The organism is Dokdonella sp. GW821-FHT11D02, from assembly GCF_058808595.1.
Window position 1 is genome coordinate 4868147 of record NZ_CM179520.1, and the last position, 56034, is coordinate 4924180.

At 66.8% G+C, this 56034-nt stretch carries 55 protein-coding genes (2 of these 55 only partly in view); 33 read left to right on the top strand and 22 right to left on the bottom strand.

Features of this window, described 5'->3' with window-relative positions; genetic code table 11:
• The 9 genes from ubiB to AC3QL3_RS20645 all read left to right on the top strand — a co-directional run.
• A protein-coding gene (gene ubiB, locus AC3QL3_RS20605) for a ubiquinone biosynthesis regulatory protein kinase UbiB (protein ID WP_492895986.1) crosses the window boundary here: on the top strand, positions 1-294 show its 3' portion. The gene continues 1383 nt to the left of window position 1, outside the view; the window shows 294 of its 1677 coding nt (coding positions 1384-1677); its start codon lies off the left edge, out of view; the stop codon is at positions 292-294.
• A complete protein-coding gene (locus tag AC3QL3_RS20610) occupies positions 264-1058 on the top strand; it encodes a hypothetical protein (protein WP_492895987.1) in 795 nt (264 codons plus the stop codon). The genes ubiB and AC3QL3_RS20610 overlap by 31 nt, the downstream gene beginning before the upstream one ends.
• Before the next feature lie 24 nt (positions 1059-1082).
• The gene (gene arfB, locus AC3QL3_RS20615; RefSeq protein ID WP_492895988.1) at positions 1083-1508 is read left to right on the top strand and encodes an alternative ribosome rescue aminoacyl-tRNA hydrolase ArfB; all 426 of its coding nucleotides are present in this window, start codon (positions 1083-1085) and stop codon (positions 1506-1508) included.
• On the top strand, positions 1505-2098 hold the full coding sequence (locus tag AC3QL3_RS20620) for a 1-acyl-sn-glycerol-3-phosphate acyltransferase (RefSeq protein ID WP_492895989.1): 594 nt from the start codon (positions 1505-1507) through the stop codon (positions 2096-2098). Before arfB ends, AC3QL3_RS20620 begins: the two co-directional genes overlap by 4 nt.
• Before the next feature lie 47 nt (positions 2099-2145).
• Positions 2146-3186 carry a two-component system sensor histidine kinase NtrB gene (locus AC3QL3_RS20625; protein ID WP_492895990.1) on the top strand — a complete coding sequence of 347 codons (1041 nt, stop codon included), beginning with the start codon at positions 2146-2148 and terminating at the stop codon, positions 3184-3186.
• A 32-nt stretch (positions 3187-3218) separates the two neighbouring features.
• Positions 3219-4616, top strand: coding sequence for a nitrogen regulation protein NR(I) (gene ntrC, locus AC3QL3_RS20630; RefSeq protein ID WP_492895991.1), 1398 nt, complete (start codon positions 3219-3221; stop codon positions 4614-4616).
• A 104-nt stretch (positions 4617-4720) separates the two neighbouring features.
• Complete coding sequence (locus tag AC3QL3_RS20635; RefSeq protein ID WP_492895992.1) at positions 4721-5494, top strand: hypothetical protein; 774 nt, start codon at positions 4721-4723, stop codon at positions 5492-5494.
• Positions 5495-5593: 99 nt separating this feature from the next.
• A complete protein-coding gene (locus AC3QL3_RS20640) occupies positions 5594-6526 on the top strand; it encodes a class I SAM-dependent methyltransferase (RefSeq protein ID WP_492895993.1) in 933 nt (310 codons plus the stop codon).
• A gap of 91 nt (positions 6527-6617) precedes the next feature.
• Complete coding sequence (locus tag AC3QL3_RS20645) at positions 6618-7898, top strand: acetyl-CoA C-acetyltransferase (protein WP_492895994.1); 1281 nt, start codon at positions 6618-6620, stop codon at positions 7896-7898.
• A gap of 69 nt (positions 7899-7967) precedes the next feature.
• Here AC3QL3_RS20645 and AC3QL3_RS20650 read toward each other — a convergent pair whose 3' ends face one another.
• Both AC3QL3_RS20650 and AC3QL3_RS20655 read right to left on the bottom strand, forming a co-directional pair.
• On the bottom strand, positions 7968-8663 hold the full coding sequence (locus AC3QL3_RS20650) for an RES family NAD+ phosphorylase (protein WP_492895995.1): 696 nt from the start codon (positions 8661-8663) through the stop codon (positions 7968-7970).
• A 10-nt stretch (positions 8664-8673) separates the two neighbouring features.
• Complete coding sequence (locus tag AC3QL3_RS20655) at positions 8674-9072, bottom strand: MbcA/ParS/Xre antitoxin family protein (protein ID WP_492895996.1); 399 nt, start codon at positions 9070-9072, stop codon at positions 8674-8676.
• Between the two features lie 142 nt (positions 9073-9214).
• Here AC3QL3_RS20655 and AC3QL3_RS20660 point away from each other — a divergent pair, with 142 nt between their 5' ends.
• From AC3QL3_RS20660 to AC3QL3_RS20670, 3 genes are all read left to right on the top strand, one after another.
• Positions 9215-9916 (top strand): SRPBCC family protein, encoded by a 702-nt coding sequence (locus AC3QL3_RS20660; RefSeq protein WP_492895997.1) that lies wholly within the window; start codon positions 9215-9217, stop codon positions 9914-9916.
• On the top strand, positions 9913-10332 hold the full coding sequence (locus AC3QL3_RS20665) for a VOC family protein (protein ID WP_492895998.1): 420 nt from the start codon (positions 9913-9915) through the stop codon (positions 10330-10332). The genes AC3QL3_RS20660 and AC3QL3_RS20665 overlap by 4 nt, the downstream gene beginning before the upstream one ends.
• Before the next feature lie 219 nt (positions 10333-10551).
• Positions 10552-11166 carry an OmpW/AlkL family protein gene (locus tag AC3QL3_RS20670; protein ID WP_492895999.1) on the top strand — a complete coding sequence of 205 codons (615 nt, stop codon included), beginning with the start codon at positions 10552-10554 and terminating at the stop codon, positions 11164-11166.
• A 67-nt stretch (positions 11167-11233) separates the two neighbouring features.
• Here AC3QL3_RS20670 and AC3QL3_RS20675 read toward each other — a convergent pair whose 3' ends face one another.
• From AC3QL3_RS20675 to AC3QL3_RS20690, 4 genes are all read right to left on the bottom strand, one after another.
• Positions 11234-12967: a DUF885 domain-containing protein gene (locus AC3QL3_RS20675; RefSeq protein ID WP_492896000.1), complete on the bottom strand. Its 1734-nt coding sequence runs from the start codon at positions 12965-12967 to the stop codon at positions 11234-11236.
• A gap of 71 nt (positions 12968-13038) precedes the next feature.
• Entirely contained in the window at positions 13039-14550 is a 1512-nt protein-coding gene (locus AC3QL3_RS20680; RefSeq protein ID WP_492896001.1) for a carotenoid oxygenase family protein, read from the bottom strand.
• Between the two features lie 8 nt (positions 14551-14558).
• Positions 14559-14978, bottom strand: coding sequence for a DUF2141 domain-containing protein (locus tag AC3QL3_RS20685; RefSeq protein WP_492896002.1), 420 nt, complete (start codon positions 14976-14978; stop codon positions 14559-14561).
• Between the two features lie 26 nt (positions 14979-15004).
• Positions 15005-15535: a DUF6622 family protein gene (locus AC3QL3_RS20690; protein WP_492896003.1), complete on the bottom strand. Its 531-nt coding sequence runs from the start codon at positions 15533-15535 to the stop codon at positions 15005-15007.
• A gap of 168 nt (positions 15536-15703) precedes the next feature.
• Here AC3QL3_RS20690 and AC3QL3_RS20695 point away from each other — a divergent pair, with 168 nt between their 5' ends.
• Both AC3QL3_RS20695 and AC3QL3_RS20700 read left to right on the top strand, forming a co-directional pair.
• Positions 15704-16828: a sensor histidine kinase gene (locus AC3QL3_RS20695; protein WP_492896004.1), complete on the top strand. Its 1125-nt coding sequence runs from the start codon at positions 15704-15706 to the stop codon at positions 16826-16828.
• Entirely contained in the window at positions 16825-17484 is a 660-nt protein-coding gene (locus AC3QL3_RS20700; RefSeq protein WP_492896005.1) for a response regulator, read from the top strand. The genes AC3QL3_RS20695 and AC3QL3_RS20700 overlap by 4 nt, the downstream gene beginning before the upstream one ends.
• Positions 17485-17533: 49 nt before the next feature.
• On the opposite strand, the gene AC3QL3_RS20705 is transcribed toward AC3QL3_RS20700, so the two are convergent.
• The 4 genes from AC3QL3_RS20705 to tkt all read right to left on the bottom strand — a co-directional run bounded on the left by AC3QL3_RS20705 (position 17534) and on the right by tkt (position 21683).
• Positions 17534-18217, bottom strand: a complete 684-nt coding sequence (locus AC3QL3_RS20705; RefSeq protein ID WP_492896006.1) for a hypothetical protein — start codon at positions 18215-18217, stop codon at positions 17534-17536.
• A 395-nt stretch (positions 18218-18612) separates the two neighbouring features.
• Positions 18613-18819 (bottom strand): YdcH family protein, encoded by a 207-nt coding sequence (locus AC3QL3_RS20710; protein ID WP_492896007.1) that lies wholly within the window; start codon positions 18817-18819, stop codon positions 18613-18615.
• A gap of 107 nt (positions 18820-18926) precedes the next feature.
• Entirely contained in the window at positions 18927-19652 is a 726-nt protein-coding gene (locus AC3QL3_RS20715; protein WP_492896008.1) for a phosphoglycolate phosphatase, read from the bottom strand.
• Between the two features lie 24 nt (positions 19653-19676).
• The gene (gene tkt / locus AC3QL3_RS20720) at positions 19677-21683 is read right to left on the bottom strand and encodes a transketolase (protein WP_492896009.1); all 2007 of its coding nucleotides are present in this window, start codon (positions 21681-21683) and stop codon (positions 19677-19679) included.
• A 231-nt stretch (positions 21684-21914) separates the two neighbouring features.
• Here tkt and ttcA point away from each other — a divergent pair, with 231 nt between their 5' ends.
• The 3 genes from ttcA to AC3QL3_RS20735 all read left to right on the top strand — a co-directional run bounded on the left by ttcA (position 21915) and on the right by AC3QL3_RS20735 (position 24622).
• Positions 21915-22784, top strand: a complete 870-nt coding sequence (ttcA, locus tag AC3QL3_RS20725) for a tRNA 2-thiocytidine(32) synthetase TtcA (RefSeq protein WP_492896010.1) — start codon at positions 21915-21917, stop codon at positions 22782-22784.
• A gap of 125 nt (positions 22785-22909) precedes the next feature.
• The gene (locus tag AC3QL3_RS20730; RefSeq protein ID WP_492896011.1) at positions 22910-23827 is read left to right on the top strand and encodes a recombination-associated protein RdgC; all 918 of its coding nucleotides are present in this window, start codon (positions 22910-22912) and stop codon (positions 23825-23827) included.
• Positions 23828-23857: 30 nt separating this feature from the next.
• Complete coding sequence (locus tag AC3QL3_RS20735) at positions 23858-24622, top strand: M48 family metallopeptidase (RefSeq protein WP_492896012.1); 765 nt, start codon at positions 23858-23860, stop codon at positions 24620-24622.
• A 92-nt stretch (positions 24623-24714) separates the two neighbouring features.
• Here the strand turns inward: AC3QL3_RS20735 and AC3QL3_RS20740 are convergent, their stop codons facing one another.
• Both AC3QL3_RS20740 and hemH read right to left on the bottom strand, forming a co-directional pair.
• A complete protein-coding gene (locus AC3QL3_RS20740) occupies positions 24715-25578 on the bottom strand; it encodes an alpha/beta fold hydrolase (protein WP_492896013.1) in 864 nt (287 codons plus the stop codon).
• Entirely contained in the window at positions 25565-26680 is a 1116-nt protein-coding gene (gene hemH / locus AC3QL3_RS20745) for a ferrochelatase (protein WP_492896014.1), read from the bottom strand. The genes AC3QL3_RS20740 and hemH overlap by 14 nt, the downstream gene beginning before the upstream one ends.
• A gap of 169 nt (positions 26681-26849) precedes the next feature.
• On the opposite strand from hemH, the gene AC3QL3_RS20750 reads away from it, so the two are divergent.
• The 6 genes from AC3QL3_RS20750 (at position 26850) to AC3QL3_RS20775 (ending at position 30295) form a co-directional block, all read left to right on the top strand.
• Positions 26850-27746, top strand: coding sequence for an NHL repeat-containing protein (locus AC3QL3_RS20750; protein WP_492896015.1), 897 nt, complete (start codon positions 26850-26852; stop codon positions 27744-27746).
• Positions 27747-27821: 75 nt separating this feature from the next.
• Positions 27822-28502: a lipid-binding SYLF domain-containing protein gene (locus AC3QL3_RS20755; protein WP_492896016.1), complete on the top strand. Its 681-nt coding sequence runs from the start codon at positions 27822-27824 to the stop codon at positions 28500-28502.
• Positions 28503-28582: 80 nt separating this feature from the next.
• Positions 28583-28804, top strand: coding sequence for a Sec-independent protein translocase subunit TatA (gene tatA / locus AC3QL3_RS20760; RefSeq protein WP_492896017.1), 222 nt, complete (start codon positions 28583-28585; stop codon positions 28802-28804).
• Between the two features lie 49 nt (positions 28805-28853).
• Positions 28854-29165: a Sec-independent protein translocase protein TatB gene (tatB, locus tag AC3QL3_RS20765; RefSeq protein ID WP_492896018.1), complete on the top strand. Its 312-nt coding sequence runs from the start codon at positions 28854-28856 to the stop codon at positions 29163-29165.
• Positions 29152-29916: a twin-arginine translocase subunit TatC gene (gene tatC, locus AC3QL3_RS20770; RefSeq protein ID WP_492896019.1), complete on the top strand. Its 765-nt coding sequence runs from the start codon at positions 29152-29154 to the stop codon at positions 29914-29916. The genes tatB and tatC overlap by 14 nt, the downstream gene beginning before the upstream one ends.
• 163 nt (positions 29917-30079) lie before the next feature.
• Positions 30080-30295 (top strand): hypothetical protein, encoded by a 216-nt coding sequence (locus AC3QL3_RS20775; protein WP_492896020.1) that lies wholly within the window; start codon positions 30080-30082, stop codon positions 30293-30295.
• 13 nt (positions 30296-30308) lie between these two features.
• Here AC3QL3_RS20775 and AC3QL3_RS20780 read toward each other — a convergent pair whose 3' ends face one another.
• The gene (locus tag AC3QL3_RS20780; protein WP_492896021.1) at positions 30309-31061 is read right to left on the bottom strand and encodes a glutamine amidotransferase; all 753 of its coding nucleotides are present in this window, start codon (positions 31059-31061) and stop codon (positions 30309-30311) included.
• Positions 31039-32850 (bottom strand): type IV pilus assembly ATPase TfpB, encoded by a 1812-nt coding sequence (gene tfpB, locus AC3QL3_RS20785; RefSeq protein ID WP_492896022.1) that lies wholly within the window; start codon positions 32848-32850, stop codon positions 31039-31041. The genes AC3QL3_RS20780 and tfpB overlap by 23 nt, the downstream gene beginning before the upstream one ends.
• 164 nt (positions 32851-33014) lie before the next feature.
• Here tfpB and glyQ point away from each other — a divergent pair, with 164 nt between their 5' ends.
• From glyQ to AC3QL3_RS20800, 3 genes are all read left to right on the top strand, one after another.
• Positions 33015-33920 carry a glycine--tRNA ligase subunit alpha gene (glyQ, locus tag AC3QL3_RS20790; protein WP_492896023.1) on the top strand — a complete coding sequence of 302 codons (906 nt, stop codon included), beginning with the start codon at positions 33015-33017 and terminating at the stop codon, positions 33918-33920.
• A complete protein-coding gene (gene glyS / locus AC3QL3_RS20795) occupies positions 33920-36067 on the top strand; it encodes a glycine--tRNA ligase subunit beta (protein ID WP_492896024.1) in 2148 nt (715 codons plus the stop codon). The genes glyQ and glyS overlap by 1 nt, the downstream gene beginning before the upstream one ends.
• A gap of 284 nt (positions 36068-36351) precedes the next feature.
• Positions 36352-37185, top strand: a complete 834-nt coding sequence (locus AC3QL3_RS20800) for a YbaY family lipoprotein (RefSeq protein WP_492896025.1) — start codon at positions 36352-36354, stop codon at positions 37183-37185.
• Positions 37186-37239: 54 nt separating this feature from the next.
• Here the strand turns inward: AC3QL3_RS20800 and AC3QL3_RS20805 are convergent, their stop codons facing one another.
• The 6 genes from AC3QL3_RS20805 to mnmG all read right to left on the bottom strand — a co-directional run bounded on the left by AC3QL3_RS20805 (position 37240) and on the right by mnmG (position 46869).
• Positions 37240-40311, bottom strand: a complete 3072-nt coding sequence (locus tag AC3QL3_RS20805) for an efflux RND transporter permease subunit (RefSeq protein WP_492896026.1) — start codon at positions 40309-40311, stop codon at positions 37240-37242.
• A gap of 4 nt (positions 40312-40315) precedes the next feature.
• Positions 40316-41449: an efflux RND transporter periplasmic adaptor subunit gene (locus tag AC3QL3_RS20810; protein WP_492896027.1), complete on the bottom strand. Its 1134-nt coding sequence runs from the start codon at positions 41447-41449 to the stop codon at positions 40316-40318.
• Positions 41446-42708, bottom strand: coding sequence for a TolC family protein (locus tag AC3QL3_RS20815; protein ID WP_492896028.1), 1263 nt, complete (start codon positions 42706-42708; stop codon positions 41446-41448). Before AC3QL3_RS20815 ends, AC3QL3_RS20810 begins: the two co-directional genes overlap by 4 nt.
• A 180-nt stretch (positions 42709-42888) precedes the next feature.
• Entirely contained in the window at positions 42889-44313 is a 1425-nt protein-coding gene (locus AC3QL3_RS20820) for a sensor histidine kinase (RefSeq protein ID WP_492896029.1), read from the bottom strand.
• Positions 44310-44975 (bottom strand): response regulator, encoded by a 666-nt coding sequence (locus AC3QL3_RS20825; protein WP_492896030.1) that lies wholly within the window; start codon positions 44973-44975, stop codon positions 44310-44312. The genes AC3QL3_RS20820 and AC3QL3_RS20825 overlap by 4 nt, the downstream gene beginning before the upstream one ends.
• A gap of 16 nt (positions 44976-44991) precedes the next feature.
• Positions 44992-46869: a tRNA uridine-5-carboxymethylaminomethyl(34) synthesis enzyme MnmG gene (mnmG, locus tag AC3QL3_RS20830; protein WP_492896031.1), complete on the bottom strand. Its 1878-nt coding sequence runs from the start codon at positions 46867-46869 to the stop codon at positions 44992-44994.
• A gap of 817 nt (positions 46870-47686) precedes the next feature.
• Here mnmG and AC3QL3_RS20835 point away from each other — a divergent pair.
• Positions 47687-47872, top strand: coding sequence for a hypothetical protein (locus AC3QL3_RS20835; protein WP_492896032.1), 186 nt, complete (start codon positions 47687-47689; stop codon positions 47870-47872).
• A 199-nt stretch (positions 47873-48071) separates the two neighbouring features.
• Here the strand turns inward: AC3QL3_RS20835 and pepN are convergent, their stop codons facing one another.
• Complete coding sequence (pepN, locus tag AC3QL3_RS20840; RefSeq protein ID WP_492896033.1) at positions 48072-50723, bottom strand: aminopeptidase N; 2652 nt, start codon at positions 50721-50723, stop codon at positions 48072-48074.
• Positions 50724-50816: 93 nt separating this feature from the next.
• On the opposite strand from pepN, the gene AC3QL3_RS20845 reads away from it, so the two are divergent.
• The 4 genes from AC3QL3_RS20845 to AC3QL3_RS20860 all read left to right on the top strand — a co-directional run bounded on the left by AC3QL3_RS20845 (position 50817) and on the right by AC3QL3_RS20860 (position 54113).
• Positions 50817-51797, top strand: a complete 981-nt coding sequence (locus tag AC3QL3_RS20845) for a pyridoxal-phosphate dependent enzyme (protein ID WP_492896034.1) — start codon at positions 50817-50819, stop codon at positions 51795-51797.
• Positions 51798-51878: 81 nt separating this feature from the next.
• Positions 51879-52328 (top strand): DUF2214 family protein, encoded by a 450-nt coding sequence (locus AC3QL3_RS20850; protein WP_492896035.1) that lies wholly within the window; start codon positions 51879-51881, stop codon positions 52326-52328.
• 95 nt (positions 52329-52423) lie between these two features.
• Positions 52424-53164: an SEL1-like repeat protein gene (locus AC3QL3_RS20855; RefSeq protein WP_492896036.1), complete on the top strand. Its 741-nt coding sequence runs from the start codon at positions 52424-52426 to the stop codon at positions 53162-53164.
• An 82-nt stretch (positions 53165-53246) separates the two neighbouring features.
• Positions 53247-54113 carry an SEL1-like repeat protein gene (locus AC3QL3_RS20860; RefSeq protein ID WP_492896037.1) on the top strand — a complete coding sequence of 289 codons (867 nt, stop codon included), beginning with the start codon at positions 53247-53249 and terminating at the stop codon, positions 54111-54113.
• Between the two features lie 6 nt (positions 54114-54119).
• On the opposite strand, the gene AC3QL3_RS20865 is transcribed toward AC3QL3_RS20860, so the two are convergent.
• Positions 54120-55004, bottom strand: coding sequence for a DMT family transporter (locus AC3QL3_RS20865; protein WP_492896038.1), 885 nt, complete (start codon positions 55002-55004; stop codon positions 54120-54122).
• Positions 55005-55069: 65 nt separating this feature from the next.
• Between AC3QL3_RS20865 and AC3QL3_RS20870 the strand changes: the two genes are divergently transcribed.
• Together AC3QL3_RS20870 and AC3QL3_RS20875 are read left to right on the top strand one after the other, a co-directional pair.
• Positions 55070-55654, top strand: coding sequence for a DNA-3-methyladenine glycosylase I (locus AC3QL3_RS20870; RefSeq protein WP_492896039.1), 585 nt, complete (start codon positions 55070-55072; stop codon positions 55652-55654).
• A protein-coding gene (locus AC3QL3_RS20875) for an arginine deiminase-related protein (protein ID WP_492896040.1) crosses the window boundary here: on the top strand, positions 55633-56034 show its beginning. 534 nt of this gene lie beyond the right edge of the window; the window shows 402 of its 936 coding nt (coding positions 1-402); its start codon is at positions 55633-55635; its stop codon lies off the right edge, out of view. The genes AC3QL3_RS20870 and AC3QL3_RS20875 overlap by 22 nt, the downstream gene beginning before the upstream one ends.

Below are 56034 nucleotides of genomic sequence, written 5' to 3' on the forward strand. Positions count from 1 at the left end.
CTGGCCGCGGCGCCCGACATGCCGCAGCTGGTGCACGACTTCCTGGCCAAGGCCGGCACCGGCGCCTTGGAACTTCGCATCGCTTCCGATGATCTCAAGCAGCTGGACCTGCGCATTCGGCGTGGCCAGCGCGTGGCGGTATGGCTCGCGCTCGGCGTGTCGCTGCTGGTCGCCGCACTCGCCTACGCCATACTCGCCCCGGTATCCGCGCGCTTTGCCGGCCTGCCGCCGGGGGCTTGGTTGGGTGTTGCCGCGGCCGCGGCGTGCTTCGTCACGGCGCGCCGGCGCAGCTGATTTTTGATTCAACTGTCTTTGATTCGACGTTTTCGATGGAGATTTCCACCATGCACAAATTCCTCTTGATCGCGATCGCCTGCGTACTCGGCGTCAGCGCCTGCTCGCGCCTGCGCGAACCCACCGATGCCCAGCTCGGCGCGTTGCTGCGCAGCGAACGCGCCAATCCGGCGGATGCGAACGCCTCCCTCGATGGGCCCGCAATCGAATGCCTGCGCGCTTGGTCAGGCGATACACAATTGCTGAAAGATCTGCCGATGCGTTCGGCCGGCGAGGAAGGGCGCAAGGCTTGCCGCGAAAAGATGGACGGATGGATTGGCGACACATCGCGCAATCCGGACAAGTTCACTTTCGCCGACGTGAGCGCTCCCAAGACCGTGCGCCGTGCGATGGATCTGGCCGAGGCCCGTCTCCAGGGTGCCATGATGGCGCGGCGCCAGGCTCCGCCCGCCCCGGGAAAACCCCTCACCGATCCGGTTTTCCATACGCCCAATGTCTCGGTCGATCTGGGTGCCGCCGGTCCGGTCATCCAGGAAGCGGAAAATTTGTGCCAGCAGGCGAACCAGGCGGCGGCCTTGGGGAAAGCCGATCCGCGCCTGGTCAGCTATGCGAAGTATTGCGGCGACAATCTGCGGAAAATGCGCGGTTCGATGGAGCGCTTCGCGCAGAACAAGAACGCCAAGGGCCTCGAAGCGCTCACCACCACCGCGACCAACATGGCCAACAGCGCGCGCGACGTCCTCGCTCTGCCGCCCCAGAAATAGGCCCGGGTGGCCGTAGAATGTCGCATGCTCGAAATCAGCGACATTCTGGCGATTCCCGAGGACGAACTGGTCGAACGGTTCGTACGTGCGGCCGGCCCCGGCGGCCAGAACGTCAATAAGGTCGCCAGCGCGGTCGAGTTGCGCTTCGACGTCGGCGGCTCGCGCGCACTGCCCGAAGCCGTGCGCGCACGGCTTTTGGCACGCCGCGACCGCCGCCTGACCGACGCCGGCGTGCTGGTGATCCAGGCCAATCGCTTCCGCGACCAGGCCAAGAACCGCGACGACGCACGGGCGCGCCTGACCGAAATCGTGCGTGCGGCGCTCAGCGCGCCGAAGCGGCGCATCGCGACACGGCCGACGCGGGCCTCCAAAGAACGCCGCATCGACGCCAAGAAGACGCGCTCGGCGATCAAGCGCACGCGTGGTCCGCGCGACTGGGGCCACGAATGAGCCAGGGCAGCGGCCTCGCGCCGCTGCCCGACGGCGTGCCGCAGTTCGCAGCGAGCCCTTGGCGCACGCTGTGCGCTTGGCTGTTGCATCGCGCCGGTTGGCGTCTGACCGGGACCTTCCCGGATATCGGCCAACTGGTGTTGATCGCGGCTCCGCACAGCTCCTGGTGGGACGGCGTGTGGGGACTGCTGATGAAGGTGGCCGTCGGCGTCGATATTTCCTTCATGGGCAAGCGCGAGCTGTTCCGCGGCCCGCTCGGCTGGCTGCTGCGCCGCCTGGGCGGCATCCCGATCGAACGTGACGCGACGCATGGCGTGGTCGAGCAGATGGTCGCGCGATTTCGCACCAACCCACGGCTGTGGCTGGGCATCGCACCGGAAGGCACACGCAAGCGCGTGGCGAAATGGAGAAGCGGCTTCTGGCACATCGCGCGCGCCGCCGGCGTGCCGATCCTGCCGATTTACTTCGACTACCGCTCCAAGACGATCGGTGTCGGACCACTGTTTCGCCCCAGCGACGACCTCGACGCCGATCTGGCCGCGCTGCGCGCGTTCTACCGACCCTATCGCGGACGTCACCACGACGTCTAAGCGCGGGTTGCGCGATCCTGCCGCAGCGCATGCACTAAACTGGTGCAATGTCCGCGCCGCCGCTCCGCTCGAACGCTTCCGATTCCGTCAGCGCCGCCTGGGCCGCGCTCGAATCCTGCGCGACGGCGATGGCCTTGGTCGATCGCAATCTGGTCCTGCGTGCCGTCAATCCCAGCCTGCACGATTGGCTGGGCGCGGGCACGCGCAGCTGGCGCGGTGAAGCCTTGGCCTTGCTCGACGCCAAACCACCGCGGCTGGCCGAAGCTGCGGCACGCGCGCTCGGCGAGGAGCGTCGCATCTGGCTGCGCGACACCCGCCTGCGCAGCGCCATCGGCGACCGCGCCGCCGATCTCGCGCTGACGCCGCTGGACGGCGACACCTTGCTGGTCGAAGTGCAGTCGGCACCGGTGGAGCATTCGAGCTTGCGCTTGTCCGAATCGCTGCGCGGGTTCGCGCACGAGGTCAAAGGTCCGCTCGCCGGCATGCGCGGCGCGGCGCAACTGCTGCAGCGGCGTCTGGAAGCGCCGCCGCTGAACGAGCTGGCGCAGCTGATCGTGACCGAAGTCGACCGTCTCGCCGCGTTGTCGGACCGCTTGCTCAAAGTCGGCGCGAAACCGCACCTCGCGCGCGTCAACATCCACGAAGTGATCGAACGCGTCGCCGCACTGCTGTCGGCGCAAGCAGGCGCCTTACGCATTCGCCGCGACTACGACCCGAGCCTGCCCCTGCTGGCCGCCGACGCCGATCGCTTGCAACAGGCCTGCCTGAACCTCGCGCGCAACGCGGCCGAGGCCGGTGCGCACAGTTTGACCGTGCGTACTCGCGTCGAACACGGCGCGCGCTTGGGCGAGCACGGACCGCGCTTCGCGCTGCGCGTCGATTTCGCCGACGACGGCTGCGGTGTACCGGCGGAGTTGGCTGACACCTTGTTCGAGCCGCTGGTTTCGGGCCGAGCCGACGGCACCGGCCTCGGCCTCGCGTTGACACGTGAAATCGCTCGCGAGCACGGCGGCGAACTCGCTTACGTCAGCCGTCCCGGCGCGACCGTCTTCAGCCTCTTGCTGCCGCTCGGCGAGGCGGAGGCCTGAATGCGGCGAAAGAGTCCAACGGACAGCGGATCATGAGCGAAGCCTCGATCTGGATCGTCGACGACGACCGCGGCGTGCGCCTGGTGCTGAATGCCGCGCTGCGCGAAGCCGGCTTCGCGGTGCGCGAATTCGTCGATGCAGAGACCGCCTTGGCGGCGCTCGAGACGGCCGCGCCGGACCTGCTCTTCACCGACGTGCGCATGCCGGGCGCGAGCGGGCTCAAGCTGCTCGAGCGATTGTCTTTGCGCGAACAGCGCGTTCCGGTCGTCGTCATGAGCGCGTTCACCGATGTCGCCTCGACCGCTTCGGCCTACCGCCTCGGCGCGTTCGACTATCTGCCCAAGCCGTTCGACCTCGATCAAGCCGTCGCCGCCGCACGCCGCGCGTTGGCGCAGCCGCGCGGCGCGCCGATGCCGGCGGTGGTAGCGGCGGCGATCGACGAACCGGAGCTGATCGGCAGCAGCGCGGCCATGCGCGAACTGTTTCGTGCGATCGGCCGCGTCGCGGCCAGCGGCCTCAGCGTGTTGATCAGCGGCGAGACCGGGACCGGCAAGGAGCTGGTCGCACGTGCGCTGCATCGCGAAAGCGCGCGTGCGCGGCAGCCGTTCCTCGCCCTGAACACCGCCGCGATTCCGGCCGAGCTGCTCGAATCGGAGTTGTTCGGCCACGAAGTCGGCGCGTTCACCGGCGCGGCGCGGCGCCATGCCGGTCGATTCGAGCAGGCCGAGGGCGGCACTCTCTTTCTCGACGAGATCGGCGACATGCCGCTGGCCTTGCAGACGCGCCTGTTGCGCGTGCTCGCGGCAGGCGAGTTCTACCGGGTCGGCGGCCGCGAACTGATTCGCGCCGACGTACGCATCGTCGCCGCGACGCACCAGGATCTCGACGCCAAAGTCGCGCGCAACGAGTTTCGCGCCGACCTCCTGCACCGACTCGACGTGGTGCGCCTGGAACTGCCCGCCTTGCGTCAGCGGCGTGAGGACATTCCCGTCCTGGCCGAGCATTTTCTCCGGCAAGCCTGCAGCACCAGCGGCACCGGTGCGAAGCGTTTCGCACCGGCCGCGCTCGCCGCGCTGCGCGACTACGACTGGCCCGGCAACGTGCGTCAGCTGGAGAACCTTTGCCGCCGCCTCGCCGTCCTCGCGCCGGGACGCGAGATCGGTCGCGGCGATCTGCCGCCGGCGCTGATCGCGCAAGGGCTGACGCTGGAATCTCCGCGCTGGAGCGAGGCGCTGCGCGCCTGGGCAGAGGGGGCGCTCGCCGCCGGCGCCGACAACCTCCACGGCGAAGCGCTGGCCGAGTTCGAACAAGTGCTCCTCGAGGCCGCGCTCGCCGCCCATGGCGGCCATCGTCAGCATGCGGCGAAGTCGCTCGGCCTCAGCCGCAATACGATGACGCGCAAGCTGGGCAGCTCGCGCCGAAAAACGTGACCGCCGCATCGCTTTGCGGAAAGCGCTTAGCGCTTCGCGGTTTGGAAACAAGCACTGCGTACGCTGCCCGAGCGGCATTTTTGCCGCATGAACAGAAACACATCATGAAAACGATCGCGCTGTTGGCGGCTGGACTGTGCCTGAGTGGAAATGCATTAGCCACAAATTATGGAAACTGGAAATATATAAAGAGTAACGGACTGACGACGATCCAAAGCCCGCAGGGACCGACACTGGGTGCCTCAGGTTCTGCACCGAGCGGCGGTGGTGCGGACGGCCTGAATATTTTCGGCTTTCCGAGCGGGACGGTTCCGGCGGGAAAGACGACGATGATCATGAGATTTGACTTCAAATCGAATGGATTTTTTACCGCGGAGCCGTCTGCGCACCTGCCAATTTTATTACTCGCGAAGTGGCAGAATTCCAATCCAACCCCTCCTACACCAGGTAGCGGCGCGGGATATCTCGTAGGCCGAGGAATAAGCATCGGAAATGTATCCGGAGCCCCCAGTGGCTGCTCGGCTTCCAACATTATAGAAATTGAATCCTTCAGGCCCACGGGAAATAAACTTTACCCGGCGAGCTGCTCAGCCGGTGGAACTGGCCCTGCTAATATAAGACTGAACGAAAACACCACTTATCACATTGATATTTTTGCTAGCAAGACGAATTTCATTCAAGGTCAGAATTTCAATGTCATTTATTCCATATTGAGCTCTACCGGAACCTTACTTCACCAGGGGTTTGCATTAGACGTAACAACTGAAATTCCAACTGACCTTGGAGGCTGGGGAATTGGCCGCGTCATTAGCAATACTAACCCAAATACAAACTGGTCCATTGAATTCAACAACCTGAGCGTTGAATTCGTAGACTAAAATGTTCGATGAGTGGCAAGTGCAGCGCTCGAACGATCTGTGGCGCTACGGAGCGGAGGCGAAGTACTATCTCCGCTCCTTTTCGGCGCCGAAGCATTGATGGAACCCTCCAACTACAAGTCGTTCTGGGACGACAAAGCGAGCACGACTACCGGCGCCTTCATCGCCGTCGACGGCAGCGCGAACGAAGACGTCGCGCGCCTGACCGGTGCCTATACGGCGCGCCAAGTGGCCTGTGCTCTCGACCTCACGCCGAACGATCGAGTGCTGGAACTGGGCTGCGGCGTCGGCCGTATCGGACGCGAACTCGCGCCGAACATCGCGCATTGGCAAGGCGCCGACATCTCGGCCAACATGCTCGGCGTCGCACGCGAGCGGCTGAAGGGCTTGAACAACGTCGGCCTGACCGAACTCAAGCGCAGCCGCTTGGAGACCCTGCCGTCCGCGAGTTTCAGCAAGGCCTACTGCGTCGCCGTCTTCATCCACATGGACAAGGAAGACTTCTACCTCTATCTGGAGGAACTCGCGCGCGTGCTGGAGCCGGGTGGTTTGCTGTTCTTCGATACCTGGAACATCTCCAGCGAGGTCGGCTGGCGGCGCTTCGCGCTCGAAGTCGGCCAGCACCGAAACGCCGACCCAGGGCAGCGCAAGGACGTCGCACGCAACCAGTTTTCTACACCGGAAGAAGTGCGCATCTTCGCGCAGCGCGCAGGTTTCGAGCCGCTGGCCATCTTCAGCGAGTCGCCGTGGGTGCAGGCTGTCGCGGTCAAGCCCGGCGGTGGTCGTGATGCGGCGACCGAGCGCGCGCGTATCCAGCGCGACTCTGCGCGCATCGCCTACACGCCGCTGTGGACCGAGCTGTTCGACGCGATGATTCGAGTCACCGGCGAAGGGCTGCCGCCGAAAGTCATGCTCGATGCGCTCGGCGACGATGCGCGCGGCGAAGAGGTCGCCATGTTCCGCGTCTGGTATCGCGAACTGTGGCGCCACAACGAAGCGCATTGGGGACCTCTGCCCGAGGAACTGCGCTGAGACGCGTTCATCATGCTCGGCATACAATGCCCCGGCGAAGTCGACAGACGGCGCTGACCAGGACGAACGCAGCGGATACGGAAGGTAGATCGTGAGCTCGAAACGGGTAGGCATCATCGGCGGCGTGCGCATTCCGTTCTGCCGCAACAACTCCGCCTATGCGGACGTGGGTAATTTCGGCATGGCGGTGAAGACGCTCGGCAGTCTGGTCGAACGCTTCGGCCTGCACGGCGTCGAATTGGGTGAAGTGGCGTTCGGTTCGGTCATCAAGCATTCCTCCGACTGGAACATCGCACGCGAGGCAACCCTGTCCTCCGGCCTCGCCGCGACGACGCCGGGCATCACCACGGCCCGCGCCTGCGGCACCTCGCTCGACAACGCGATCATCATCGCGAACAAGATCGCGGCCGGACAGATCGATGCCGGCATCGCCGGCGGTGCCGACACCACCAGCGACGTGCCGATCGTCTACTCGAAGAACTTGCAGCAACGGCTGCTGACGGTGAATCGCGCCAAGACGCCGCTGGAGAAACTCGAAACGGCGGTCAAAGGCTTCTCGCTGTCCGAGCTCAAACCCTCCTTCCCGGGCGTCGCCGAGCCGCGCACCGGCAAGTCGATGGGCGAACACTGCGAGCTGATGGCGCGCGAATGGAAGATCCCGCGCGCGGCGCAGGACGAACTTGCGCTCGGCAGTCACCAGAAGCTCGCCGCGGCGTACGCGCGCGGCTTCTTCAAGGATCTGGTGGTGCCGTTCCGCGGCGTCGAGCGCGACAACGTGCTTCGCCCCGACACCACGCTGGAAAAACTCGCGTCGCTCAAGCCCGCGTTCGACAAGACCTCCGGCCAAGGCACGCTGACCGCCGGCAATTCCAGCGCCTTGTCCGACGGCGCCGCCGCCGTACTGCTCGCCAGTGATGCGTGGGCGGCGGAACGCGGGCTCAAGGTGCAGGCTTATCTGACGCACGCGCGCGTCGCCGCGGTCGACTTCCTGCACGGCGAAGGCCTGCTGATGGCACCGACGATCGCCGTGCCGCGCATGCTCGCCGAAGCCGGGCTGACGCTGCAGGATTTCGATTTCTACGAAATCCACGAAGCGTTCGCCGCGCAAGTGCTGTGCACGCTGCGCGCGTGGGAGTCGGCCGACTACTGCAAGAATCGCCTCGGCCTCGACGCACCGCTCGGCGCGATCGATCCGACCAAGCTCAACGTCAACGGCTCCAGCCTAGCCGCCGGCCATCCGTTCGCCGCGACCGGCGCACGCGTCGTCGCGACGCTGGCCAAACTGCTGGAAGACAAGGGCTCGGGCCGCGGCCTGATCTCGATCTGCACGGCGGGCGGCATGGGTGTGACGGCGATCGTAGAACGTCCCTGAGCCGACGAGCGCGGCAGCAGTCGACACACGCCCGCCGCCTTTGCATCGTTGCAGGGGCCGATCTGCCGTCTAACGCGGCTCGCGCCGCAAAACGGCGTTGACTTCGAGCACTGCGGCGATCCGCTCGCCGTCCCAGCGATAGATCAGGTGCTGCGCCTGCACGCAGGGCGTGGCCAGATCGGGATAGAACAGCGCGACGCATTCGCCGCCACGATCGCGCACGCTGTCGTAGACCAGCCCATTGGATCCATCGGAACGCAGCGCGCGCGCCAAGGCCTGGCTCGCGCCGTAGTTGGCTGGGTCGTGTTCGGCGGTCCAGCCGCCGCGCAAATCGTGCAATCGGCCCTGAATCGTCGTGCGATAGCAGCGCATCTCGATATCCAACGGCGCTTCATGCGTCGCGCGCAGGAAACGCTCGCGGTGGTAGACCGTTTCCTCGACTGCGGTGGCGATGCTGTGCGCAGCGTAGAACACGCCCCAGCTGCCATCGGAAAAGCGGCTGCCGTCCGGATTGAGATGGGTGAATGCCGCCATCAGCGGAGTCGTGCCCGGACCACTGACGCGGCGCTCCTTCGGCAACATGCGCAGGCTGCCGAGCTCCTCGCGCAGGCGCGGGTTGGTCAGCGCCTCGATCTCATACAGTGCGTCGAGATCGGCCGGAGCGGCAACGCGATCGAACACGCCGACCGGAGGAAAGCGGCTCGGCACGATGCGGTAAGCACGCGTCCAGCGGATGCGTTTTTCGGGAGGGGGCGCCGGCGACATGAGCAGCCCCTCAGTTCCAACCACGCTGTGCATCGAGGTACTGCCGCACGACATAGAGGTCGGCGACGTTGCCCGACAGCATGCGATCGAGCGCCGACTGGCCACCGAACGTCGGCGCTGTATTCGGTTTGCGCACCCAGGCATCCGCGCGCTCGGTTTCGGGAAAAAGGATCTGCAGGTTCTTGTAGATGCCGAGCACGTAGCTGATGCGTTCCAGCACATCGCGGCCGATTGCCCCTGCTTGCTCGCGCTTCCATTTGTAGAAGGTCGATTCCGGCGGCTCACCCAGCAGGCGGCGCTGCTCGGCGATGCGCAGACCCCAGCGCTCGGCGATCGAGAAAAACGCACGCAAAGCCGGTCCGCCGAGCTCGCTGGAGGGTGCCGGGGTCGGCGCGGTGAGGCCAGTCATGCCAAACTCCATTAATGAAGTATTGCTTGATATTACTTTATATGGAAAGTTATCGCCAGCACCGCACGCTTGCGCGAAACTATCGCGGCGCGGCGGCGTCTAGGCTTGCGGTCGTCGACATCCCGCTGCTACCGGAATCTCCATGAAATCCATCGTCCTCTGTACCGCCTTGTCCCTGCTCACGATCGGAGCGCCCGCTCGCGCGGAGGTCAGGCAGGCTGCGGCCGACGGCTTCTTCGTCGCCTATTCGGTGCAAGTGAAGGCGGTGCCGACGAAAGCTTATGCCGCCGTCACCGCACTGCCGGCGTGGTGGAGCGGCGAGCACACCTGGTCGGGGCAAGCGTCGAACCTGAGCTTGAAAGCGGAAGCCGGCGGCTGCCTGTGCGAGCGCTGGCCGGGCGGCAGCGCCGAACACGGCCGCGTCGTGATGGCCTTGCCGGGCAATCTGTTGCGCTTGGAAACCGCGCTCGGCCCGCTGCAGGAACTCGCGTTGAAGGGCATTTTGAGCTTCTGGATCCGCGCCAACGAGGACGGCAGCACGCGCATCGACGTCGAATACCGTGTCAGCGGCACCAGCGCGAGCGGATTGGAAGAAATGGCGCCCAAGGTCGATGCGATGCTCGACCAGCAAGTCGCTCGGCTTCAGCGCTACATCGACACCGGTACGCCCGAGGGCCCGCCACCCGCGGTCGAATTCACGCCCTCCAGCGATGCCGTACGCGCCGCTCTGCTCGAACAATGGAAGCGCGAAGCGGAAGCGGCCAAGGGCAGCGAACCGAAGAGCGCAACGACCAAACCGAGCAAGACCCAGCCGGCCAAGCGCGATCCGGAGCCCAAGCCGTGACCGGCGTCGCGCCGTCGCTGCTGGTCAATATCGACGTCGACGATCTGGCGCGCGCCGAGGCGTTCTATCTCGCCGCGTTCGACTTGCGCGTCGGCCGCCGCTTGGGTGACGAGGTGGTCGAGTTGCTCGGCGCAGACGCGCCGATCTATCTCTTGCGCAAAGCCGCCGGCAGCGCGGCCGGCGACGCCACCTCGCAGACGCGCGACTACCGCCGCCACTGGACGCCGGTGCATCTGGACTTCGTCGTGCCCGATCTCGATACCGCGCTGCGCCGTGCATTGGCTGCCGGTGCGGTACTCGAAGGCGAGCCGCGGACGGCCGATTGGGGCCGCATCGCGACTTTGGCCGACCCGTTCGGCCACGGCGTGTGCCTGCTGCAATTCCTCGGTCGAGGCTACGACGAGATCGCCGATTGACCGCTCCGGCGCGAGCCGCGCCGGTCCCGCCCGTACTTCACCGTCACGATCGGCCGTGCCGCGACAGTCGTGTTCACTTTTTTACAAAGGAAATGTGACGCGTAATACCTTTTATCTCATTTTCCAAGGGCATGCCGCTTGCTAGCGTTTCCCGTGGGCGCGGGGGCAGCGCGACATCCCGTCGCGAACGCCGCGCCGACCATCACGGAGGAACGACCGATGAGATGCAGATCGATCGCGCTGGCGGCCTGCCTGGCCGGAATCGTCACGAGCGCGTCGGCCGCCGAGGCCGGCGACTGGGTGGTCAAATTCGGCGCGCATCAGGTTTCGCCGAAATCCAACAACGGGCGGCTGGCGGGCGGCGCCTTGAAGGCCGACGTCGGCGACGACGCGCGCCCGACCGTCTCGCTCGAGTATTTCCTCACGCCCAATTGGGGCATCGAAGCGCTCGCCGCGCTGCCGTTCGAACACGAGGTCAAGCTCAACGGCGCCAACTCGGCGAGCGTGAAGCATCTGCCGCCGACCTTCAGCTTGCAGTACCACTTCGCGCCCGGCGCGAAAGTCTCGCCGTTCGTCGGCATCGGCCTCAACTACACGCGTTTTTTCGACATCAAGGAACGAGGCCCGCTGGCCGGCACCAAGCTCGATCTCGAAGATTCCTGGGGCGGCGCGGTGCACGCCGGCGTCGAGGTGAGCCTCAACGAACGCTGGTCGCTGACTGCTGACGCGCGCTGGATCAGCATCGAGACCGACGCCAAGGTCAACGGCGCCAAGGTCGGTACGGTCAAGATCGACCCGTGGGTCTACGGCATCTCGATCGGCTATCGATTCTGAGTCGCCCGACCGCTTCCCCTGCTAGCGGGGGAGGCGGCCTGACGAGCTGAAAGGCGGTGTCTGCCGTCTAGCTCTTCTGCTTGCCGATCCAAAGATCGATCTGCCGCTCCAGCACCGGCAGCGGCACCGAACCCAAGGCCAGCACGGCGTCGTGGAATGCGCGCAGATCGAACTTCGCGCCGAGTTCCTTTTCCGCGCGCGCGCGCAGTTCGACGATCTTGATCTCGCCGAGCTTGTAGCTGAGCGCCTGACCCGGCCAGGAAATGTAGCGATCGACCTCGGTCTCGACTTCGTGCCGGCTCAGCGCAGTGTGCGAAGCGAGATAGTCGATCGCCTGCTCGCGCGTCCAGTTCTTGTGATGCACGCCGGTGTCGATGACCAGACGCGCCGCGCGCCACATCTCGTACGTCTCGCGCCCGAACTCCTCGTACGGCGTGTGGTAGATGCCGAGTTCCTTGCCGAGCTTCTCGCAATACAGCGCCCACCCCTCGCCGTAAGCGGAGATGTAGTTCTTGCTGCGGAAGTCCGGATAGCCCTTCTGCTCGTCCGCCAGCGCGCCTTGCAGCGAATGGCCGGGCGAGGATTCGTGCAGGGTCAGCGCGGGCAGGTTGTAGAGCGGGCGCGAGGGCAGGTCGTAGGTATTGACCCAGTAGGTGTGCGCGCTGCCGCGGCCGGCCGTCCAGAACGGCGCGATCGCCGCCGGCACCGGCTCGATGCCGAAGCGTCCGCGCGGCAACAGGCCGATGAACTGGCCGATCTTCGCGTCGACCTGCTTGGAGATCCACGCCGCACGCATCAGCTGCTCTTCCGGCGTCTTCGCATAGAACTGCGGATCGCTGCGCAGGAACTCGAGGAACGCGGCGAAATCACCCTTGAAGCCGGTCTCCTTCATCGTCGCCTGCATGTCGGCGTCGATGCGAGCGACTTCCTTCAAGCCGATCTGATGGATTTCTTCCGGGTCGAGATCGAGCGTGGTGTAGTCCTTGATCTGCTGGCGATACCAGCCTTTGCCGTCCGGCATCGCCTCGGCCGCGAGCGTCGTGCGCGCCTTCGGCACATACTCGTCGCGGAAGAACTTGAGCAGCTTCGCGTAGGCCGGAATCACGTGCTCACGGATCGCGCGCGCGCCGTCCGCGCGCAGATGCTCCTGCTCGTCGGCCGGGATGGTGGCCGGCAGCGTCTTCAGCGGCGCGTAGAACTCGCTGTCTTGGGGCGACTTCACTTCGGCATAGCTCGCGATCGAGACGTCGCGCCCCTTCAGCACTGCGCGCGGCACGCTGAAACCGCGCTTCAAGCCGGCGCGCATGTTGGCGGTCTGCTGATCGAAGTAACGCGGCACGTCGTCGAGCTTGGCGATGTAGTTGCGCGCGGCCTCGGCGTTCTTCAGCGGCCGCCGCGTCATGAAGCCGAGATCGGACCAGAACTGCGAATCGCTGTTGAACGGCATCTCGTAGTCGCGGAAGCGCAGTCCCGCTGCATAGCCTTCGATCTGCGGCCGATACACGGCGAGATTGATCTGATTGTCAGCCGACAGCTCCTTGGCTTCGATCGTATCGAGCTGCTTGAGCACATCGTCCCAATAGGCCAAGCGCCGCTTCTGCGTCGCCGCATCGACCTCGGGCAATCGCCGGTCTCGCGCGCTGGACTGACGGTCCTCGTCGTCGGAGCCGGCGAACTGCTCCTGCCGCCAGCTCCATTCCTTCTTGTACAGCGCCTCGAAGCGCTGGTCGGCGCTGTCCGCGTGAGCGAACGTACTCAACAGAAGACCGGCGCAAACCAACCATGGGGACCAGGACTTCATCGCGTTCTCCACCGAGAGAAACACCGATGATCGCACCGAATCGTCGCCGCGGCAGTGCCAATGGTCAGGCGTCAAGTAGAGGCGAACCAGCCGTGAAAGCCGAGCGGGAAGGTGGAGGGCAGCCACGCCTGCGCTAGCGGGCCGTCCTCGATTCGTTCGGCATCGAGTACGGCGAGGCCGCTGCGGCCGCGCTTCGCGTCGAGCAGCGTGCCGAGCAGCCAACCCTCGCCGACGCGGCGGCTACCGGGCTTGGGCACGAACACGTGCTCTTCGGCGAGCACGTCCGCGCCGTAGCGATGTACGCGCTGACGATCGCCATCGATCGCCGAGATCGCATTGAAGTACGGCGACGATGCCGGCTCGATGCGCATCGGGGCGAATACTCGCGCAGAGCGTGTTTCACGGTGGCGCGTGTCGAATACGGGAAACTCGATGCCGCGGGCGGCCGTCGGCTCCCAGCGCGCACGCGATTTGGCGAGGTCGATGCGTAGCACGGCCAGTTCCGTCGACGTCGCGCGATCGCTCGGTTCGCCGCGCATCGCCGCGGCCATCGGCGCGCGCATCTCCTCGACGTCGGTATGACGAACCGCCTGCACGAAAATCTCGCTGCCGCGCTCGTACGCATGGCCGAAGTGGTAGACCGCACCGAAATCCGCTTCAAACCATCGCGGCGTATCGAGCGCGTCCTTTGGCACGACGGCGATACGGCACGGTTGGTCCGGTGCGAAACGCAGGCGCTCGAAGAACGCTGCGGCGGCGCCGTCCGCGATGCGGTACGGCGTCAGCACGAAGATCAAATGCCGCTCGGTCATCGCGAACGCATGCAGATAGCCGCGTTGATCGGTCGGCAGCATCGCGGTGCGAAGCGACTTGCCGTCGGCAGCGATGTGCCAGAGCAACAGGCCCGAGCCGCCGAGCAGGTCGAGCGAACCGAAGTTCCACATCGAACCATCGCGATCGAGCAGCGGGTGCGCCGAGAACGGCGCGGCAACGAGATCCTCGCGCCAAGTGACAGGTCCTCGTGTGCGCAGGTCGGAAGGATCCAGCTCGATCGCGGAGCCGCCTTCCCACAAAGCCAGCAGGCGGCCGCCGAAACGGACTACGGCGGTGTTCGCGGTGTTGACGTCGTCGTTGTTGCGGATCGCGACCGCGTCGGCGATCGTGGTGCCGGCCGCCGGCAGCAGGAAGCGGCCGGCGGCCTGTTCGCGCGTGTACTTGCTGGTCGCAACCATGCGTGCGCGGTGCTCGATACGTCCGCTCGCGCAGCGCCACGCGTGCAGCATGCCGTCACCGTCGAACCAATGCCGGTAACGAAGGCCGGCGCGATCGAACAGGGCCGGACCGTTGCGATACAAGGTGCCGGCGAGCGGCTGCGGCCAACGGCCTTCGATCGTGGCGAGATTGGGGCCGAGCGCTTCGGCCGACACGCTGTTCCAGCCGGCCAGCCACGGCGTGCGCGCGAGTCCTTGGGCGAAGCGTTCACTGCCGCCGGCGACGGCGACCTCGGCACGCAGCCAACGCGGCGTCAGCGTCAACGCGGCGGCGCCGGTGAGGGCATTGCGCAGGAAACGGCGACGGTCCATGGCGAGCCTCAACGCAGATGGATCGTGATCGCGGCGCCGGCGGCGCCGAGCTCGAATTTCGCCTCGTCGAAGGTCGGCTGGCGCAACACCTTCGGATCGTTACTGAAACCGTAGCCTTCGGTCGGCATGCCGGCAAAATTCATGTCGAGCTTGCCGTTGTCGTTCTCATCGTGCATCACGCGTACCGCGTAGGTGCCCGGTGCCAGATTCGCGAAGTGAAAGGTTTCGGCCGCACCGCCGGCCTTGCGCGTCGCTCCGGCGACCGATTTGCCGGCTCCGTCCCAGGCTTGGGCCGAGTCGGCGACGGCGATCATCAGCGTGCCTTTCGCGACGCGCACGTCGGCGACGGTGACGTCGAGATCGGCAGCGAAAACCTGCGCCGACAACGAGGCGGCGAGCGACAGGAATACAGCGTGTTTGCCGAGCATGGTTCGGACTCCTTAGGCAGGACGGTTCAAGTGCGATTGGGGGCGATCGAGAGACCGGCGGCGGCGAGATCGGCCTCCGGCGCTGCGCGGTAGGCCTGCGCGAAGCGGATCGCCCAGGCCAGGAAGTAGCCGGCGCTGAAACCCGACACGAGCACGTCCCAACCGAGAAAATCGATGCCGGCGCGCGGCTCGATCGCGGCCGCGACGTTGAGCAGATAGTGGCTGCCGAAGATCGCCAGATTGCGCAGCAGCGGTACCGCACTGCCGCTCTGGCGTACCAGCCAATGCTCGCGGTCGACCAGCAGCTTCGGCTTGAGCAGAGCGGCCAGTGCCACACCGAGTACGGCGCCGAACAGCCAGTACGCGCCGGCGTGCGGTGTCGCTTCGGCGTGCCGCGCCAAACCCGACAAACCCCAGACGATGAAAACGACCGGCAGCACGAATACATAGCGCACATCGCGCACCGACGGCTGCAGGCGTTTCGCGCCGACCCAGGCGAGATAGGCAAACAACGCGTAGACCCAGATAGGGGTATGGCTCAGCACTTCGACTATCACGGCGCAGCTCCGCGGCAGGAGATGGCGTCATGCTGGACTTGGACGCTACCAGCGACGAGATGCCGGCGGTCACGACTTCGACCTGCCAAAAGTCACCACTTCGTGCCGAGGGCTTGAGTGGCCAACGAGGAGGCGGTACACCAAGACACCGATCCATCGGCCCCCGTCATGTCCGCCCGCCACCGCCTGCTTTCACCTCTGCACTACGCCGCCTACCTGACTTGGGCGACGGTGTTGGCCGGCCTGTTCGTCGGCGGCTTCAATGGTCCCACCGGCGGCGGACGCGGCGCCTATGCAGTCGTGATCGCGCTGATGCTCGTGTTCCTGGCCGGTTTCGTGTTCGATTCCTGGTGGTCGGAGCGCTCGCAGCGACAAAGCGTCAATGCCGCCACGCTTGCGATCGAGGTGGCCGCCGCACTCGCCTTGGTTGCGCTGACCCGCGACGGCAGCGCGCCGGTGCTGTTGATCATCGTCGTCGCGCAAGCGGTCGATCTGCCGCGCCGCTGGCTGATCGCGCTGGTCGCCGGCGCGAACGCCGGCCTGCTCGCGATCTTGCTGCAGGCATGGCCGATGGCCAGCGCACTGATCGTATGGTTGCTCTTCCTCGGCTTCCAGGCATTCGCCGGACTGACCGGCTACTACGCCAAACAAGCCGAGCGCTCGCGCGACGAACTCGCGCAGGTCAATGCGCATCTGCTGGCCACGCGCTCGCTGCTGGAGGAAAGCGCACGCGACGGCGAGCGGCTGCGCCTGGCGCGCGAGCTGCACGACGTCGCCGGCCACAAACTGACCGCGCTGAAGCTGCAGCTCGCCTTGCTCGCACGTGCACAGGACACTTCGGCCACCGTCGTCGCGACCGCGGGAAGTCTCGCCAGCGAGCTGCTCGACGATCTGCGCGGCGTGGTCGGCCAACTGCGTCAGCACGAAGGACTCGACCTCAAGCGCGCGATCGAGGCGCTCGCGGCGCCGCTGCCGCGTCCACGCGTGCACATCGACATCGCCGCCGACGCACGCGTCGACGACGTCGTGCAAGCGCAGGCCCTGTTACGCACTGCGCAGGAAGCCCTGACCAATGCAGCGCGCCACTCGGGTGCCGACAACGTCTGGCTGCGACTCGCGCGCGAAAACGAGCGCATCGTGCTGGAAGTGCGCGACGACGGTCGCGGCAGCGCGGCGATCCGCCCCGGACACGGACTGGCCGGGATGCGCGAGCGCCTCGAGGCGCTCGGCGGCGGCGTCGCGCTCGATGGCGCGCACGGCTTCCGCGTCGATGCCTGGGTGCCGCTGGCATGAGCGACGCCGCGCTCGACACCGACGCACCGATCCGCATCGCGCTAGCCGACGATCAAGCGCTGGTGCGCGCCGGTTTGAGGGCCTTGCTCGAACAATTCGGCGATCTGCGTGTGGTGGTCGAAGCGGGCGACGGCGACGCCCTGCTCGCCGCGTTGGCTGGGGGCGGCGTCGACGTGGTGCTGTCGGACATTCGCATGCCGGGGCTGTCCGGCACCGAAGCGCTGCGCGCGCTGCGCGCACGCGGCGATGCGACGCCACTGATTCTGTTGACCACGTTCGACGATCGCACGCTGCTGCTCGATGCGGCGGCGGCCGGTGCGCAAGGTTTCCTGCTCAAAGATGCCGCGCCGGAAGACTTGCGCGATGCGATCCTTGCGGTTGCGCGCGGCGAATCACTATTGCAACCGGTCGCGACCGACCCGGTGCGCGCGCGCTACGCCTACCGCGAAACCGACGCGCCGAAGGCGAACTTCAGCGAGCGCGAGGTAGCGATCTTGCGCCTGCTCGCCGGCGGCTATTCGAACAAGGAAATCGCGCGCGCACTGTTCCTCGCCGAGGGTACGGTGAAGAACTACGTGTCCGACATCCTCGACAAGCTCGGCGCGCGCGACCGCACGCGTGCCGTGCTGAAAGCGATCACGCTGCGCGTGATTTGAGCCTGGGAGCCTCGACGCTGCCGAGGCTCCAGCGAACAGGAAATCGCGCTTACAGACAAGCTCTCGGCGGATACACCGAACTGAACGCAAACGCGCGAATCGCGGGTGTGGTCTGACCCGGACAGGTCACGCTCGAGTTTGCGCCGGCCCGGCAGAGATTGGCGGGCCGGTTGGGATTGGGCGAGGTCGCCGACGCCCACGCCGTCGCGGTGCCGTAGGTCGTCGTCGTTTGCTCGCGCACGATCTCGTCGTTGCCGTCGGTCACGTAGGCGTAAGCCCGATTGGTCGTGTTGATCGAAGCGTCCGAGTTCGAGGCCGACGCATCCGCACCCACCGCTCCGCCGGAGCTGGCTGTCGCATGGAACGGACCGCTCGAATTGCGGCCGCTGCAATCGCCGTAGTTTTCGTTGGCGTTGTCCAGAACGGGCTGGCTCAGTTCCGCGATCATGTCGTCGATCATCTTGGTGCCGGCGCGCGGCGAAGCCGCCGCGGATTCGTTCGGCTCCATCTTCGCGCGCAGTTCCAGAAGCTTCTCGAGCAAGGCGCGTTGCCCGGCAGCCCCGACCGCGACGTACGATTCGACGGAATCGGCGGTGCTCGCATACAAACCTTCGCCGACTCGCGTCATGCCCTGCTTCTGCGTGAGCTCCTGCTCGAGCGAACGGTCCGCCGTTTGCGCCATCGCGCCGGACGAAGCCAACGCCAACAACAGCATCGAAATAGGCCGCTTCATAACGCCTCCTGTGATTTTATTTCCGAATGCCTGGAAATAGGCCGGCACAGGCTAGGGGCGTCATTTTTGCGGTTTCGTGAGGGCGCTCGCAGTTCGGCAATTGTTTTCGATCCGGTCACCGCACGGCGTTCAGCACTACGGCTCGTCCCAGACCCAGCTCAAGCCGCTGTGTCGGAAGAATTTTTCGCCAGTCGCCACTGATCGCCGTTAACCACGCGAAGCCGAACCCTGCCGACTGTTCGTAACGGCAAATGCCACCCCCGGCTGAATAATCGGGAGGGTATTTTTATAGAACTGGAGAAACAAGAAATTCGTCCGTACCGCCGACGTTGCGCGAGAAGAAAATTCTCGACGCGCTCATCAGAGCGGACGCGGCGTCTCCGGCGCAAGCACACTCATGCGTCGAGATCGGGAATCAGCTTGTTCTCGAGGTAGGCGATCATGTCCTTGAGCCTGAGCTTGCGCTTCTTCATGCGCGTGAGCTGCAGCTCGTCGCAGCCGGGGCCGCGCGGCATGCTCGCGATCGCGACGTCGAGATCGCGATGCTCGAGCTTCAGCTCGGTCAGACGGCGGACGATGGCGGCGGGGTCGTCGTTGTACATGGGTGCACTCGACTGCGTTGCGCGCAGTGTAGCTCTGCGTCATCGCAGCGGGATGGCGGTCTCGATCGGTACGACGCGAAACGGCGAGGGAACGCTCATCGGAATTCTCACGAGCCGAACGCCGGATCGACTTGCGCACGCAGCAAGCGGCGCTCACTCGAACGCAACGCGTCGGCGAGCTCGACGAAGCTGGCGATGACCGCGTCGCAGTCGATCTCGGCTAGCGGCCGGCCTTCGGTATAGCCGTAATCGACCAGTACCACCGGCAGACCGGCAGCGCGCGCCGCTTTGGCGTCGTTGGCGGAATCGCCGAGCATCAAGCAATTCGCGGCAGGGATACCGAGCCGAGCCGCGGCGTGCCACAACGGTTCGGGTTGCGGCTTGCGTTGCGGCAGCGCGTCGCCGCCGAGCACGAATTCGAAATAGCGATCGAGATCGAACTGCGCGAGCACCGCTTCGGACGGTGCTTGCGGCTTGTTGGTGACGCAGGCGAGGCGCAGGCCGAGTTCGCGAAACGCCTGCAAGCCTTCGACGACACCGGCGTAGAGCTTCGCGCGCCGGCCGTTCGTCGCGACGTAAGCGAGATCGAAGAGCGGCCGCGCCTGCGCGTGCAGTTCGGCCGCAACACGCGCCTCGCGATCACCGCCGAGCGCGCGATGCAAGAGCACATCGACGCCCTGGCCGACGTAGCCGGCGGCCACCTCGTCGGTGATCGGCGCGCGGCCGAGCTCGACCAGCACCATGTTCAATGCGGCGGCGATGTCGGGCACCGTGTCGAGCAGGGTGCCGTCGAGATCGCACAAGATCGCCGCGAACGGCGAGGCGAAAAACACGACGCGGTACGCGGCTGGCCTACCTCAACCGGACTTGCGCGCGACCGCAGCGACTTTCTCCGGCGTGAAGCCGAAGAATTCGAACAGTTGCGGGGCGGGCGCCGACTCGCCGAAGCGGTCGATGCCGACGACTGCACCGTCGAGACCGACGTACTTCCACCACAGCGCCGTGGTGCCGGCTTCGATCGCGATCTTGCGCACGTTCACCGGCAGCACACCGGTGCGATACGCCGCATCTTGGCGATCGAACGATTCGGTCGACGGCATCGACACGACGCGGGTCGGGATGCCCTCGCCTTCGAGCAGCTTCTTCGCCGCCAGCGCGAGGCCGATTTCCGAGCCGGTCGCGATCAGGATGCGCTGCGGTGCGCCGCCGTCGGCTTCGGCCAACACGTAACCGCCACGTTCGATCGCGGCGATCTGCGCGTCGCTGCGCGGCACGAAGGGCAGGTTCTGGCGCGACAGCGCGAGCGCAGTCGGCGCCTTATCGCGTTCGAGCGCGAGTTTCCACGCGACGGCGGTCTCGACTGTGTCGCACGGACGCCAGACTTCGAGGTTCGGAATCAGGCGCAGGCTGGAAACCTGCTCGATCGATTGGTGCGTCGGGCCGTCCTCACCGAGGCCGATCGAGTCGTGCGTGAACACGTGGATCACGCGCAAGTTCATCAGTGCCGCCATGCGGATCGCATTGCGGCTGTAGTCGCTGAAGGTGAGGAAGGTGCCGCCGAACGGAATGTAGCCGCCGTGCAGGGCGATGCCGTTCATGATCGCGGCCATGCCGAATTCGCGCACGCCGTAGCTGATGTAGCGTCCGGTGCCGCCGCCGCTGAGCACCGGCGCATTCTTCCAAACGGTCAAGTTGGAGTGGGTGAGGTCGGCCGAGCCGCCGAGCATGGCCGGAACCGCCGGCGCCAGCGCTTCGAGCGCGTATTGGCTCGCCTTGCGCGTGGCGACGCTCTCGGCTTTCGTATTGGCGTCGGCGATCAGGCGCTCGGCCAGTTCGGCGAAGTTCGTCGGCAGCTCGCCGCGGTTGCGGCGTTCAAATTCGTTCGCCTCGCTCGCATGCGCCTTGCGGTAGGCGGCCAGGCGCGCATCCCACTGCGCTTCGGCTTTCGCGCCGGCTTCGCGTGCGTTCCACGCAGCGTAGAGCTCGGCCGGAATCTCGAACGGCGGATAGTCCCAGGCAAGCGCCTTGCGCGTCGCCACAAGTTCGTCCGTGCCGAGCGCCTCGCCGTGCGCCTTGGCGGTGCCGGCGCGGGTCGGCGCGCCGCGGCCGATGGTGGTGCGGCAGATGATCATGCTCGGCTGCACCAGATCGGCCTTCGCCTGCTCGATCGCGCGATCGACGGCGTCGACGTCGTGGCCGTCGATCGGACCGATCACTTGCCAGCCGTAGGCGCGGAAGCGTTCGGCGGTGTCGTCGGTGAACCAGCCTTTGACGTCGCCGTCGATCGAAATGCCGTTGTCGTCGTACAGCGCGATCAGCTTGCCGAGCTGCCAGGTGCCGGCCAGCGCGCAGACTTCGTGCGAGATACCTTCCATCAGACAACCGTCGCCGAGGAAGACGTAGGTGCGGTGATCGACGAGCAGCGCATCGTCGCGGTTGAACTCGGCGGCGAGCAGCTTTTCCGCCAGCGCCATGCCGACTGCGTTGGCCAGACCCTGGCCAAGCGGGCCGGTGGTGGTTTCCACGCCAGGAGTGACGCCGACTTCGGGATGACCCGGCGTCTTGGAATGCAGCTGGCGGAAGTTCTTGATCTCCTCCAGCGGCAGGTCGTAGCCGGTCAGATGCAAGAGCGCGTACAACAGCATCGAGCCGTGTCCGTTCGACAACACGAAACGATCGCGCCCGGGCCAGTGCGGGTTGGCCGGATTGTGCTTGAGATGCCGCGTCCACAGCGCCAGAGCGATCTCGGCCATGCCCATCGGCATGCCGGGATGGCCGGATTTGGCCTTCTCGACGGCGTCGGCGGCGAGGAAACGAATCGCGTCGGCCATACGGGCCGTGTCGACGGACGAACTGCTGCTCATGCTGCGCTCCGGAGTGTGCGGTGGCCAGCGCCGAACGTCGATGCAACGCGGCGGACGGGTGGCGGAAGGGGGTTCGGGTTCCATCCCGGTGCGCCGGAAGGCGCTGAGGTCGCGAATTTTGCCGCATCGGCGAGGAGGGCGGAAGTGAAGCGCACTCAATCTCGGAACTTGAAACCGGCACGGCTACAATGAGAGGTTGCTCCGGCGATTCTTCCTGGTCGCGAAGGTCTTATGAACGCAATTCCCTCCCGCAAGCACGACTACGAAGCCGGCAAGCTGGCCAAGCGCCTGCGTCATCAGGTCGGTCAGGCGATCGCCGACTTCAACATGATCGAAGACGGCGATCGCGTCATGGTTTGCCTGTCGGGCGGCAAGGACTCCTACACCCTGCTCGACGTCTTGTTGAAGCTGCAGGCGAAGGCGCCGGTGCGGTTCGAGTTGACGGCGGTGCATCTCGATCAGAAACAGCCCGGCTACGATCCACAGATCCTGCCGAACTATTTGCGCGATCTCGGCGTGCCGTTCGAGATCCTCGAGCAAGACACCTACAGCGTCGTCAAGCGTGTGATTCCCGAAGGCAAGACGATGTGCAGCCTGTGCTCGCGTCTGCGCCGCGGCTCGCTGTATACGTTTGCCGCCGAACGCGGCTTCAGCAAGATCGCGCTCGGTCATCATCGTGACGACATCGTCGAAACGCTGTTCCTGAATCTCTTCCACCAGGGCAGCTTGAAGGCGATGCCGCCGAAGCTGCGTTCGGATGACGGCCGCAACGTTCTGATCCGCCCGCTCGCCTACTGCGCCGAGGCTGATATCGCCCACTACGCGATGCAACGCGGCTTTCCGATCATGCCGTGCAATCTGTGCGGCTCGCAGGAGAACCTGCAGCGCAAGACCATCAAGGCGATGCTCGGCGAGTGGGAAAAGAAACATCCCGGCCGCATCGAAAGCATCTTCCGCGCGATCGGCAACGTCGCGCCTTCGCAGCTGGCCGACACGGCGCTGTTCGACTTCGCCGGACTCGGCGCAGCCGATGCGACGCCGCGCGCGGATGCACGTGCGTGGCTCGCCGGCGAAGCGCACGAAACGTCCGAACCGTCTTAGTCGCCGAGCGACGGTACGCAGATCCAACACCGCTGAAGTCGTGAGAACCGCATACGGCCGTCGCTAAGCGGCCCGACTTTGGTTTCGCCCAATCTCCACTCCCCAATTCTGATCCCGGCCCCTCCATGCTCTTTCGCAATCTCAGCCTGTTCCGCTTCCCCGAAAGCACCAGCAAATCCCTCAAGAAACTGGAAAAGGGCCTCGAGTCGCAGCGTCTGCGCGAATGCGGACCGTTGGAATTGGAGACGCGCGGCTTCGTTTCGCCCTTCGGTCGCGATCACGAAGCGCTAATGCACCAGGTTGGTGCATTCAGCTTGCTCACGGTCGGGGCCGAGCAGCGCTTGCTGCCGAGCGTCGTCGTCAATGAGGCGCTTGCCGAAAAAGTCGATGCGATCGCCGCCAAAGAAGGGCGCCGACCCGGCGGAAAAGAACGTAAGCGACTGAAAGAAGAGGTTATTTCCGAACTTCTGCCGCGCGCCTTCATACGCCCGTCACGACTCTCTGCTTATCTGGATGCGGAGGACGGCTGGTTCGTGGTCGACAGCGCCAGCCGCAAGGCGGCGGAGGATGCGGTCGGCCAGGTCAGGGAGGCTCTGGGCCGCTTTCCAGCAACACCGATGGCGCCGGAAGAGTCGCCGCGGGCGTTGATGACGGACTGGCTGATTAATGGCAAGCTGCCGGCAGGATTGGTCCTCGGCGACGAGTGCGAATTGCGTGATCCGGCCGAGGCCGGTGCCGTGGTGCGCTGCCGCCGCCAGGACCTTGAATCGGACGAGGTGCGGGAGCATCTGAAGTCGGGCAAGCAGGTTTTCCAACTCGGCTTCGAATTCGACGAAAGGATCAGTTTCGTGCTCGGCGAGGATCTCGTCGTGCGCAAGCTGCGCTTTCTCGACGTCGTGCTCGACCAGCTCGATCGCGACGATGTCGAGTCGGCGCAAGCCGAACTCGACGCGAGCTTCGCGTTGATGACGCTGGAACTGAAGAACGTGTTTGCGCGACTTGAAGAATGGTTCGGCTTACCCCGCCCGGGAGATCGCGATTAGCGCACCGGTCGGCCGCAGGAGTAGAAGACGGTGGATGTCGCAAACGACTATCTCGAATTAGCCACTCCTGCGGGCGAAACGATCAAAGTTCTGCGCAAGAGTCATCCGCAGGCACGTCGCCTGCGCTTGACCGTGACTTCGGGCGGCGCGCGCGTAACCTACCCCGAAGGAACCCATCCGGCCCAAGTGTTCGCTTTCCTGCGCAAACACGGCGAGTGGCTCGAGCGCAAACTCGACGAACTCAGCCTCGGTTCGGCGCCGCCGGCACTCAAGCCCGGCGCGGCGACGGTGATTCCGCTGCGTGGCGAAACCACGCGCCTGTCTTGGCGAGACGGTGCCTATCCGGCGATCGAACAGCAGGACGATCGGCTCGTGCTGACCCTGCCGCGACCGCACGGCAAATCCACGCTGTCGGCCGCGCGTGCGCTGTTGCGCTCGTTCCTCGAAGCGCAGATTCGCCGTGACGTCAGCCGCTATCTCGCCCGCTACTGTCCCGAACTCGGCCGCGCGCCGACCGCGATCAAGCTGCGTCCGTTGAAGAGCCTTTGGGGCAGCTTGGATACGCGCGATCGCGTCACCCTCGACCTCGCGCTGGCGTTGGCGCCGCCAGCGGCGCTGCGCTACGTGGTCGTGCACGAGCTTTGCCATCTGCGCATCCGCAGCCACGCGCCGCGCTTCTGGGCGCTGGTCGAAAGCCTCTATCCGGAATGGCGCGAGCAGCGCGACTGGTTGCGCCTCAACGGGCAGGCGTTGAAGGCCGAACTCAATCGCCTGATCCACGCCACCGCGGAATAGCCGCAGCGGCGCGGCGGCGCTTGCGCTAGCGCGCGTTTCGCGATGAATCGAAAGACGACGGGAAGAAGCGCCGAGCTCGTGGCGGCCGTTTGCTATTGCTGATCCGCGTCGAACGCATGGATCGCGGCAGCCACCGCTTCCGCGTCTTCCAGATGCAGATGATGATGGCCCGACAGCCGCACGATGCGGACGTCGGCGACTTGAGCGGCACGCGCTTCCATCATCGCAGTCGGCAGATAGCTCGTCGGCGGCGTAGCCAGTACGAGCAAGGTCGCGGCGCGGATACCGGCCAGCATCGCGAGCACTTGCACTTCGGTGAAGCGCAACGGGCTCGCTAAGGTCAGGCGCGGATCGCTCGACCAGACGTAGCCACCTTCGACCGCTGTCACGCCACGCGAAACGATCGCGCGCGCAGCCGCCACGCTGAGTCCGTTGGCGGCGACACGCGCGGCGATCGCGGCATCGAGGTCCGCAAAGACACGCAGCGGCCGGCGTGCGCCGAATGCGGCACGCTGATCGAGCGCGCGACGCAGCTGCGTCAATGCGTCTTCGGCGGCACCGGTCAGCGGCCCCAACCCTTCAATCAGCAACAAGTTGCCGACACGCTCGGGATAGAGCGCGGCGAACAGGCTCGCCAGCGTCCCACCAAGAGAGTGGCCGAGTAGGTCGGCGCGCGCCCAGCCGAAGTGATCGAGTACTTCGCGCAGCTCGTCGAAGCGGTCGACGTAGTGGTACCAACTGCCTGCCGGCAGATGCGTCGAACGGCCGTGACCGCGCAGATCGAGCGCGACGACGTAACGCTCTTGTGCGAGCAGCGGCGCCAGACGATCGAAGCTGCCGGCGTTGTCGAGCCAACCGTGCAGCGCGAGCAGCGGCGGCCGCTGCGGATCGCCCCAGGCCTTGGCCGCGAGCGCGCCTTGCGTCAGCGGAATGACCCGTTCTTCAGCGTCGCTCATCGCGCAATTGCTCGTAGCGCGTTTGCGCCGCCGACTGCTGCGCCGCGGCCCGACCCGCATCCCAGCCCGGATCGAACTCGGCCCAGCCCTGGCCCTGGCGCAGAATCAATTCGACCAAGGCGCCGATGTGGTCGTCGCCGGCGTTCAACGCCGGGATGTACTCGAAACGCTCGCCGCCCGCGTGCAGGAACCGCGCGTGATTGGTCAACGCGATCTCTTCCAGCGTTTCCAAGCAGTCGATCGAGAAGCCGGGACACAAGACCTGCACGTGCTTGATGCCCGCCTCCGGCAGCGACTGCAACACGGCCTCGGTATAGGGCTGCAGCCACACCTGGCGACCGACGCGCGATTGGAACGCGACGATCAGCTCGTCTTCGCTCAAGTCGAGCCGCTCGCTCAGGCGGCGTGCGGTGGCCTGGCACTGGCAGAAATACGGATCGCCGGCGCGAAAATACTTCTGCGGAATGCCGTGATAGGAGAGCAGCAGGCGCGGCGCACGCCCATGGCGCTGCCAATGCGCCTCGACGCTGCGCGCCAGCGCCTCGATGTAGCGCGCCTCGGCGTGGTAGTCGGCGACGAAGCGCAGCTCCGGCACCCAGCGCCAGCGCGAAAGCTCGGCGCCGACCGCATCCAGCACCGAGGCGGTGGTGGTGCCGGAATATTGCGGAAACATCGGCACTATCAGCAGCCGGCGAACACCGCTCTGCGCCAGCTCGCGCAAGGTCGCATCGATCGCCGGCTGGCCATAGCGCATTGCGTAGCGCACGACGATCGGGCCGGGCCTTTGTGCCTTCAGCGCCGCTTGCAACTTCACGCTCAACGCGGCCATGCCGGTCTGCAGCGGCGAACCCTGCGGCGTCCAAATCTTCTTGTACAGCGCGGCCGAGCGCGCCGGCCGCAGGCGCAGGATCACGCCGTGCAGGATCGGCTTCCACAGCTTGCGCGGCCATTCCACGATGCGCGGATCGGACAGGAATTGGGCCAGGTACCGGCGTACGGCACGCTTGTCGGGCGCGTCCGGCGTACCGAGGTTGACCAGCAGCACGGCGGCGCAGGAGTCGCTGCCGTGGCGATGAGGGGCTTGTCCGAAATAGCGTGGCATTGAACAGGAATCGGCGCTCGACACGCATTGCGAGCACGTGTCTAAGGCGTTGACGAACTTAGGATTGCTGCTAGACTCGGGAACGCTACCGCGGACCACCGCGGAGCGACGACTACCATAACGATAACACGCCGCCATGCGCCCACTGACCTGCTTGATCGCAGCAGGGATGCTTGCCGTCTTCGCGCCGCTGGCGCAGGCGGCGGAGAACGTCGCCTATGGAGAGGCGTTCGACACGCTTTACCGATTTCCGCTCGACAGCCGCCAGGCGACCGAGATCGGACGCTCCGGCAAGTATCAGGGGCAGATCATCGGCAACATCAGCGGATTGACCACCGCCGCCGACGGTTCGCTGTACGCCGCCGCCGGTGGATTCAAACTGCTGGTCAAGGTCGATCCCAATAGCGGCGCCGCCGCTGTCGTCGGCAGTTTCGGCCTCGACGGCCAGGGCGACCCCTCGCGCCAAGATGCGCTCGATCTGAACATGGTCGCCGGCTGCAACGACACCTTGTGGCTGTCGTCGACCTATGCCGGCAAGCTCTGGACAGTCGATCCGGCGAGCGGCGCGACGACCTTGATCGGCTCGACCGGCCATGCCCTGACCGGCATCGCTGCGTACGGCGACACGCTTTACGGCGCCGGCGGCAAAGGCGACAACACCTTCTACCGCATCGATCCGAAGACCGGCGCCGCGACCGCGATCGGCCCGTTCGGCCCCGCTGTCAGCCGATGGGTCAACTCGGTCTCGATGAGCTTCGACGCCCAGGGCGTCCTGTGGGCGGTTTTCAACTACGTTCCGCCGCAGAACGGCTCCGATCCCATTGCGGACTGGAGCGATCTCGCCACCATCGATCCCGCCACCGGCACCGTCACCATGCTCGGACCGGTCACTGGGCCCGAATCGTTATTGCAGATCGGCATGAAAGGCTTCACCGTCGGCCCGCCGCAATGCAGGGTCCAGCGCGACGCCTATGCCACGCCGATCGGCGCCCCATGGGCCTTGGGCCTGCTCGGCCTGCTGCTGGCGCTCGCCGGTGCCGTCGGCGCGCGACGCGCGCTGCGCTGAATCTGCGGGCGCTTCATCGCAGGCTCATCTGCGGCTGCTAGCCTCCTTTCTTCATCGCTCTTCATGGACACGACGATGCGCCAAGCCGCTTTTGCCCTGCTGTTCACCCTGATCGCCACCGCCGCGCTGCCTGCCCGCGCCGGTGAGGACGAGGACAAGCGCGCCGAAAACGCCATTCGCGTCTTGAAAGAAGTGATGGAAGCGCCCGACAAGGCGATTCCGAAGGATCTTTTGCAGAACGCGCATGCGGTCGCGGTTGTGCCGGATGTGGTCAAGGCCGGCTTCGTCATCGGCGGTCGCCACGGTGCGGGCCTGTTGTCGGTGAAGACTCGCGACGGCACCTGGTCGAACCCGAGCTTCATCAGCATGACCGGCGGCAGCATCGGCTTTCAGGCCGGCGTGTCTTCGACCGACGTGATCTTGGTGTTCCGCACGCAGCGCGGCGTCGATTCGATCGTGCACGGCAAATTCACGCTGGGCGCGGATGCCTCCGCCGCAGCCGGGCCGGTCGGCCGCACGGCGCAGGCCGCGACCGACGCGCAATTGAAGGCCGAAATCTATTCCTACTCGCGCGCGCGCGGCCTGTTCGCCGGCGCCGCGCTCGACGGCACCGCGATTTCGATCGACAACGATGCCAACCAGTCCGTCTATGGCAAGAGCGTGACGGCACGCCGAATTTTCGACGGCGGTGTGCAGAACGTACCCAATGCGGTCGTCGACTTCCGCGACCGTTTGGAGGAGTACACTAGCCGCTAAGCAAAGTCTGGGAGTTTCGGTTTCCGGACGACTTCATATCGGTGGGCGCGACGCGTCCACCCTCGTTCGGAGGAATCGTCATGGGTGGTTTCAGCATCTGGCACTGGCTGATCGTCTTGGTCATCGTCGCCCTGGTGTTCGGCACCAAGCGCCTGCGCAACATCGGCGAAGACGTGGGCTCGGCGATCAAAGGCTTCAAGAAAGGCATGCAGGACGGTGATTCTCAGGCGCAGCTGAAGGCCGATCCGCCCGCAGGTCCGCAGACGACGTCGAGCGAAAACAAGTCCGAGCGCGTGGACTGACGCGCTCGCCCCAGCGGCGCCTGATCGCGCCCAGTCCTCGGTAGCAGACATGTTCGATATCGGCTTCAGCGAGATCGCCCTGATCGCGGTCGTCGCACTGGTCGTGCTCGGGCCGGAACGGTTGCCGCGCGTCGCGCGCACCGCCGGCGCGCTGCTGCGACGCGCACGCAACAGCTGGCAAGAAGTGCGCGGCGAGATCGAACGCGAACTCGCCGCCGAAGACCTCAAGCGTACGATTCACGAAACCCAACGCGCAGCCGACGTCCGCACCGACGTGCAGAACCTCGCCGGCGAGATCGAGAATTCCGTGCGCACCCCGTCGACGCCCAACACTCCGCCTTCCGCCGATGAGCGACGCTGAGCGCCCGGACGACGGCGAGCAGTCGCTGTTCTCGCATCTGATCGAACTGCGCTCGCGCCTGCTCAAGGCGATCGCCGCCGTGCTGGTCGTATTGGTCGCCCTGCTGCCGTTCGCGAACAAGCTGTACGGCTGGCTCGCGCTGCCCTTGATCAAGCATCTGCCGCAGGGCGGCACGATGATCGCGACCGAAGTCGCCTCGCCGTTCCTCACCCCGCTCAAGCTCGCGTTCTTCGTCGCGTTGTTCATCGCGATCCCGGTCGTGCTGTACCAGCTCTGGGCCTTCGTCGCGCCGGGCTTGTATCGGCACGAGAAACGCTTGGCGATGCCGATCCTGGTGTCCTCGGTGCTGCTGTTCTACATCGGCTGCGCATTCGCCTATTTTTTGGTGCTGCCGGCGGTGTTCACCTTCATGACGGCAGTCGCACCGGCCGGCGTCGCCGTGATGCCGGACATCGGCCACTACCTCAGCTTCGTGCTGATGATGTTCCTGGCCTTCGGGCTCTGCTTCGAGGTGCCGGTGGTGCTGGTCATCTTGGTCGCTCTCGGCATGGTCACACCGACGCAGCTGGCCGAAGGACGCCGCTACGCGATCGTCGGCTCGTTCGTGATCGCCGCGGTGCTGACCCCGCCGGACGTGCTGTCGCAGACGATGCTGGCGGTGCCGATGTGCCTGCTCTACGAAGTGGGCATCATCGGCGCGCGCGCACTCACGCGCGCGAACGCGTCCGAACAAGCCTCGACGACGAATTGAAGCGTCGCTGCGACGCTTCGCCACGCACGAATACATTTTCTGCACGGATGTTACAAATCGTCACAGTGTGTCGCATCTCCGCGCACCGGGCGTCCCAGGCTGGGCAGTACACTTCTCCACGAGGCAAACAATTGCCCGCCCGGCAACCCCCTCAGGGGCATCTATGAAAAAGACGAATGTGGAAAACGACGACGCGCGCGACGCCAGCTTGCGCGTGTCCAAGCGTGTGCGCGACAGCCTCAAGGCTGCGGCTGCCGTGATGGGCCGTCCGCTGTACGACGTCACCAACGAAGCCATCAACGACTATTTGTCCGGCCTCAAGCTCGGCGATCCGCTGGCCGCGATCCGCCGCGGCGGCCGCTCGCGCAAGGCCGCTTGACCACCCGCCATTCCTATCCGCGCCGGCCTGCGATCTCGCGAAAACGCCGCAGCAGCCCACGCGCACGCGGAGTCGGCCGATAGGCGCGCTCCCCGCAGCATTCCGTCGAACAGTCGCCATGCATCGCCGGCCGGCGTGCCTCGATGTAGCCGCGCATGATCTCGACGCTGAATTCCGGATGGAATTGCAGTCCCCACACATTCGGCGCGTAACGCACGGCGTGATGCGGATCGTGCGCAGAACTGGCGAGCAGAACCGCGCCGCGCGGCAGCTCGAGCACGCTCTGCTGATGCGAGGCATGTGCCGGAAACTGATTCGGTGCAGCGCCCAGCAACGCGTCGTCGTTGGCCGCCGCGCAACGCTCGATCGCGACCGTACCGATCTCACGCCCGGCCGGATGGTAGTCGACGCGGCCGCCGAGCGCGTGCGCGATCAGCTGATGGCCGTAGCAGACACCGAGCACAGGCACCTCGGCATCGATCGTGTTGCGCAGCCAGGCCGCCGTCTCTTCGCTCCAGCGCTCGCGCGCGCTGACCATCGCCGGCGAGCCGGTCACGATCACTCCCGCCTGCGCGACTCGCGCCGGCAGCTTCTCGCCGAGATCGGCGCGCACGATGTCGACGCTCGCGCGGTCGAGCCCCAGACTGGTGCGGAACCAATGCGGGAAATCGCCGTGACGCGCGCGCAGCTGCGGCAGCGTGCTGCCGGTCTGCACGATCAGGAAACGCGCGGTCGGGTTCGGCTCAATCGGTCGGCGGTAAGACATTGACCACTTCTGGAATCGTGGTGACGCCGCGCGCGACCTGCGCTGCCGCCGAGGCGCGCAGCGGCTGCATGCCCTCGACGTAGGCTTTTTCGGTCAACTTGGCCAAATCCATGTCCGGCTGGATCAAGGCGCGGATCGCCGGTGAGATGCGCAGCATCTCGTAGATGCCGGTGCGGCCGAGAAAGCCTGTTTTGCGGCATTCCAGGCACCCTTTCGGACCGTAGCTCTTGGCCGGCGGCGCCAACGCCCAGCGATGGGTCAGGGCGGCCCAGGCCTGCACGTCGAGCGCTATCTCGGTCTTGCAGTGCGGGCACAGCGTACGCACCAGACGTTGCGCGACGATGCCGGTCAAAGTCGATTGCAAAAGATAGTTGGGCACGCCGAGGTCGAGCAGACGCGTGAGCGCGCTGGGTGCATCGTTGGTGTGCAGGGTCGACAGCACCAGATGTCCGGTCAGCGATGCCTGTACGGCCATCTGCGCCGTCTCGAGGTCGCGGATTTCGCCGACCATGATGATGTCCGGGTCTTGCCGCATCAACGTGCGTACACCGGCGGCGAAGTCGAGATCGATCGCCGCATGCACCTGCATCTGGTTGAACTCGGGCGAGACCATTTCGATCGGGTCTTCGACCGTGCAGACGTTCAGATCCGGCGTCGCCAAGACTTTCAATGTCGAGTACAGCGTGGTCGTCTTACCGGAACCGGTGGGTCCGGTGACCAGCACGATGCCGTGCGGGCGATCGACGAATTCGCGCCAGGTCTTCTCCTCGCTCAGCGAGAATCCGAGCTGGCGGAACTCCTTCACCACGATGTCCGGATCGAAGATGCGCATGACGATCTTCTCGCCGAAGGCGGTCGGCATCGACGACAAGCGCAGTTCCACTTCGCGCCCGCCTGCCGAGCGCGTCTTGATGCGGCCGTCCTGCGGCCGCCGCTTCTCGGCGACGTCCATGCGGCCGAGGATCTTGATGCGCGCGGTCACCGCGGTCATCACCGGCGTCGGCAGTTCGAACACTTTGTGCATGACGCCGTCGATGCGGAAGCGGATCGGGCTCGAATCGCGCCGCGGCTCCAAGTGAATGTCCGAGGCGCGCTGCTCGAACGCGTACTGCAGCAACCAGTCCACGATGTGCACGACGTGGCGATCGTCAGCACCGATCTCGCCGGTCTTGCCGAGCTCGACCAACTGCTCGAAGTTGAGGATCGCGCGACCGTCGTTGGCGTCGTGCTTGGCGTCCTTGGCGCGCTGGATCGAGCGCTGCACGCCCCACCATTCGGTCAGGTAGCGGCCGACGTCGAGCGGACTTGCGACCACGCGCTGCACGTCGCGGCGAAGAATGTGGCCGAGGTCGGCGAGCCAGCGCGTGTCGAACGGCTCCGAGGTCGCGAACACCACCTGCAATTCGCTCACCGCGACCGGCAGGATGCGGTAACGCTGAGCATAGGCGTGGCTGACCACCTGGGTCACCGCCGCCACGTCGATCTTCATCGGATCGATCTTCAAGTACGGCAGGCCGGCGCGCGCAGCTAGCCACTGCGTCAGCACTTCGAGGCTGAGCGGCTTGTCCGGCTGGCGCGCGTCGGCCAGCTTGAGATTGGCGACCAGAGTCAACGGGTGCAGCTCGGTACGGCCGCGCGCGGTGCGCACGTCGGCGCGCACGCGCTTGACGTCGGTCTCGGTCAGCGCACCGTCGGCGAGCAGGGCGGCGAGGGTCTCGTCGAGTTCCAGTCTGCGATGCAGGCCGAGCGAGTCGGCTGCGGATTTCGCGCCGGCGGGTAGCTGGGTCACGCTGGCCATGCGACGGGAGCCCCTGGTTCGTGGTGGACAGGCAGCCTGCATCAACCAGCCGCACGGCGGCCGATCTTCAGCGCGGCGGCACGCATCACAGCCTGCTCGATCATGCCGGCCGCTATACTAGCGCGCTTTTCGCGCGCAACTTTGTGAGCCGCCGCATGCCGGGACCGACTTTCCAGGACGTTATCCAGACGCTCAACCGCTACTGGGCCGACCAGGGCTGCGTACTGATCCAGCCGCTCGACACCGAGGTCGGCGCCGGCACTTTCCATCCGGCCACCTTTCTGCGCTCGCTCGGCCCCGAGCCGTGGGCGGCGGCGTACGTGCAGCCCTCGCGCCGTCCCACTGACGGCCGCTACGGCGACAACCCGAACCGGCTGCAGCACTACTACCAGTATCAAGTGGTGATGAAGCCCAATCCGGACGACATCCTCGACCGCTACATCGGTTCGCTGAAGGCGCTCGGCGTCGATCCGCTCGTGCACGACCTGCGCTTCGTCGAGGACAACTGGGAATCGCCGACGCTCGGCGCCTGGGGCCTCGGCTGGGAAGTCTGGTTGAACGGCATGGAAGTCACCCAGTTCACCTATTTCCAGCAAGCCGGCGGCCTCGAATGCCGGCCGGTGACCGGCGAGATCACCTACGGTCTCGAGCGCCTGACGATGTATCTGCAAAACGTCGACAACGTATTCGACTTGGTCTGGACGCAGGCGCCGCACGGCGTGGTCACCTACGGCGACGTGTTCCATCAGAACGAAGTCGAGCAGAGCACCTACAACTTTCAGCACGCCAACGTCGAGAAGCTGTTCGGCTGGTTCGACACCTGCGAAGCGGAAGCGAAAAAACTGGTCGAGGCCGGCCTGCCGCTGCCGGCCTACGAACAAGTCATGAAGGCCAGCCACACCTTCAACCTGCTCGACGCGCGCCGCGCGATCAGCGTGACCGAACGTCAGCGCTACATCCTGCGCGTGCGCACCTTGGCCCGCGCGGTCGCCGAGGCTTACTACGCGCAACGCGAGAAACTCGGTTTTCCGGGTCTCAACAAACGCAAGGAAGCGGCGTGATGAACGACCACGCGCACAAATCGCTGCTGATCGAACTGGGCACCGAAGAGCTGCCGCCCAAGGCGCTCGACGAACTCGCCGCTGCGTTCGCCGCTGGCGTCTGCGAAGGTCTCGGCAAGCGCGGCATCGGCGCCGACGTCGCCAACGCGAACGTCTACGCCTCGCCGCGCCGCCTCGCCGTGCGCGTGCCCGGCGTCGCGGCGCAGCAGCCGGCGCAGAAGTCCGAAGTGCTCGGCCCCTATCTCAACATCGGCCTCGACGCCGACGGCAAGCCGACGCCGGCGCTGACCGGCTTCGCGGCCAAGAACGGCATCGCGGTCGAGCAGCTGCAACGCGTCAGCGACGCCAAGGGCGAACGCTTCGTCGCGCGCAGCGAAAAGCCCGGCCAATCGACCGCGGTGCTGGTCGCTGAAATCGTCGCCGAAGCGCTGAAAGCGCTGCCGATTCCCAAACCGATGCGCTGGGGCGATCACGACTACGCCTTCGTGCGCCCGGCGCATTGGCTGGTCATGCTGCACGGCACCGAGATCGTCGACGGCGCGCTGCTCGGCTTGAAGTCGGGCCGCATCTCGCGCGGGCATCGCTTCCATCACCCGCAGCCGGTGCACATCGCCGACGCCGACTCCTGGCTCGACAGCCTGCGCGCCGCCAAGGTGCTGGCCGACCCGGTCGAACGCCGTGCGCGCGTGCGCGCCGAGGTCGAACGCGCCGGCCGCCAAGCCGGTGCGGCGCCGCGCCTGTCCGACGCGCTCTGCAACGAGATCGCGAATCTGACCGAATGGCCGGTCGCGATCGCCTGCACGTTCGAGCGCGAATTCCTCGCCGTGCCGCAGGAAGCGCTGGTGACGACGATGGAAACGAACCAGAAGTTCGTGCCTTGCTTCGGCGCGGACGGCGCGCTGACCGAGCATTTCATCGGCGTCGCCAACATCGAATCGAAAGACCCCGCCGAGATTCGCAAGGGCTACGAGCGCGTGATCCGTCCGCGCTTCGCCGACGCGAAGTTCTTCTGGGACGAAGACCTCAAAGCCCCGCTCGCGGCGAACCAGGACGCGCTGAAGAGCGTGACCTACCAGCAGGCGCTCGGCAGCGTGTGGGACAAGAGCGTCCGTGTTGCCGAACTTGCGCGCACGATCGGCAACCGCGTCGGTGTCGACGCGGCACTCGCGACGCACGCGGCCGCGCTGTCCAAATGCGATCTGATGACGCGCATGGTCGGCGAATTTCCCGAGCTGCAAGGCGTCATGGGCCGCTACTACGCGAAAGCGAACGGCGAACCGGCCGAGGTGGTGCAGGCGCTCGACGAGTTCTATCAGCCGCGCTACGCCGGCGATGCGATCGCACAAGGCAAGGTCGGCCAAGTGCTCGCGGTGGCCGAGCGCATCGACACCCTGGCCGGCATCTTCGCGGTCGGCCTGAAACCGTCCGGCAACAAGGACCCGTTCGCGCTACGCCGCGCCGCGCTCGGGCTGGCGCGCACCTTGATCGAAGCGCCGCTCGCGCTCGACCTGCAGGCGCAGCTGGCCGAAGCGCTCGCTGCGCTGCCCGAATCCGCGTTCGTCAGCGGCCTGCCCAAGGGCAAGGACGGCAAGGCGCCGACGCTCGACGCCGGCGCGCGCCGTGACGAACTCGCGCGCGATCTCTACGACTTCATCCTCGACCGCCTGCGCGGCTACTACGCCGATCGCGGCATCGCCGGCGAAGCGTTCGAGGCGGTCCGTGCGCTGGCACCGGCCGACCTCAGCGATTTCGACCGCCGCCTGCGCGCAGTGGTCGAATTCACCCGCTTGCCCGAAGCGCAGGCACTCGCCGCCGCCAACAAGCGCATCGGCAACATCCTGCGCCAAGCCGACGCGGGCGGGTCGGGCACGCTCGATGCGCAACTGCTCGAAGCCGGCGCCGAACGCGAGCTGGCGACCGCCCTGCACGCGGCCCAGTCCGATGCGGCGCCGCTGATCGCAGCGCGCGATTACGTCGGCCTGTTGAAGCGCCTGGCGCGTTTGCGCGAAGCGGTCGACCGCTATTTCACCGACGTCATGGTCATGGCCGACGACGCCAAGCTGCGCACGAACCGGCTCACCCTGCTGGCCCAGCTGCGCAGCCTGTTCCTGCGCGTCGCCGACATCTCGCTGCTGCCGGCCGGCTGATTCAGCGGCGGTTCGCGGCGTGGGGCGGATTGTAAATTTCCCAAAACAGCGGCCGGAATCGGTCAGCCGTCACGGTCGCCGCGTAAGCTGAGGAAAACGCGGCGGATTTGCGCACAGGACGCGGCGGCATTATCGTGGTCGGTTCAGGACACGCGCCGACCGCCTGACTTCAGCTTGCGGCGTGCGCTTCAACCCCGGCACTCCCCGTGCCCCGTTCACTCGACGGGAATCACGGCGCCGCCGATATACGATTGTCTTCGTCATCAGTTTGGAGGTTTGCAATCATGCGCAGTCAATGGATCGCGGTCGTCGCCGCACTGGTCTTTCTCGGCGGATGCGATTCCGCGAACCAGGGCGCCGCGACCGCGCCAGGCAAGAACGGCGCGCCGGCCGCGCCGGCGATCGCGCCGGGCAGCACGATCAACGGTACGGTGACCTTCCACGATCAGATTCCGATCGCGACTGGCTCCAAGCTCGACGTCAAACTGGTCGACGTCGCGCAGCCGGAAGTCGCGGTCTCCGAGAAGGTGTTCGATGTCGGCGGCACGCCGCCCTTCACCTTCGCGCTCGATTTCGACCCCGCCAAGATCAACGCGACGCGCACCTACGTCGTCAACGCCTTGCTCACCGACGGTCCGCGCCGCTTCGTGCCCGCGCTGAGCTCGCCGGTGCTGACGCACGGCGCCGGCATCAACGTGCAGGTGGTGATGAACGCCGAGGCGACTCCGGCGGAGAAGCTCAAGGATGAGTTCAAGAAGCTGCAGGCGCACATCGGTGGCATGAAGAAGGTCGACGGCACCTACACCACCGACACCGCTTCGATCGCCTGGGACGCCTTCGCAGAAGGCGGCAGCGTGCGCTACGTGCGCGTCAACACCGTGCTCGACGCCGGCGGCCGCAGCGCCGTGTATTACGCCTTCACCAAGGAAGGCAAGCCGATGGTGGTGCAGCAGAAAGGCGGCGCGATCGTCGGCTGGACCGAAGACGGCAGCGTCCTGATCAACGAAAAGCCCGGCGGCGGCAGCGTGGCCGACGCCGAGGTCAAGTCGATGGGCGAGGCCGCCAGCCGTGCGCTGCAGATGGCGCAGGAAAAGGTCGACGCCGGCAAGCGCAAGTAACACCGCGAACTCCGGCGCGACGCACGATCGTCGCGCCGGTTTCGTCGCAGCGCCTCACTCGCGCTCGCCGACGATCAGCGGAAACAACAGCGGCAGCAGGTTGAGCGCGATCAAGGTCGCCGAGACGATGCCGCCGACGATGACCACGGCGAACGGCCGCTGCGTCTCCGAGCCGATGCCGTGCGACAAAGCGGCCGGCAACAGCCCCAACCCCGCCATCAAGGCCGTCATCAGGATCGGCCGCAAGCGCTGCGTCGCGCCCTCGACCACGGCCGCGTCGAGCGCCAGTCCCTTGCGCCTGAGCGCGTCGATCTCTTCGACCATGATCACGCCGTTCTGCACCGAGATGCCGGCGACGGCGATGAAGCCGACCGCGGCCGAGATCGACAGATGCAGGCCGGCCAGCGCCAGCCCGGCGAGACCGCCAACCAAGGTGAACGGCACCGTGGCCAGGATCAAGAGCGCCTTGCGGATCGAGCGGAACGCCCAGAACAGCAGCACGAAGATGCCGACCAAAGACAACGGCACGATCACCATCAAGCGCGCGGTCGCCCGCTTCTGATTCTCGAACTGGCCGCCCCAAGCGATCCGATAACCCGGCGGCGAGGTCACCTCCGCAGCGACCCGGCGCATCGCCTCGGTCACGAAACTGCCCTGGTCGCGCCCGAGCACGTTCGCCTTGACCGCCGCGATGCGGCTGCCCGATTCACGCAGCACGCGCGCAGCACCCTGACGCTCGGCGATGCGCGCGACTTCACCCAGCGGCACCACGCCGGCCCCGCCGGGCAGGCTGACCGGCAGCTCGCCGACTTTCTCCACCGCGTTGCGATACGGCTCGGCCAGACGCAAGGTCACGTCGAAGATGCGATTGCCCTCGTAGAAGCTGCCAGCGGCGGCACTGCCGAGCGCGGTCGCCACCGTGCTCGCGGCGTCGTTGATGTTGATGCCCAAGCGGGCGAGCGCGGCGCGATCGAGCACGACATCGAGCTCGGTCTGGCCGCCGATGCGGATTTCCTCGACATCCGCCGCACCCGGCACCGTGCGCAGCACGTCGGCGATCTCGCGGCTCTTGGTCGCCAGCACTTCCAGATCGGGACCGAACACCTTGATCGCGATCTCGCCCTTGACGCCCGACAGCGCCTCTTCGACGTTGTCTTCGATGTACTGCGAGAAATTCGTCGGCACGCCGGGCATCGCATGGATCTTGTGCTCCATGTCGCGCACCAAGGCTTCCTTGTCGTCGAAGCGCCATTCGCGGTGCGGCTTGAGATCGGCCATCACCTCGATGTTGTTCGGCCCCTTCGGATCGGTGCCGTCGTCGGGGCGGCCGGTCTGCGTGATCACCGAAGCGACCTCCGGATAGGAGAGCAAGATCGCGCGGATGCGCTGCTCGATCTCCTTGGTCTTGAGCAGCGCGGTCGACGGCGGCAGGTCGACCGTCAGCCAGATATTGCCCTCGTCGAGCTTGGGCAGAAATTCGCTGCCGAGCAGGGGCGAGAGCGCCAACGCCAGCAACAGCAGCGCGACCGCGCCGCCGACGACCAGGCGCGGATGCACCGCCCAGCGCGCGAGATCGCTGCGGTAGCGCCGTTGCAGCCAGGCCATCCAGCCGCTGTGGCGCTCTTCCATGCCGGGCCGGCGCACCGCCCACGACAACAGCGCCGGCACGAAGCTCAGCGTGAACACGACCGCGCCGAGCAAGGCGAACGCGAGCGTCATCGCCATCGGCGCGAAGATCTTTCCCTCCACGCGCTGGAAGGTGAAGATCGGCAGGAAGGCGAGGATCAGGATCGCCTTCGAAAACACCACCGGCTGGCCGAGCGCGACCGTGGTCTGGCGCAGCGCCTCGACCCGTGTCGAGGCATCGGCATTGCCGCGCGCGGCGTCGAGCGCGAGCCGCACCATCAGCGCCTCGACCAGCACCACGGCGCTGTCGATGATGATTCCGAAATCGACCGCGCCGAGCGAAATCAGATTCGCATCGACGCCGCGCAGGCGCATCAAGAGGAAGGCCGTGAGCAGGGCCAGCGGAATCACGCAGGCGACGATCAGCGCGCCGCGCCAGCTGCGCAGGAACACCACCAGCACCGCGATCACCAGCACCGCGCCGGTGGCGAGATTCTCGCTGACCGTATCGACCGTGTGCTTGACCAGTTCGGTGCGGTCGTAGATCGGGCGGATGCGCACACCCGGCGGCAGCTGCGGCTGCAGACGTTCGATGTGCTCTTTCAGCGCGCTGATGACCTTGGCCGGATCCTCGCCCTTGGTCATCACCACCACGCCTTCGACGACGTCGTCCTCGCGGTCGTAGCCGACGATACCGCTGCGCTGGCGATGGCCGACGACGGCCTCGCCGATGTCGCGCACCAACACCGGCTGGCCGTCGCGCACCGCCAGCGGCACGCGCGCGATGTCCTCCACGCTCTTGAACAGGCCGATCGCGCGCACGACCAGATCCTCGTCGCCGCGCTTGAGCAAGCCGCCGCCGGTGTTGGACGAGTTCGCCTGCAAGGCCTGCGCGACCTGTTCCAGCGAAATGCCGTACTTGCGCAAGAGATCCGGATGCACCTGCACCTGGTATTCGCGGATGGTGCCGCCGAAGCCGCTGATGTCGGCCACGCCGGGCACTTGGCGCAGCGCGGGCTCGATGGTCCAGTCCTGGATCGCGCGCACCTCGTCGAGCGGCATCGACGGCGGCGCTTCGACCAGATAGCGATAGATCTCGCCGACCGCGGTCGACAGCGGCGCCAGCGACGGCTGCACCCCAGTCGGCAGCGTGATCTGCGAAAGCTTCTCCAGCACCTGTGCGCGCGCGAAGTAATCGTCGGTGCCGTCGGCGAAGGTCATCGTCACCACCGACAGGCCGCTCATCGAGATCGAGCGCAGCTGGGTCAGCTTCGGCGCGCCGTACTCGGCGCGCTCGATCGGCAGGGTGACGACGCGCTCGACTTCCTCCGGTCCCTGGCCCGGCACCAGGGTGATGATCTGTACCTGCACGTCCTGCACGTCCGGAAACGCTTGCACCGGCAGATCCGCGAACGCGTACAAGCCGGCGATCGCGACCATCGCCGTGATCGCGACGACGAACACGCGCTGCTTCAGCACGAACTCGATCAGCGCGAGCATGCGACTACTCCGCTTGTCCGAGCTCGGCGTTCAAGAGCAGGGCGCCGCGCGTGACTACACGCTCGCCCGCGGCAAGGCCGGCGCGCACGAAAGCACGCTGCTCGCCGACCACGCCGAGTTCGAGTTCGCGCCGCTTCAGCACGCCCGGTGCTTCCTCGACGAAGGCGTAGTGATGCAGGCCGATGCTGACCAGGGCCGAATTGGGCAGCGCGATCTGCGTGCTGCTGCCATCGGCCAACGGGCTGATGCGCGCGAACAATTCCGGCTTCAGCCGCGCGTCGGCATCGGCGAGTTCGACGCGCACACCGATCCGGCGCGTCGCCGGATCGAGCGCGGCGCCGATCGTCGTGATGCGGCCGGCGAACGGATGACCGTCGAAGCCGTCGACCTCCACGCGCACCGCTTGGCCGACGTGGATCTTGCCGAGGTCCTGCTCGCTCACCTCGAAGCTCGCCCACAGCCGCGTCGGGTCGGTGATCACGAACAGCGGCGCGCTCGCATCGGGCCGCACCTGCATGCCCGGATTGAGCGCGCGCTCAACCACGACTCCGGCGATCGGCGCGCGCAAGGCATAGCGCGTCGCACTACCGGACGGATCGAGATTCTTCAGCACCGCATCGGCGCGTTCGAGCTCGGCGCGCGTCTGCGCCAGATCGTCCTCGGCGCTTTCGAGGTCCTTACGTGCGAGCACACCCAGATCCGTCAGTGCGCGGGTGCGTTCCAGCGCCTTGCGCTTGAGCGCGCTGTCGGCCTGCGCCTTGCGCGCGTCCGCACGCGCCTGCGCGAAGTCGGGCGAATCGAGCCAAGCCAGCACCTCGCCCGCCTTCACCGCGGCGCCTTGCTTGGCGACCAGTTCGCCGACGCGCCCGAGCACCGGCGAAGCGACGCGCACGGTGTGATCTTCATCGAAGACCAGCTTGCCCGGCAGCGCGTCGAGGATCGGCGCCGGAAAGCCGGCGGCCGGCTCGATGTCGAGAAAGCTCAGCTGTTCCGCGCCGGGCGGATAGTGCAGCGTATCGGCCGGCGCGTGCGCGCCGGTTGCGGCGACGGCCGGCGACGGTCGCGATACCCGCCAAGCGACGGTGCCGAGCACGGCGACGCCGAGTACGGCAAAGCTCAGGATCCATGCGCGATTCATGACGAAGGCTTCTCTGCAGCGGCGGCCAGGGCGGCCAGCGCCTCGGCGAAGTCGGCACGCGCGTCGGTGGCGTCGTCCTCGACCGTCTTGAGGTCGCGTCGCGCATCGAGCAGCTCGACCAGGGCGAGGCCGCCGCGTGCATACGCGGCCTCGGCGGTTCGTTCGACGGAGCGCGCGCGCTCGACCAGATCGCCGTCGTAGCGGCGCAGGCGTTCGTCGGCGCCGCGCACGTCGGCTACGGCATGGCCGAGATCGGCCCGCGCCGCGGCCTGCGCGCGCGTCAGCTGCGCACGCGCGGCGTCGAGGTCGGCGTTGGCGCGCGCGATTTCACCGTCGTAGTAGTTGCCGGTGAACAGCGGCACCGACACGCCGAAGCCGAGCAAGGTGTGGCCGAACGGGGTCGGGTTGTGTTCGTAGTTCGCGCTGATGGAGACGTCGCGCTTGCGCTGCGCGTGCGCGAGAGCGAGCGCCGCCTGCGCCGCGTCGATACGGCGTTCGGCCGCTTGCACGTCTGCGCGCGTGTTCGGTGCGGTCGCTTCCGGCGCGGCGAATCCGGCGCTCGGCCAGTCGTCGACCGCATCGAGGCGGACCGTTTCTTGATCGACATCGAGCAAGGCGGCCAGCGCGATGCGCGCGCCCTCGCGCGCAGCGGTCGCTTGATCGGCCGTGTTGTCGGCCTCGGCCGCGCCCAGGCGCAAACGTTCGACGTCGAGCGCGGCGACGTCGCCGTGGCGCAGACGCGTCTGCGCCGCGTCCAGCGAACGCTGCGCGAGTGCGGCGAGTGCGTGCGCGGAATCTTCTTTCTGCTGCGCGCGCTTGAGCTCCCAATAAGCCTGGGTCACCGCGAGGCGTTCGCGCCGCAGCGTGTCGGCGTAGTCGGCGCGGCTGGCGTCGAGATTGGCGCTGGCGGCGGCGAGACGATGACGGCGCTTGCCGCCGCGTTCGAACGGCTGCTCGATGCTGACGATGCTGTCGAAGCTCTTGTCCCACAGCGAACCCGGTCCGTTGTGGCCGGCCGGATTGATTTTCGAGGTGCCGTAGCTGAGCGTCGTGTTCGGACGTTCGCCGGCGCTGGTGCGATCGGCGCTGGCCTGATCGATCGCGCTTTGCGCGACGGCGAGATTGGGATCGTGCGTGCGCATCCGCTGCAACGCCTGCTGCAAGGTCAAGCCCTGCGCCGGTTCGTCGGCGAACGCGTTCGCAGCGAGCGGCGCGAGCAGGCATGCCAGCCGCAGCGCGATCAGCGGGTCGATCTTCATGGTTTGAACCGAGGGAAAATCCGGATGCTTCCGGATCGCGCTAGTCCGTCATCGCCTAAAGAAGAAAGGCGGCCCACCTGGGGAGAATGGGCCGCCTTGGGCTGGTGCGCGAATCGCCTCCCTGGGGATGGAAGCGACTGGGGTTGCACACCGCGACGCCAGTCTAGGGGCGGGAAGCTTTCAAGAACCTGACAGTTTCCGCGCCGCGGCGGCAGCGAAGTCGATGCGTGCGCGCGTGCCGCGTCCGGCGCTGCCGCTGTCGATCGAAAAGCTGGCTTCGTGAGCGCGCGCGATCTCATCCACGATCGCAAGACCCAGACCGCAACCGTTGCCGTCCGATCCGGGCATGCGATAGAAGCGCGCGCGCACGCGCTCGCGTTCCGATTCCGGGATGCCGGGACCATCGTCCTCGACTTCGAGGAAGGCGTGGTCGGACGAAGCCGCGTCCGCGCTGCGGCCGCAGCGCACCGTCACGTTGCCGCCGGCCGGGGTGTAGTTGAGCGCGTTGTCGATCAGGTTCGCCAGCAACTCGCGCAACAGCCAAGCGCTGCCGGACACACGCGCCGGCGCGGTTTCGGCGCCGAGATCGATGCGCGCGGCGAGCGAGCGGTCCAGATGCGCAGCGACCGCATCGGCGACCAAGGCTTCCAGTTCCACTTCCTGGAAGTTCTCCGGCGCGTTCGCCGCCGGTTCCGCGCGCGCCAGTGCGAGCAGCTGGTTGGCCGTGTGGGCGAGGCGGCGACTGCCCTGATGCAAGGCGGCGATGCGCGCCTGCAGCGGCGCCGCCGCCGGGTCGCGCTCGAGCAGTTCCAGCTGCGCGATCAGTCCGGTCAGCGGCGTGCGCAGCTGGTGCGCCGCATTGGCCAGAAATTGCTGTTGCGAACGCGCTGCCGCATGCACGGTACCGAGCAGATTGTTCAAGGCGCCGACCAGGGGCCGCACTTCGTCCGGCACCGGCGTGTCGAGCGGCGCCAGATCGCGCGGCGAACGGCGGCGGATCTGCGCGCCGAGCGCGCGCAGCGGGAGCAAGCCGAAACGCACGCCGAACCAGACCAAAAGCAAGGTCGCCGCGAGCTGCAGCAGATCGGTCAGCACCACGCTGGTCAGGATGCGCGCGGTCGCGGCGCCGCGCTTGCGCGTCGTTTCGGCGATCGCGATGACGACGTCGGTCGCGCCGACTTGGGTTGCGTAACGCGCGATGCGCACGTCGTCGCCGCGGAATTCGCTGTCGCGGAAGGAAGGGTTTTGCGCCTGCGCGGCGCCGAGCGGCAGGTCGGCGTCGCCGCTGATCAGCGTGCCGTCGCCGGCGCGCGCGGCGTAGTAGATCGAATCGACGCTGTCGGCGCGCAACACCGCGACCGCCTGCGGCGGCAGGTCGGCGTCGATACGGCCGTTGCCGTCCTCGTCGCGCAGATGCGCCGCGATCGCCAGTGCGTCTTCGCGCAGCGCACGGTCGTAGGCACTGCGGATCGATTCGGCGCCCGCGCGATAGTCGATGTAGACGCCGACGCCGAGCAGAAAACCGAGCGGCGCCAACAAGAGCAGCAACAAGCGTCGTCGTACCGACAGCGTCGGCGCCGGCACGGAAGTGGCGGGCGGCTTCATACGACGTCGTCGAGGCGATAACCGAGTCCGCGCACGGTGCGGATCTGCACCGCATTGCCGAGTTTGCCGCGCAGGCGCGAAACGTAGACTTCGATCGCGTTCGCGCCGATCTCCTCGTCCCAATTCGCGATCGCCTGCATCAAGCGCTCCTTCGCGACGACGCGGCCTGCGTTCAAGGCCAGGCATTCGAGCACCGCCCATTCGCGCCGGGTCAGGTTGATCGCCGCGCCGTCGACTTCGGCGCGATGCGCGGCGAGGTCAAGGCGCAGGCCGCCGACGACCAGATCGGCGCTGCTGACCGAACGGCTGCGCCGGATCAGCGCACGGCAGCGCGCGATCAGCTCGGGCAGTTCGAACGGCTTCACCAGATAGTCGTCGGCGCCGAGATCGAGCGCGCTGACGCGATCGGCCAAGGCGTCGCGCGCGGTCAGAATCAAGACCGGCAGCGCGGTGCCGTTGCGACGCATGCGTTGCAGCAGCGTCAGACCGTCCGCGCCGGGCAGGCCGATGTCCACCACCGCGAGATCGAAGCTCTCGACGCCGAGCGCACTGACCGCGTGCTCAGCCGATTCGACGTGATCGACCGCGTAACCGGCCTTACCAAGCCCGCGCCGGATCGCATCGGCGACCAGCGCATCGTCTTCCACGACCAGGATGCGCATGGGCCGCGCGACCGTCTCAGGCGGCGCGGCGGCCGTTGCCGCGTCTGAGGTGGATCAACAGCAGCGACACCGCCGCCGGGGTCATGCCCGAAATCCGGCGCGCCTCGCCGATCGTCTGCGGCCGCACGCTCGACAGCTTCGCCAGCGCTTCGGCGGAAAGTCCGCGCACCTTGGCGTAGTCGAACGTGGCTGCGATCGGCGTGTCGTCATGGCGGCGGTTGCGCTCGATCTCCTCGCGCTGGCGTTCCAGATAACCCGAGTACTTGGCGCTCACCTCGACCTGCTCGGCGACCTGGGCGTCGTCGACACCAGGACCCAAGCCTTCGACGCGGACCAGATCGCGATAAACGAGTTCGGGCCGGCGCAGCAGATCGAGCGCATGGGTCTCGCGCGACACCGCGACGCCGAGCGTCGCCTCGACCGCGCGGCCGAGCGCATTGCCCGGCGTGGCCCACAACGCGGCCAGACGCGCGCTTTCGCGCTCGATCCCCACGCGCTTGCGGCGTACCGCGTCGTATCGTTCCTGCCCGACGCAACCGAGCTCGAAGCCACGCTCGCTCAGACGCAGGTCGGCGTTGTCTTCGCGCAGCTGCAGGCGATATTCGGCGCGCGAGGTGAACATCCGGTACGGCTCGCTGGTGCCGTTGGTGATGAGATCGTCGATCAGCACGCCGATGTAGGCTTCGTCGCGGCGCGGCGACCACGGCGCACGCTCCTGCGTCGCGCGCGCTGCATTGAGCCCGGCGATCAGTCCTTGCGCGGCGGCTTCCTCATAGCCGGTGGTGCCGTTGATCTGGCCGGCGAAGTAGAGGCCTTCGACGGCCTTGGTTTCGAGCGAAGCCTTGAGCCCGCGCGGATCGAAGTAGTCGTACTCGATCGCATAGCCGGGCCGAGTGATGTGCGCGTGCTCCAAACCCTTGATCGATTGCACCAGCGCGAGCTGGACGTCGAACGGCAGCGAGGTCGAAATGCCGTTCGGATAGATCTCGTTGGTTTCCAGCCCTTCGGGCTCGATGAAGATCTGGTGCGAGGACTTTTCGGCGAAGCGCACCACCTTGTCTTCGATCGACGGGCAGTAACGCGGCCCGACGCCTTCGATGACGCCGCCGTACAGCGGCGAGCGGTCGAGTGCGCCGCGAATGATGTCGTGCGTGCGTTCGGAGGTGTGAGTGATCCAGCAGCTGACCTGACGCGGATGGTCCGCCGAAGAACCGAGAAAAGAAAACACCGGCGCCGGATCGTCGCCAGGCTGCTGTTCGAGCTGCGTGTAGTCGATCGTACGGCCGTCGATGCGCGGCGGCGTGCCGGTCTTCAACCGCCCGACCTGAAACGGCAGCTCACGCAGGCGCTCGGCCAGCGCCAGCGACGGCGGATCGCCGGCGCGGCCGCCGGCGTGTTGGGTCAGGCCGACGTGGATCTTGCCGGCGAGGAAGGTGCCGGCGGTCAGCACCACGGCGCGCGCGCGGAACTCGAGTCCCGACTGGGTGACGACACCGGCGACGCGGCCTTGCTCGACGATCAGCGCATCGACCGCCTGCTGGAACAAGTCCAGCCGTTCCTGTGTCTCGACCCGACGCCGAATGGCCGCTTTGTACAAAATGCGATCCGCCTGGCAGCGCGTCGCGCGCACCGCCGGGCCTTTCGACGCGTTCAGCATTCGCCACTGGATGCCGGCGCGATCCGCTGCCTGCGCCATCGCACCGCCGAGCGCATCGATCTCCTTGACCAGGTGACCCTTGCCGATGCCGCCGATGGCCGGATTGCAGCTCATCTGGCCGATGGTCTCGATGTTGTGCGTCAAAAGCAGGGTGTGTGCGCCGGTGCGCGCGCTGGCGAGAGCGGCTTCGGTGCCGGCATGCCCGCCGCCGACCACGATGACGTCATAGCTGTACATGGCGAAAGTCCTGTCCGAGCGCGGTGCGACGGATCGAAGGGCGCCCATTCTATCAATGCGCCCGGCTCGCGCTGGCACGGAATCTGCTGCCGTTCGTGGGTACTCCCACCGACGCCCGACGTATGCGAGCACGTCGTTGATCGGAATTCAGGGGCCGATCGCGCGCCGGTGGGAGTATTTCTTTTTTCTGTGTGCGCGTCCGTGCTCACCACTATCCGGACGACTCGAATCCCGCAATTGAGCCCCTTCCTGCCGTAGTTCTAGCCGCGGCTTGCTTGCGATCGTCCTCAATCGCCACACGCCGACCGCCTCACCAACCGGAAGGCTGCTTTCTTCCGCTGGTCTGCCAGTGGCCGCCAATAGCCGCTTTGGAGAGGCGTCTGGTCTGGCGCCGAAAGGGAGGCTGGCGCCCGGCGGTCGTAGGAACAGGGGGGATCCAAGAGGACCGTTGCCGGGCGCCAGTGAGCGCTGAAGCCTATCTGCCGATCCGTCTGCCGCGCTCGTAGAGGAGGCGCTGGCAGAGTGTGACGTCGATCGCGAAAAGCTGCCGTGGCGGGAGCGGCTACTGCGGCGGCGGTCAGATTGCGACGCACAACGTCATTGCCGCTGGGATCATGCGTGCCGCGCCGGGCTTTAGCAACGAAACCGCGGCCTCCGAAACGATTTGTCACTCCAGCGAAGGCTGTGGAACCGCGCTATAGCGCAATTTCCGCCGCTTCTGCACCCGCCCAGCCATCCGCCGCCGCGATGTTTCGCGCCACCTGGCACGCCGTTTGCTCCTGCTCCGATACAACCGCCGCATCACCGGAGTCGATCGATGAACCACATCTCCAATGCCACTTTCAACCCGCTCTTTCTGCGTCACGACTTGATGATCGAGCTCGGACGCCTGGAGATGGCGATCGACAACGCACGCGAGCACGCCGCCGCCAACGACACCGTCGATCAGCTCGAAACGCGCTGCGCGCGCATCAACGAAGCGCTGGCGAAGCTGTCGGCCTGAACGCAACGATCCAGGAACAGGGGCTAAGACCGCGCCTTCGGGCGCGGTTTTTTTTTGAGGGGTTTATTGGTGCGATCGTCCGTGATCGCCACCCCCGGGAGGTTCCACGGACTGGCCGAATGAGCGCTTTGGAAAGTCCAACCGTGGCCGTCCATGGCCACACTTTTCACTAACAGCGACCCCTTCGGGCTGGCTCCAGTCAACCGGCCAAACTGCGCGAGAGGATGTCGGCCAGATCGGGCGAAAGGCCGTCGCGCGTAGCCAGGCGCTGCAGCTCGCGATGCATCAGCGCACGCCGCAACGGTTCGAGCCGGCGCCAGCCGCCGAGGGCGGTAGCGAGGCGTGCCGATACCTGCGGGGTGAGCGCGTCGAGCTTGGCGATGGCGTCGGCGAGCAGACGGTAGCCGGCGCCGTCGGCGCGGTGGAACGCGCGCGGGTTACGCAGCGCGAAGGCGCCGATCAGCGCGTAGACGCTGTTCGGGTTGGTCCAGCGGAAAGCGCCGTGCGCGGTCAGCGCGGCGACGCGCTCGACCGTTTCCGCGCGTGCCTGCGTCGCCTGCACCGACAGCCATTGGTCGAGCACCAAAGCGTCGCCAGCGTGGCGTGCCGCGAATGCGTCGAGCGCCTCCACGGCGGCGGGCGCCTCGGCGCTCAGCAGCACCGACAGTGCACCGAGGCGGTCGGTCAGCGTGCGCGCCTGCGCGAACTGCGCTTCGGCCAGGTGCAGATTGGCCAGGTCGGAACGGCACAGCGCGGCCAGGCAGACATTGCGCAGCCGGCGCCGCGCCTGCGCGGCGGTATCGGTGGCCTCGGTGTCGGCCGCGGCCGAACCGTCGCGATAGCGCGCGAGCAGGGGCGCGGCGAGCTTCTGCGCGAGCGCGGTCTCGACCACCGCACGCGCCTGATGCACCGCTTCCGGATCGACTTCGCTCAGGCTTTCGGCCAGCGAGTTGGCGTCGGCCACCGTCAGCATTTCCGCGATCAGGGCCGGGTCGAGCGTCGCATCGAGCAAAGCCTCGCCGAGCCCAGCGGCCCATACGTCGAGCCGGCGCGGATCGGGCGCCCCTTGCGCGAGCGTCTCGGCGAACAGTTGGCGCGCCAGCGCGTCGGCAGCGAACCAGCGGTTGAAGCCGTCGTTGTCGTGCCGAATCTGTACGGCCAAATCGGCCGCCTCCGCGTTCCATTGCAGCCGTACCGGCGCGGAGTAGCCGCGCAGCAGCGAAGCGATCGGCCGCAAGGGCACGTCGACGAAGCGGAAGGTGGCGCGCTCGGCATTCAAGGTCAGCACGCGTTCCTGCGCCGTGCTCGCGGCTTCGCCGTCGAGCCGCAGCGGCAGCCGCGCGCCGGCCTCGTCGAACAGCGCGACGGCGACCGGAATCGGCAGCGCCTGCTTGCGCGGCTGGCCGGGCGTCGGCGCGGTGTGCTGCGCCAGGGTCAGCTCGTAACGGCGCGCGGCCGGGTCGTAGTGCTCGGTCGCGATCAGCGTGGGCGTGCCGGCCTGGCCGTACCAGGCCAGCCACGGCGTCAGATCGACCCCGTTCGCATCGCCCAGCGCTTGCAGGAAATCCTCGACCGTCGCGGCGTGGCCGTCGTGGCGCTCGAAGTAGCGATCCAGCCCGCGCCGGAAACCGTCGCGACCGAGCACGCTGGCCAGCATGCGCACGATCTCGGCGCCTTTCTCATACACCGTGGCGGTGTAGAAGTTGTTGATCTCGCTGTAGCGATCCGGCCGCACCGGATGGGCGAGCGGGCTCGCGTCCTCGCTGAATTGCGCGCGCCACAGCACGCGCACGTCCTCGATGCGGCGCAAGGTGCGCGAGGCGAGATCGGATTCGAATTCTTGCTCGCGGTAGACGGTCAGGCCTTCCTTCAGGCTCAACTGAAACCAGTCGCGGCAGGTGACGCGATTGCCGCTCCAGTTGTGGAAGTACTCGTGCCCGACCACGGCGAGCACGTGGCGGTAACCGTCGTCGGTGGCGCGCTCGGGATCGGCCAGTAGGTACTTCGCGTTGAAGATGTTGAGACCCTTGTTCTCCATCGCGCCCATGGTGAAGTCGTGGGTGGCGACGATGTGGAACACGTCGAGGTCGTAGCAGCGGCCGAAGCGCTGCTCGTCCCAGCGCATCGCGAGCTTGAGGCATTGCATCGCCCAGGCGCAGCGGCCGATCGCGTCGGCCTCGGCGTGGATGCACAAGCGAACGCGGCGGCCTTCGGCGGTGACGAAGTGGTCTTCGATCGATTCGAGCCGTCCGGCGACCAGGGCGAACAGATAGCTCGGCTTGGGATGCGGATCGACGAAGCGCGCCCAATGCCGGCCGTGCTCGAGTTCGCCGGCACCGTCGGCATTGCCGTTGGCGAGCAGCAGCGGGAAGCGCGCTTTGTCGGCGCGCAAAGTGACCGTGTAGCGCGCCAGCACGTCGGGGCGGTCGAGAAACGGCGTGATGCGGCGAAAGCCCTCCGCCTCGCATTGGGTCAGGAGGAAGCGCGAATCCTCGCGCCCGCTCGCGTACAACCCCTGCAACGCCGTATTGGTTTCCGGCGCGATGCGCACGCGCGTTTCGATGCGCGCACGATCGGCGCTCAATGGAATCGTCAGCGCGTCCGCCTCGACGGCGTACTCGCCCGGTGCCAGCACGCGGCCGTCGAGGCGCAGCTCGAGCAGTTCGAGCTGTTCGGCGTCCAGCCGCAGCGGCGCCGGCGGCTGGGCGAGGTCGCGCTCGACCGCGAGGCGTGCGGCGACGACAGTCGCAACCGGATCGAGGTCGAACTCGAGTTCGACCTCGACAATGCGCCAGGCCGGCGCGCGGTAATCGCTGAGCCGCACCAGCGGCTTGGCGGTATCGGAAGACATGCCCAGGAATGTGCAGGAAATGACGATCGGCAGGCTAGCATGCGCGCTCGGCGCGCGTGTATCGTCGTGGCCCTCCTGGCGCGACTTCCCATCGTGAACACGTTCTCTTCCGACACGCCCGTCGAGCTGCCGCAATTCGCCGACGTCGAAGCGGCCGCCGCGCGCATCGCGCCGCATGCGCAGCGCACGCCGGTGCTGCGCTCGCATTCGCTCGATGCGCTGGCCGGCGCCGAACTGCATTTCAAATGCGAGAACCTGCAGCGCGTGGGCGCGTTCAAGTTCCGCGGCGCCTGCAACGCGGTGTGGTCGCTGTCCGATGAAGTGGCCGCGCGCGGCGTGGTCACGCATTCCTCCGGCAATCACGGCGCCGCGCTGGCGCTGGCGGCGCGCACGCGCGGCATCCCGGCGCACGTGGTCGTGCCCGAGGGCGCGGTGAAGTCCAAGCTCGCCGGCATCGAGGCGTACGGTGCGATCCTGCATCGCTGCGCGCCGACCCTGGCCGCGCGCGAGGCGGCTGCAGAAGCGGTGCGTGCGCAGACCGGCGCGACCCTGGTGCATCCCTACGCCGATGCGCGCGTGATCGCCGGCCAAGGCACCGCCGCGCTCGAACTGCTGCGCGAAACCGGCCCGCTCGACGCCTTGATCGCACCGGTCGGCGGCGGCGGCCTGATCGGCGGCAGCGCCATCGCGGCGCGCGCGATCGCACCGCACATAGCCATCCATGCGGCCGAACCGGAAGGCGCCGCCGATGCCTACGAATCGCTGCGCCGCGACCAGCGCGTGACCGAGCTTGCGCCCGACACCGTCTGCGACGGCCTGCGCGGTCTGCTCGGCGCGATCAACTTCGCCCTGCTGAAAAAGTACGAGGTCGAGGTGCTGCCGGTGGCCGATGCGGCCACGGTTGCGGCGATGCGCCTGATCTGGGAGCGCCTGAAGCTGATCGTCGAGCCGTCCTCGGCGATCGCGCTGGCGGCGATCTTCGGCCAGCGCGAGCGCTTCGCCGGCCGCCGCGTCGGCGTCATCCTTTCCGGCGGCAACGTCGATCTTGAGAAGTACTTCGGCGATCTTTCCTGATAGCGCGAATCAAGAAGCAGCCGTCCTCGGCTGCGCCGTTCAACCCAACTCGCACGACCTTTCGAGCAAGGAGTCCGATCCATGTGGACCGATGCGATTCTCGCCTACCTGCATTTCGCCGCAATCTTCACCTTGCTCTGGTTCCTGGCGAAGGAATGGACTCTGCTGCGCGGCGGCGCCGAGGCGCTCGATCTGGAACGCCTGGCGAAGGCCGATGCCGGCTTCGGCCTGCTCGCCGGTCTCGTCCTGTTGAGCGGCGCCGCGCGCGCGGTGTACGGGCTCAAGGGCTGGGCCTTCTACGCTCATAATCCGGTGTTCCATCTGAAGGTTGGTTTGTTCGTGCTGACCGGCCTGATCTCGATCGCGCCGACGCTGGCCTTCCTGCGCTGGCGTCGCGCACGCCGCGCCGATGCGAGCTATCGCGTACCCGAAACGGAATGGCGGCGCGCGCGACGCTGGGTGATGATCGAGCTGCACCTGATCGCCCTCATCCCCCTCGCCGCCGTCGTGATGGCACGCGGCCTGCGCTGACGTCCGCGTCCGACTTGCGCGTCGGCCAGCGGCGCGACAAACTTCCGGTGCAACGGCTTCCGAGGCCGCGATGGCCTCTCGCACAGGAGACGGGCATGAACGCGACAGCTCTCGGCTTGTTGTTCGGCTGCTTCCTCGCCACCACGGCGCAGGCAGCTCCCACCGCCTTGCGCGAAGACGATCCGTGGGTGGTCGAGACGCCCTCGTTCGTGCGAGCGCATCCCGACCTGCGCTTCCGCAAAGTCGGCATGGAAGCCTATCGCCGCGGCCGCTTCGTCGATGCGTACCGCTACTTCCGCGACGCCTCGCGCTACGCCGACAAGAGCTCGCAGGCGATGGTCGCCGAGATGCTGTGGAAGGGCGAGGGAGTCGCGCAAGACCGGGCGCTCGCCTACGCCTGGATGGATCTCGCCGCCGAACGCCACTATCCCGCGCTGCTCGCGCAGCGCGAACGCTATTGGTCCGAACTTAATGCAACCGAGCGGGCGCTGGCGATCGAAATCGGCCAGTCGGTCTTCGCCGAATTCGCCGACACCGTGGCCAAGCCGCGCCTGGAACGCGTGCTTTCGCGAGCGCGAACCCAGATCACCGGCAGCCGTGTCGGCTACGTCGGCAACCTGGTCGTTCCCGGCGCGCTCGCCGTGCCTACGGAAGGAGGAGCGCTCGGCATCGATGCCTTGCGTGACGTGGTCGACGGCTCGAAGTACTACGCGGCGCAGTACTGGGAATCGAAGACGTACTGGAACTGGCAAGACGCGCAATGGCGCCGCTACGGCGAAGGCCACGTCGAAGTGGGCGCGCCGCAGCCGGCCGGCGATGCAAAGCCGCCGATCTGACCGCATTCGAAGACCTACGAAAAGCTTCGTGACTATTCCGCGGCCGAGGCCTACAATCGCCTCGCCGCGGTCGTGACGACGCGTGGCCCTCGCCGACCGCCGGGGATCTTTCTTCTCGGCCCGACGCGTTCGCGACGCACCCGATCCGACCGTAACGGCTCCCTGGGGCGAGCGGCCCCGCATCGAGGAGACGGTCGTGAACGCAACATCGTGTGGCTTGCTGTTCTCACTCTTTCTCGCCGCCACGGCGGCACACGCGTCACCGGAGATGGTGCGCGCCGACGATCCCAAGATCGTCAACAGCCCCGCCTTCATCCGCGCCCATCCCGATCTGCGCTTCCGCCAGTCGGGCATGGAGGCCTACCAGCGCGGACGTCTCACGGACGCGTTCGGATTTTTCCGCGACGCTTCGCGCTATGCCGACAAGACCTCGCAGGCGATGGTCGCGGAAATGCTGTGGAAGGGCGCCGGCACGGCGCAGGATCGCGCGCTCGCCTACGCCTGGATGGACATGGCGGCGGAACGCAACTATCCCTCCCTGGTCGTGCTGCGCGAACGCTACTGGTCACAGCTCAACGCGGCCGAGCAGAGCCGCGCGATCGAACTCGGCAAGACCGTCTACGCCGAGTACGCCGACGACGTGTCCAAATCACGCCTGGAGCGGGAGCTTCTGCGCGAGCGCAACAAGGCGACCGGCAGCCGTGTTGGTCGCGTCGGTACTTTGGCGCTGCCCAGCCAGATGCACGTTCCCAAGGAGCAGCCGCAGGGGGGTGGGAAAACGTCGGTTGCGATCGGTACCTTCAACAATTTCGTCGACGGCTCCAAGTACTACGCTGCGGAGTACTGGGACGCGAAGGCCTACTGGAAGTGGCAGGACACGCAATGGCAGCGCCTCGACGACGGCAGCGTCATCGTCGGCGCGCCGCAAGGCGTGGGCAAGATGAACTGAGGCGGCTCAGCCGCTGCGCGCGCGGCGCAGGTTGACCACGACCAGCGCCGCCGCGATCAGCGCGATGCCGACGCCCTCGCTCGGCGAGGGCCGTTCGCCGAGCCAGACCCAAGCGAACGCGATGCCGGCGATCGGCACGCTCAGGCTGGACAGGCCGACCACGTTGGCCGGCACGCGTTCGACCACCCACGACCACAGCAGCCAGGCCACGCCCGAGGCGAGCACCGCGTTGTAGGCGAGCGCGCCGATCAAGTAATCCGACCAGACGATCGGCTTCTCGTGCGTGAGCAGGGCGAGCGGGATCAAGGCCAGCGCACCGACCGCCATCTGCCAGGTCGTCAGCGACAGCGCGCTGACGCCGCCGCGCTGGAACAAGCGCTTGGACAACACTGTGCCGATCGCCCAGCACAGGCCGCCGCCGATCGCGAGCGCCGCGTTGCCGACGCCGCCGAAACCGCGCCACGGCTCGAGCACGAACACCAACCCGAGCGCGGCGATGCCGATGCTCAGCCACTGCCGCGGCCCGGGTCGGTCGGCCAGCAGCCACCAGGCCAACAGCACGACCCAGAACGGCATCGTGTAAGCGAGCAGAGCGGTGCGCCCAGCGCCGCCTTCGACCAAGGCCCATTGCACCAGCGCCTGGAAACCGGCGGTCTGCGCCAAGCCGATCAGGATCGTCGGCAGCAGCGGCGGCGGCCGCAGCGACTCGCGCCGCACCAGCATCACCGCGAACAGCACCAGCACGCCGATGCCGAAGCGCAGCGCCGAGAAATCGAACGGCCCGATCCACGCCAGCACCCGCTTCATCACGATCCAGTTGTAGCTCCAGATCAGGATCGGCAGCAGCAGGACGAGCAGCGCGCCGCGACGCGCATCGGCGGAAACAGGCATGGTCGGAATCGAGGCGCGTAGGCGGCGGCGAGGCTTCGTATGATACGCGGCACGAGGAGCACGCCATGAACGAGAAAACCCGCTGCAGCTGGGCCAGCCGCGAGAACGCGGCGATGCAGGCCTATCACGACACCGAATGGGGCGCGCCCTTGCACGACGACCGCGCGCTGTTCGAATTCCTCTGCCTCGAAGGCGCGCAGGCGGGCCTGTCCTGGCGCACCGTGCTCGACAAGCGCGATAACTATCGGCGCGCGTTCGCCGACTTCGACCTCGCGCGCTGCGCCAAGCTGACCGATGCGCGCATCGAGAAACTGCTGACCGATCCGGGCCTGATCCGCAACCGCCTGAAGATCGTCTCGGTGCGCGGCAACGCGCAGGCCGCGCTCGACGTGATCGCCGAGTTCGGCAGCCTCGATGCGTACCTGTGGTCGTTCGTCGACGGCAAGCCGTTGCGCAACCGCTGGCGCGACACGCGCGAGGTGCCGGCGACGACGCCGATTTCCGATCGCATGAGCAAAGAGCTGCGCCGACGCGGCTTCCGCTTCATCGGCTCGACCATCTGCTATGCCTTCATGCAAGCGACCGGCATGGTCAACGATCACTTGGCGAGCTGCTTCCGCGAGCGCGAATGCGCGCAGCTGGCGCGCTGATGTTCGTCACCGACGCGCACGACTTCCTCGCTGCTTTCTCGGCCGAGCGTTTCCCGCAGCGGCACGCGGCCACCGCGCGCGCAGCGTTCCTGATCGCGCCGGCGAGTTCGGCGCTGGCGGCCGAATCCGCGACCGACAATCGCTACATGGACGCGGCGTCGGCGCTGGATCTCGCGCGCGCCTCGCGTCAGCACGCCGAACTCGCGCGACGCCTCGGCGCGGACGTGCCGGTGCTGACCTTTGCCGGCGATCCGGCCTGCCCGGACGGGCTGTTTCCGAACAACGTATTCGCGACCGCGCGCGAGCGTCTGGTGGTCGGCCGCATGCGCCATGCGGTGCGCCGGCGCGAGGCCGAGCGCAGCGACATCCGCGCGTTCTTC

Coding starts and splice junctions, on each gene's coding strand:
- arfB (WP_492895988.1), top strand. CDS start 1,083: ATGCTCGAAATCAGCGACATTCTGGCGATTCCCGAGGACGAACTGGTC.
- AC3QL3_RS20620 (WP_492895989.1), top strand. CDS start 1,505: ATGAGCCAGGGCAGCGGCCTCGCGCCGCTGCCCGACGGCGTGCCGCAG.
- AC3QL3_RS20625 (WP_492895990.1), top strand. CDS start 2,146: ATGTCCGCGCCGCCGCTCCGCTCGAACGCTTCCGATTCCGTCAGCGCC.
- ntrC (WP_492895991.1), top strand. CDS start 3,219: ATGAGCGAAGCCTCGATCTGGATCGTCGACGACGACCGCGGCGTGCGC.
- AC3QL3_RS20635 (WP_492895992.1), top strand. CDS start 4,721: ATGAAAACGATCGCGCTGTTGGCGGCTGGACTGTGCCTGAGTGGAAAT.
- AC3QL3_RS20640 (WP_492895993.1), top strand. CDS start 5,594: ATGGAACCCTCCAACTACAAGTCGTTCTGGGACGACAAAGCGAGCACG.
- AC3QL3_RS20650 (WP_492895995.1), bottom strand. CDS start 8,663: ATGTCGCCGGCGCCCCCTCCCGAAAAACGCATCCGCTGGACGCGTGCT.
- AC3QL3_RS20655 (WP_492895996.1), bottom strand. CDS start 9,072: ATGACTGGCCTCACCGCGCCGACCCCGGCACCCTCCAGCGAGCTCGGC.
- AC3QL3_RS20660 (WP_492895997.1), top strand. CDS start 9,215: ATGAAATCCATCGTCCTCTGTACCGCCTTGTCCCTGCTCACGATCGGA.
- AC3QL3_RS20670 (WP_492895999.1), top strand. CDS start 10,552: ATGAGATGCAGATCGATCGCGCTGGCGGCCTGCCTGGCCGGAATCGTC.
- AC3QL3_RS20675 (WP_492896000.1), bottom strand. CDS start 12,967: ATGAAGTCCTGGTCCCCATGGTTGGTTTGCGCCGGTCTTCTGTTGAGT.
- AC3QL3_RS20680 (WP_492896001.1), bottom strand. CDS start 14,550: ATGGACCGTCGCCGTTTCCTGCGCAATGCCCTCACCGGCGCCGCCGCG.
- AC3QL3_RS20685 (WP_492896002.1), bottom strand. CDS start 14,978: ATGCTCGGCAAACACGCTGTATTCCTGTCGCTCGCCGCCTCGTTGTCG.
- AC3QL3_RS20695 (WP_492896004.1), top strand. CDS start 15,704: ATGTCCGCCCGCCACCGCCTGCTTTCACCTCTGCACTACGCCGCCTAC.
- AC3QL3_RS20700 (WP_492896005.1), top strand. CDS start 16,825: ATGAGCGACGCCGCGCTCGACACCGACGCACCGATCCGCATCGCGCTA.
- AC3QL3_RS20705 (WP_492896006.1), bottom strand. CDS start 18,217: ATGAAGCGGCCTATTTCGATGCTGTTGTTGGCGTTGGCTTCGTCCGGC.
- AC3QL3_RS20710 (WP_492896007.1), bottom strand. CDS start 18,819: ATGTACAACGACGACCCCGCCGCCATCGTCCGCCGTCTGACCGAGCTG.
- tkt (WP_492896009.1), bottom strand. CDS start 21,683: ATGAGCAGCAGTTCGTCCGTCGACACGGCCCGTATGGCCGACGCGATT.
- ttcA (WP_492896010.1), top strand. CDS start 21,915: ATGAACGCAATTCCCTCCCGCAAGCACGACTACGAAGCCGGCAAGCTG.
- AC3QL3_RS20730 (WP_492896011.1), top strand. CDS start 22,910: ATGCTCTTTCGCAATCTCAGCCTGTTCCGCTTCCCCGAAAGCACCAGC.
- AC3QL3_RS20740 (WP_492896013.1), bottom strand. CDS start 25,578: ATGAGCGACGCTGAAGAACGGGTCATTCCGCTGACGCAAGGCGCGCTC.
- hemH (WP_492896014.1), bottom strand. CDS start 26,680: ATGCCACGCTATTTCGGACAAGCCCCTCATCGCCACGGCAGCGACTCC.
- AC3QL3_RS20750 (WP_492896015.1), top strand. CDS start 26,850: ATGCTTGCCGTCTTCGCGCCGCTGGCGCAGGCGGCGGAGAACGTCGCC.
- AC3QL3_RS20755 (WP_492896016.1), top strand. CDS start 27,822: ATGCGCCAAGCCGCTTTTGCCCTGCTGTTCACCCTGATCGCCACCGCC.
- tatA (WP_492896017.1), top strand. CDS start 28,583: ATGGGTGGTTTCAGCATCTGGCACTGGCTGATCGTCTTGGTCATCGTC.
- tatB (WP_492896018.1), top strand. CDS start 28,854: ATGTTCGATATCGGCTTCAGCGAGATCGCCCTGATCGCGGTCGTCGCA.
- tatC (WP_492896019.1), top strand. CDS start 29,152: ATGAGCGACGCTGAGCGCCCGGACGACGGCGAGCAGTCGCTGTTCTCG.
- AC3QL3_RS20775 (WP_492896020.1), top strand. CDS start 30,080: ATGAAAAAGACGAATGTGGAAAACGACGACGCGCGCGACGCCAGCTTG.
- AC3QL3_RS20780 (WP_492896021.1), bottom strand. CDS start 31,061: ATGTCTTACCGCCGACCGATTGAGCCGAACCCGACCGCGCGTTTCCTG.
- glyQ (WP_492896023.1), top strand. CDS start 33,015: ATGCCGGGACCGACTTTCCAGGACGTTATCCAGACGCTCAACCGCTAC.
- glyS (WP_492896024.1), top strand. CDS start 33,920: ATGAACGACCACGCGCACAAATCGCTGCTGATCGAACTGGGCACCGAA.
- AC3QL3_RS20800 (WP_492896025.1), top strand. CDS start 36,352: ATGCGCAGTCAATGGATCGCGGTCGTCGCCGCACTGGTCTTTCTCGGC.
- AC3QL3_RS20805 (WP_492896026.1), bottom strand. CDS start 40,311: ATGCTCGCGCTGATCGAGTTCGTGCTGAAGCAGCGCGTGTTCGTCGTC.
- AC3QL3_RS20810 (WP_492896027.1), bottom strand. CDS start 41,449: ATGAATCGCGCATGGATCCTGAGCTTTGCCGTACTCGGCGTCGCCGTG.
- AC3QL3_RS20815 (WP_492896028.1), bottom strand. CDS start 42,708: ATGAAGATCGACCCGCTGATCGCGCTGCGGCTGGCATGCCTGCTCGCG.
- AC3QL3_RS20820 (WP_492896029.1), bottom strand. CDS start 44,313: ATGAAGCCGCCCGCCACTTCCGTGCCGGCGCCGACGCTGTCGGTACGA.
- AC3QL3_RS20825 (WP_492896030.1), bottom strand. CDS start 44,975: ATGCGCATCCTGGTCGTGGAAGACGATGCGCTGGTCGCCGATGCGATC.
- mnmG (WP_492896031.1), bottom strand. CDS start 46,869: ATGTACAGCTATGACGTCATCGTGGTCGGCGGCGGGCATGCCGGCACC.
- AC3QL3_RS20835 (WP_492896032.1), top strand. CDS start 47,687: ATGAACCACATCTCCAATGCCACTTTCAACCCGCTCTTTCTGCGTCAC.
- pepN (WP_492896033.1), bottom strand. CDS start 50,723: ATGTCTTCCGATACCGCCAAGCCGCTGGTGCGGCTCAGCGATTACCGC.
- AC3QL3_RS20850 (WP_492896035.1), top strand. CDS start 51,879: ATGTGGACCGATGCGATTCTCGCCTACCTGCATTTCGCCGCAATCTTC.
- AC3QL3_RS20855 (WP_492896036.1), top strand. CDS start 52,424: ATGAACGCGACAGCTCTCGGCTTGTTGTTCGGCTGCTTCCTCGCCACC.
- AC3QL3_RS20865 (WP_492896038.1), bottom strand. CDS start 55,004: ATGCCTGTTTCCGCCGATGCGCGTCGCGGCGCGCTGCTCGTCCTGCTG.
- AC3QL3_RS20870 (WP_492896039.1), top strand. CDS start 55,070: ATGAACGAGAAAACCCGCTGCAGCTGGGCCAGCCGCGAGAACGCGGCG.